The organism is Shewanella decolorationis, from assembly GCF_004354305.1.
Classification (GTDB): Bacteria; Pseudomonadota; Gammaproteobacteria; order Enterobacterales; family Shewanellaceae; genus Shewanella; species Shewanella decolorationis.
Map to the genome: position 1 here is coordinate 4,581,721 of NZ_CP037898.1, position 57,671 is coordinate 4,639,391.

Consider the following 57,671-nt stretch of genomic DNA (forward strand, 5'->3'; position numbering starts at 1 on the left):
ACTCAACACCTGTGAGTGTCCACACAGATTTCTTGTTTAGATTGTTAAAGAGCATTTGACCTCGGCTTTTGCGTTACCGCTCAGCGGGTCAGGGCTGCGTATTCTACGCATTTCCCATTTGGCGTCAAGGCGTTTTTGCAAACTTCTTGAGGCTTTCGAATCAAGTGCACATTTTGCATTCGATTCGCACTGTAACCGCATCCGCTTTCGCTGCCTGCCGTGTCAGTGGATGCGCATTATAGGCACCGAAACTTTTTGTGCAACCCCTAAATTAAAGATAATTGGCTTTTTTGCACTGTTCGTTGGATATTTGACCTGACCAGTCAGTTTTTAGCCTTTATAATGCGAAAAACCACTCAATTAGGGACTTTTTTATGTCAGGGCCACTCAGAACTTACCAAGGGATTCATCCACAACTCGGCGATAATGTGTATGTAGACTCTGCTTCGGTACTCGTTGGCGATATCGCTTTAGATACAGACGCCAGCATTTGGCCTATGGTGGCGGCGCGTGGTGACGTAAACCATATTCGTATTGGTAAGCGCTCCAATGTGCAGGATGGCAGCATATTGCACGTGACCCGTAAATCCCCCTCTCGTCCTGACGGTCATCCATTGATCATTGGTGATGATGTGACGATTGGGCATAAGGCGATGCTGCATGGCTGCAAGGTTGGCAATCGTGTATTAGTGGGGATGGGTGCGATTATCCTCGACGGTGCCATATTAGAAGATGATGTGATTTTAGGTGCGGGTTCGTTAGTACCGCCAGGTAAAGTGCTGCAGAGCGGCTACTTATATGTCGGCAGCCCTGCGAAACAGGCGCGACCTTTAACCGAAGCGGAATTGAAGTTTTTACCTGAATCCGCAGATAACTATGTGCGCTTGAAAAACGAATACTTGGCGGAACCTCAGCCAGAGTAATGTTTCTATTAAATCGAGATGGCAGAATTTAAGCTGCCATCTTGCTTATGTTGTGCTTAGACTATTGCGTTGTACTTAGCCTAAGTGTACTGCGCCAAACTCATCAAACTCTTCTGCTTCAATTAAGGCTTCCGCCATTTCTTCCGCATCGAATCGCACCGCATCAAATAGCGCTAACATAGCAGCCGCTTCATCGCTACTAGGTTGAGGCGAAAAATCATTTAACTGCGCCAACTTCTGCGCGCTGATATAGCACTTAATGTTCATTCCCTGCTGCTGGGCAATAAAGCAAATTTGCTTTTGGGTTTCATCCCAATGTTGCAGATCGGGGAATAAAATACTCTGATTCATCTTATCTTCCTCTTGAGCCTCTATTGCGCGTCGGCCTGTAGTTTGTCCCTGAGCAATTTAAGCACTCCTGAGGTATCTGGCTCGACGCCACGCCAGAGTGCAAAACTCTTCGCCGCTTGACCGACAAGCATACCCAGTCCATCAATCACTTGCGCTGCGCCCTGTTGCAAAGCCCATTGATTAAATGCCGTTGGTTTGGCGCCATACATCATATCGTAGCAAGCCGTTTTGTTGCTGATGATGAACTGTGGTAGTGGTGGTAACTCTCCCGCTAGACTCGCTGAGGTCGAGTTAATCACTAAATCGCCCCCCCCCGACAACTCTGACATCGATACAGCCTGGAGTTTATCGCTGTAGCGCCCTTCTTGTACTTGGCTAAAAATATCCACTAAGGCCTGTGCCTTACTTTGGGTTCGGTTGGTGATAACCAATTGCCCGACTTCAGCCTTGAGCAATGGCAAGATACAGCCGCGCGCCGCACCGCCAGCCCCCACCAAGAGTACCCGCTTATGCTGCAAACTGCCGAGATGGCGAACAAGATCGGCCACCAGCCCCAGACCATCTGTGTTATCTCCATAAAGAGTGCCATCGGCCAACAAGCTTAGGGTATTGACCGCACCCGCCAGTGTCGCTTCGGCACTTAAGCTATCGCAGAGGGCAAAGGCTTGCTCTTTAAAGGGCACAGTCACATTCGCGCCCTTTCCTCCCGCCTGAAAAAATGCTCGTAAACTCGCTTCAAAATCATCGATGGGCGCCAAAATAGCTTCATAGCTCAAAGACTGTTGCGTAAGAAACGCAAACTGTCCATGGATAAAGGGCGATTTACTGTGACCTATCGGATTGCCAAACACGGCATATCGATCAAGCGCTGGCATAGTTACTGAGGGCATATCTGTCATCTGCGGAATTCTATTGGCTGTGGAATGGCTTGCAGTCTAGCGTGCTTTTCGGCGGTAGCACAGCTCCTAAGTTGTTGCCCTCTGACTTTAGCCTTCTGTTTCGCTGTGGCATTCCGGCTATAATGCGCGCATCAATATTGTAGATGCAGTGCAGTTAGACCTATGAACTGGCTTAAAAAGATTTTTAGTAAACACACGAGCGTGCCGGATGACAGGGATCCGAATCAGTCTAATGCCTATGATTTAATTGGTGGCGACAAAGTGATCCGTGCTATTGCCAATAGTTTCTATCAGAAAATGGCAAGCTCAGAAGAAACACAAGCTTTATTCGCGATTCACCGAGCGCCGATTGCGGAGTCGGAACAAAAGCTCTATGAATTTTTAAGCGGCTGGCTCGGCGGTCCGCAGTTATATCAGCAAAAGTATGGTCATCCCGCATTACGCGCTCGGCATATGCCCTTCGCTGTAGATGAGACGATGCGGGATCAATGGCTATTTTGCATGAAGTTTGCCATTGAAAAACATATAAAAAAGCCAGAGCATCGCGCCGCTATCTATGAGGCGATTTCCACTCTGGCCGATCATATGCGTAATCAGTAAAGTACGATTACGCGACTCGTGTTAGCGTGCTTATACCCAATCTCGAGGCTTGAGGTAATTATCGTAGAGATCTGCCTCAGGGCTACCCGACTCTGGCGTATAAGCATATTGCCAGCGAACCAATGGCGGCATTGACATCAAAATAGACTCTGTTCGACCACCGGTTTGCAGGCCAAACAAGGTGCCTCTGTCGTATACCAGATTGAACTCAACATAACGACCGCGACGATACAATTGGAACTCACGCTCACGCTCGCCATAGGGCGTCTCTTTACGGCGCTCAACAATCGGCGCATAAGCGGTTAAGAAGCCATTGCCCACCGCTTGCATAAAATCGAAACTCTTATCGAAGCCAGCTTGATTCAAGTCATCGAAAAACAATCCGCCCACGCCGCGGGTTTCATTACGATGTGGCAGGAAGAAATACTCATCACACCACTTCTTATATTTAGGATATACGTCGTCTCCAAAGGGCAGACACAGATTTTTAGCGGTTTGATGCCACTCACGCACATCTTCTTCGAAAGGATAGTAAGGCGTTAAGTCAAAACCACCACCAAACCACCAAACGGGATCCGCGCCGTCTTTATGGGCGATAAAGAAACGCACGTTAGCATGGGTAGTTGGAATATAAGGATTTTTAGGGTGAATCACTAAAGAAACGCCCATGGCCTCAAAACTACGACCCGCCAACTCTGGGCGATGAGCCGTTGCCGATGCGGGCATGGCCGCACCTGTTACATGGGAAAAGTTCACCCCAGCTTGCTCGAATACCGCACCTTGGGTTAATACACGACTGGTACCACCACCGCCTTCGGTGCGCGTCCATGAATCAGCCGCAAAGCTTGCTTGGCCATCCAATTGCTCAAGACCCGCACAAATTCGATTCTGTAGATCGAGTAAAAATGCTTTTACCACTGTCGCATCTGGCACGCTCATCTGCTTTTATCCTTTGCGTTATAAATCAGTTATTGTCCGTTACGTAATATCTTACCGCTGCGGGCATCAATAATGGTGGAGGGTTGACGCTGCTCGCCTAATCGCCCTAACACTAAGGCATCAATCTTACCCTCAAAGGCATTAAGAATTTCATCAGCGCAGAGTGCGGGATCTTCGCCTGCTAAATTGGCGCTAGTCGAGACCAGTGGTTTACCTAAGGCTTGGCATAAGGCGCGCACCCCTTCATGGGCGGAGACGCGCACGGCGATAGAATCAAACTCACCACATAGATAGCGCGAAACATGCGGCTTAATCGGCATTACAAAGGTAAAGGGACCAGGCCATTTAGAAAAGGCAAACTCGAGTTGCTCGGCGCTCAACTGTGACTCATCGACATAATCCACTAACTGGGAAAACTCGCTTGCCACTAAGATAAGCCCCTTCTGCCAAGGACGTTGCTTTACCGCGAGTAATTTTTGGATGGCGGTGTCGTTGTCGGGATCGCAGCCCAAACCGTAAACGGCTTCAGTGGGATAGGCGATAACACCACCGTTTAGCACTATGTCTTTAATTTCAGATGGGTGCAGCTGTAACATCTTAATATCACCTTATAAATTGAATCGATTTCTACAAACACGTTTTGGCATTTTTAGCCCTTGGCCACCCCATCCGTGGTCGATGGGGGATTATACCCAAGGGTGTTTATACGACCAAATCTTTAGAGCTAGATCACACTAAAGCGCGCGTTTGTATTTACAGCTTTTTTGCGGACATTCTAAACGCATCCCCGCGGCCCCTTTGCGCTCGACTAAAATACCAAAGCCACAACTCGGGCAAGTTTCGGCAACGGGAGGATAATTCACGATGAATTTGCATTTGGGATACGCACTGCAAGCATAAAAACTCTTACCAAAACGGCTGGTACGATGCTCAAGCTTGCCAGTTTTGCATTCGGGACATGCCACCTCAGGTTTATCGTTCTCCTGATCAGGCCTTTCTATGTGGGTACAACTGGGATATTGGGTGCAACCGATAAAGATACCAAAACGCCCCGATTTGACCGCCAACTCATGGCCACACTCAGGACACTTGGAACCTTCAATCACTTGGGTTTCAATCGATTCATGCTGCACTAAAGGACGGGTATATTGGCAGGTGGGATAGTTGTTACAACCAATAAAACTCCCATGCTTGCTATGTTTTACCGACAACTCGCTGCCACACTCTGGGCATAGCTCGTATTCTTTTTCCAGTGCGTGCTCATGGGCACTAAATAGTTGTTCATCGATCTTAGGCATAATCATTACCACCAGTCATTGCGTCTAATCCGCAGATAACTCACCACACAGGTATTAACAAGCTTATGGCATCAAAAAAGGAGGGCTAGCCTCCTTTCTCATTATTCATCGCATCGCAACGCTTAAGAATGTAGCCGACCTTCTTCAGGCTGCTCAAAAATTAAATCTTCCATTTGCTCATAGGCGGACTCATGGCCAGGCGCATTAAAGAGCACCATCAGAATCACCCACTTAAGATCTTCGAGGATCAATGCAGGCTCATCGAGTTCCATGACTCTGTCGATCACCATCTCACGGGTTTCGACATTCAGCACTTTCACTTGCTCTAAAAATAGCAAGAATCCACGGCATTCCACGTCCAGCTTTTCCATTTCTTCTTTGGTATAAATCCGAAATGAATGCTGATCATGATTACACAGGTAAGGCTTATCCCCTTCCTGCAACTCAGCCAGACGCTCCAACCAAGTTAAGGCTTTCAAAATCTCTGACTGGTGAAAACCAGCACGAGTGAGTTCCTTGGTTAACTCGTCTTCATCCACTAATAGTTCAACTTCACTGTGAACATAGTTTTCAAATAGATACATGAGGATATCAAACATGGCTAGCTCCTCTTTACTCTGACGTAACCACCGGGTACTGCAACAACCCAACCTTGCAACTCAAGTTCAAGCATTTGTTCTAACACCAGATCTATCGTTTTCCCACTATGTTCGACTACAGCATCAATTGTTGTAGTTTCATAACCTACACTAGCTAACAGCGATGAAAATGGCAAATCACAAATCTCACCTTGTTGTATATGGTGGCGAGTGTTGACTTCTTCAAGGTGAAAAGCCGTCAAACTTACCAGCTCTTCCACTATATCGGCCGCACTCTCCACAAGTTTTGCCCCATCCCGTAATAAATCATGGCAGCCTTGATGAAAGCCGCCGAGAATCGAGCCCGGAACCGCAAAGACCTCACGCCCCTGCTCCATCGCTAACCTTGCGGTGATGAGTGAACCACTCTTACGGCAAGCCTCAACTACCAGCGTACCTAAAGAAAGACCGCTAATAATGCGGTTTCGTTTCGGGAAATTGCCTGCAAAAGGCCCTATATCCGGCCAAAACTCGCTTATTATACAGCCTTGGTGCTGAATATCCTCATAAAGCTGCTTATGTCGACGCGGATAAATAATATCAATCCCAGTTCCGAGCACGGCAAGCGTTCTTCCTCCATGGTCAACACAGGCTTTATGGGCGGCGCCATCAATCCCCATCGCCATGCCGCTACAAATACTAAATCCTAGCGCAGACATCTCTCGAGCTAACTGATAAGCAACCTGTAATCCACCGGGAGACGCATTACGACTCCCGACTATCGCGAGCGAGGGGAGCAACAGCGCCTCAACGCAGCCTTTGATAAACAAGACGCTTGGAGGATCGGGTAACTGTTTAAGTAATGGAGGATAAAGGGGATCGGTAAAACAAACGAGGTGATGCTGTTCGGACTGTTGCTGCCACTCAAGGGCGGCATCAACCCTTTGATAATCAATAACTAGGCTATGGAGTAGATTATCAGACAAAGGGAGCGAGTGTCTTTCATGCTCCAATCTTTGCCTGAGGTCGTCCACATCCATGTGCGTTAATAATTGTTGTGTCCGGGCGGGTCCTAGCCCAGATACCGCACTTACAATTAACCAGTCGACCAAATATTCAGTAATTATTGACCTCTAAAGGCTAAGGAGTCTGGCGCCATTAATTTATCGTCGACACGAACAGAACGTTCAGTCGAGACAATCAAACCTAAGCTCGCTTTATCAAACACTTTGAATACTAACAATTTACCATTATAAACATCGGGCATTTTGAGCGAGCGATCTGATGAAATCGACGCCACCACATTATCGTAGGCTGTACGTTCGATTGCAGGAACTGGTTGGCCATCGTTATTGATCACAATTTCTTCGCCATCGCGGTAAATAGAGAACACTTCACCAGGCTCAACACCATCCTGCGTGCCTTTATCAAGATAGACGACATTGAGTTTACCAGCTTCACGCATTTTTGACTCAATCGCCAGTACGGTCGCAGGTGTCTTAAGCTCTGCAGGTTTTGGCGTAAAATAAGCCGACATTAAGGCTTCATCTTCCATAGGCAACGCTCTAAAGCCCGCTTTAGTTTCACGGTAATTGCTGAGGATTTTTACCTTAGACACTTTACCAGATTCTATAACTTGGCCTGTCGATGCCAGAATCGCTTCTTGTCCGAGCGCATCGCCCGATTCTTTATTAAAGAATTCACGGCCGCGCTCATACATACCCAGCTTTTGGTTTAAGGGCAGTTCGCTATCGATATAAATCACATCGCCAACTACATGGTGACGCGAAGGACTCTCACCTGCGAGCACCATAGGTTGTTGTGCAAACCAGTCGGTATCTACCACACGGTTTTGCACCAGATAATTTTGGATTAACGCTAAGTCAACCGCAGGAACCGCATTGCTCTTGGCTATCACGCGTCCTTCTGGAGTTTTGCGAATATGGGGTTTACCCTCGTTAGCGCCATTGCGCACTAATCTGGGTTGGCCATCGATAAAAACTAAAGTGAGCTGATCGCCTGGGTAAATTAAATGAGGGTTAGCAATCTGGGGGTTAACATCCCATAAACGTGGCCACTTCCAAGGATCATTTAAAAAGGTAGCAGAGATATCCCACAGGGTATCGCCCTTCTTTACCACATATGACTCAGGATGCCCTGCTTTCAGCGTGAGAGTATCAGCGGAAACCAACGTGCAATTAAATGTCATTAACGCAAGTAAAATTAGCCGTTTCATGGTGCGGTCCATGTTGTTTAGCTCTTAAATCGAGCTTTTACTGTTATTGATTGGCACTAAAGATTAAAATTAGCCCATTAGCCTCAGTCAGTATAACCAACTGATAGAGATTTGACAGACTTGTTAAGAGTTTAAGTATGGCACTATTAAAAGTTTTACGCTTTCCCGATGAAAGATTGCGAACTCAAGCGACCCCGATCACAGAGTTTACTGCTGAGTTACAAACGCAAATCGATGATATGTTCGAGACCATGTACCAAGAAAAAGGCATTGGTCTGGCCGCAACCCAAGTCGACTATCATAAGCAACTGATCGTGATGGATTTACAAGACGAGGTCGAACGTCCTAAAGTCTTTATCAATCCCGAAATTATTGCCAGTAGCGGTGATTTCTGTAACGAAGAAGGTTGTCTGTCAGTCCCAGGTATCTATGCCAAGGTCGACCGCGCCGAGTTTGTTACCGTTAAGGCATTGGATAGACACGGTAATGAATTCACCGTTGAAGCCGATGAGCTTTTTGCTATTTGTATTCAGCATGAAATGGATCACCTCAAAGGTAAGTTATTTGTCGATTACCTGTCGCCATTGAAGCGCCAACGGATCAAACAGAAACTTGAAAAAGCGGCCAGACAGGACGCCAGATAAACATTAGGACCAGATTTGAAACCACTCAATATCATCTTCGCCGGAACACCGGATTTTGCCGCTCGCCATTTACAGGCGCTGATCAACTCACATCACAATGTGATTGCCGTCTACACTCAGCCGGACAGACCCGCAGGGCGCGGTAAAAAACTCACCGCCAGCCCAGTGAAAGAACTCGCAGTCAGCCACGACATTCCGGTTTATCAGCCAGGTTCACTGCGTAAAGAACCCGCGCAGCAAGAACTTGCCGCCCTCAATGCCGATATTATGGTGGTGGTCGCCTACGGCTTAATCCTGCCTAAAGTAGTGCTCGACACGCCGCGTTTAGGCTGTATCAATGTTCATGGTTCTATTTTGCCACGCTGGCGCGGTGCGGCGCCGATTCAACGCGCATTGTGGGCAGGCGATAAAGAAACCGGTGTGACTATCATGCAAATGGATGTCGGCCTAGATACGGGCGACATGCTACTGAAAACCTACTTGCCGATTGAAGATGATGATACTTCCGCCACCCTTTACGAGAAGTTAGCTCTGCAAGGGCCAGACGCACTGCTGCAAGCACTCGAAGGTTTAGCCAACGGCACTCTAGCGGCTGAAAAACAAGATGAAGCCTTAGCTAACTACGCCGAAAAGCTCAGTAAAGAAGAAGCGAGACTCGATTGGAGCAAATCCGCAACTCAATTGTGGCAAGAAGTCCGCGCCTTCAATCCTTGGCCAGTGAGCTATTTTGAGCACCAAGGCAATACCATCAAGGTGTGGCAGACCCAAGTCAGCACCACCAGCAGCAATGCCGCACCCGGCACTATTATTAGCGCAAGTAAAAAAGGCATTGAAGTCGCCACTGGCGATGGTGTGTTAACTCTGCTCAGCATGCAATTACCCGGTAAAAAACCACTCAGCGTGGCCGACATACTCAATGCCCGCGCCGATTGGTTTACCCCAAATACTCGTCTTAATAACGAGGCGCAATAATGATGAACTTGCGTGCACTGGCGGCCAAAGCCATCTTCGAAGTCTTAGAGAAAGGCGTGTCACTTTCAGTTGCACTGCCAGAACAGCAAAAGCATCTTGCCAGTGGTAAAGATAAAGCCCTGCTCGCAGAGCTATGCTACGGCGTGATGCGTACCTTGCCGCAGATCGAAAAACGCGTGGCGGAGTGTTTGGCTAAGCCGCTTAAAGGTAAACAAAGGATCATCCACCAGCTATTAATTGTTGGCTGTTATCAACTTTACTTTACTCGCATTCCAAGCCATGCCGCCATCTCCGAAACCGCCGAGGCCTGCCGTCAGTTAAAATTTGAGGGCATGGTTAAGGTCGTCAATGCCGTGCTGCGTAATATTCAGCGCCAATTAACACCGCTGAGCACAGAGTCAGAGACCTTAAGCTACAACACGCCGGGCTGGTTAATTAAGCGCTTAAAAGCCGCTTATCCCGATAATTGGCAAGAGATAATCCAGCAAAGCCATGAGCGTCCACCTATGTGGTTACGCAACAATCGCCTCTCCCAGAGCCGCGATGCATATCTTGCCGCCCTGAGTGAGCTAGAGATAGAAGCCAGTGTGGGCCTCAGTGATGATGCCATTCTACTTGCCCATCCCAAGGATGTGGCAACATTGCCGCGTTTCCATGAAGGTGCGGCCTCGGTGCAAGATGGCGCCGCCCAATGGGCCGCGACTCTGCTGGCTCCGCAAGCCAACGAACTGGTTCTCGATGCCTGTGCTGCACCGGGCGGCAAAAGCTGCCATTTACTCGAACTTGAACCCAGCATCCAACTGGTCGCCGTCGATTTCGATGCTAAACGTCTCGAGCGCGTGCAACAGAACCTTGACCGTTTGTCATTAAAAGCGGAAGTTATTCATGGCGATGCGGCCAACATCGACTCATGGTGGCAGGGTGAACAGTTTGATCGTATCTTACTCGACGCACCTTGCTCGGCGACGGGCGTTATCCGCCGTCATCCCGATATCAAGTGGTTACGTAAAAACCATGACATCGAAGAACTGGCTGAGCTGCAAAGACAAATTCTCGATCACTGCTGGAAGTGGCTCAAGCCCGGTGGCACACTCCTGTATGCAACTTGCTCTATTTTGCCGCAGGAAAATCGAGACCAAATTAGTGCATTTTTAGCCAGAACCGCAGATGCTAAGCTAGACACTCTTGCCCAGCAGGCTTCAAGCCAAGATATTGGTTGGCAAATCACGCCGGGACAACACAACATGGACGGGTTTTATTACGCCCGTTTATTGAAAGCGACCCATTAGGAAGTAAGCAAGGCCATGAAAATTATCATATTAGGTGCGGGTCAAGTCGGGGGAACCTTGGCCGAAAATTTGGTGGGTGAAAACAACGATATCACCATAGTCGATAGCGACAAATCCAGATTACGCGCCCTGCAGGATAAATATGACCTTCGCGTCGTGGCGGGCCATGGTGCCCACCCCGATGTACTCAAAGAAGCAGGCGCCGAAGATGCCGACATGCTGATTGCTGTGACCAACAGCGATGAATGCAACATGGTCGCCTGCCAAATGGCCTACAGCCTATTTGGTACACCGACTAAAATCGCCCGTATTCGCTCCGAACCTTATCTGGCGATGCGCGATAAATTATTTATCGACAGTGAAACCAAGAATAGCGAGGGGCGTCCTCGCGGCGGTTTTGTGATCGATGAGCTTATCGCACCTGAACAGTTAGTGACCGCTTACATTCAACGTTTGGTTGAATATCCTGGGGCGCTGCAAGTACTCGAATTTGCCGAAGGCCGCTTGAGTTTGGTTGCGGTTCGCGCCTATTACGGCGGCCCTTTAGTCGGCAACGCCTTGGCCGCGCTACGCGAACATATGCCGAATATTGATACCCGGGTGGCGGCGATTTTCCGCCAAGGTCGCCCTATCATGCCCCGTGGCACAACGATTATCGAAGCCGATGACGAAGTGTTTTTCGTCGCCGACAGTCGCCATATCCGCGCCGTAATGAGCGAGATGCAAAAGCTAGATAACTCCTACCGCAATATCATGATTGCCGGCGGTGGTAACATCGGCTTAGGCCTGGCTAAACGCCTCGAACGCACCCACTCAGTCAAGCTGATTGAGCATAAGTTTGAACGCGCCGAATCTTTATCCGAACAGCTTGAAAATACCACGGTATTTTGTGGTGATGCTTCAGATCAAGAGTTGCTGCTCGAAGAACATATCGACCAAACCGACGTGTTTATTGCCGTCACCAACGACGATGAAGCCAACATCATGTCCGCTCTGCTCGCTAAACGCATGGGGGCGAAAAAGGTGATGGTACTGATCCAGCGCGAAGCCTATGTGGATATTGTGCAAGAAGCCAATATCGATATCGCAATTTCACCCCAGCAGGCGACGATTTCAGCCTTACTGACCCACATCCGCCAAGGCGATATCTGTAACGTGTATTCGTTACGCCGTGGAGCCGCCGAAGCGATTGAAGCTATTGCCCATGGCGACTCCAGCACATCCAAGGTTGTTGGCAAGGCGATTGGCGATATCAAGCTGCCGCCGGGAACGACCATTGGCGCCATAGTACGGAATGAAGAAGTGCTGATGGCCCACGACAAGACAGTGATTGAGCAAGGGGACCACGTAATTCTGTTCCTTGTGAACAAAAAGTTTGTCGGCGAAGTCGAGAAACTGTTCCAACCTAGCGCTTTCTTCTTCTAAGTCAAAATCTTATGCTGAACTTTAGACCGCTATTGTTTATTTTGGGGCTGTTTCTGTCGATGTTAACAGCCTTTATGTTAGCGCCCCTGCTCCTTGCCGTATTTAACGGTGAGGAAACCGTGGGATCTTTCATGCTGTCGGCTTTAGTCACAGGGATTTGCGCCAGCCTCTGTTTGCATAACGGCCAGAGCAAAACCATTAACCTCAATATTCGCGATATGTTTCTGCTCACCAGCCTCACCTGGCTGATCGTGAGCCTGTTTGCCGCCATGCCATTTACCTTGTACCACGGCATTGGCTATACAGACGCCTTCTTCGAGACCATGTCCGGCATTACCACCACAGGTTCAACCGTGCTCTCGGGCTTAGATACTATGGACCACAGTATCTTAATCTGGCGCTCGTTATTGCAATGGCTGGGCGGTATTGGCTTTATCGTGATGGCAGTAGCGATTCTGCCCTTCTTAAACGTCGGTGGTATGCGGCTGTTCCGCACCGAGTCATCGGATTGGAGCGATAAGGCGGTGCCGCGCACTCAAAACATGGCTAAGCATCTCTTTTTTATCTATATCTTACTGACCGTGATGTGCTGTGTTGCCTATCATCTTGCTGGCATGACTTGGTTTCAAGCCATCAACCATGCGATGACCACACTGTCGACAGGAGGGTACTCTACTTCAGATAGCTCAATGGCGGCGTTTTCAAATTCGGCACATTGGGTTGGCGTTGTGTTTATGGCGGCGGGTGGTTTACCCCTGCTGATGTTTGTGCAAATGATCCAGCAGCGAGACTTCACCGTCTGGAACGATGCTCAAGTCAAAGGCTTCTTGTTTTTCCTTACTTTTGTGTCTTGTTTTATTGGCTTCTGGCTGTGGCAGACGAGGGATATCGCCCTTATCGACGCGCTGCGCCTCTCCAGCTTTAACGTTGTATCTGTGGTCACGACAACTGGATATGGTTTAACAGACTATGGCGCTTGGGGTGCGTTTGCCAATATCGCTTTCCTGTTCTTAATGTTTGTCGGTAGCTGCTCTGGCTCTACCTCAGGCGGGATTAAAATCTTCCGCTTCCAAATTGCTGGCGCCATTATGCGCGAGCAGTTAAAGCAGCAATGTCACCCCAATGGCATCTTCCGAGAGCGCTATAACAACCGTTTGATCAGTGAAGATATTGTGCGTTCACTGATCACCTTTGTGCTGCTGTTTATGTTTGTGATTGTTGGATTATCTGTGATTCTGGTGCTGACGGGACTCGACCCCATGACCAGCTTTACAGGCGCCATTACCGCAGTCACCAACGTTGGCCCCGGGCTTGGCCCCATCATTGGCCCAGCGGGTAACTTCTCGACACTGCCCGATTTGGCTAAATGGGCACTTTCTTTGGGTATGCTGCTCGGCCGCTTAGAAATTTTAACCGTGGCAGTACTGTTCCATCCCAGTTTTTGGAAGTACTAAATGTTATAAAGCAAAAATGCGCTCACAGAGCGCATTTTTATTAGGCGGGTTCAGCAACCTCGACCAAGGTTAGCAGATGGTCGGCATAGACCTTCACATCTTCCCAGTCGGTATAATCGATCACCGCCTTAGGATCCGTTGGTCCTTTGGTGATTTTCATAATCAGCTGGATCATCAGCCTGTCGTACCAAGGCCATGAGGGGTAATCTACCTTACCGGCGATAATCTTCAAATCGGCGGGAGTCCAAGGTGATAAAGCAATGAATTTTTGCAGATATTTGTTGTTCTCGGGGATGCGTTTCTCCGGATTACGCGCCACCACGTTGACGCAGAAGAAACTGTTTGGCAACGCACTCAAAGCTGGCGCATTCTGCTCAATAAATTGAAATACGCTCTTATCGTAGGTGCCATAGAGCACGCAAGCCCCTAGTGCTACCAGTTGATAATCGGGCCAGTTAATTCTGGTGGCCGCCGCACTATTAATATCCACCAAGTCAACCTTGGCGCCACGCAGGGTTAATTGCTGCGCAATCGCATTCGCTATTTTGGCCGTATGGCCACCACGGGTAAAATAAAGCACCAGAATGCGTGTCATGGGGTATTCCCGTTCAGTAAAAGTATGTCACCATTGTGGCAATCATTGGTTAAATAAACCCCTGATAGGATCACAAATCAGCGTTGTCTCATATTCTGAAATGCAAAAATTGAGATCTGAATTGCCGAGCAGTATGATTGCGTATAGAAACATCTTCAATTAGAATTATCTAATCAAAAGCGATAAAGTGAGTACCTTATGCAAAATGATATTGATGTAAATGCAATGGTAACGAATGCGGAAAGTGCGGCTAAATGGCTCAAAGCCATAGCGAATCCTTATCGCTTAATGATTTTGTGCCTATTGCTGGATAAAGAGCTGAGCGTAACCGAGCTGAATGAGACTGTGCCTTTAAGCCAATCGGCACTATCACAGCATTTGGCGGTATTGCGAGCCGAAGACTTAGTCGATACCCGTAAGAGCTCGCAGATTGTGTATTACAAGCTTAAGAATGAGCAAGTCACCCAAGTGATTTCGATTCTCCACAGCCGTTACTGCGCCGTATAAATAGTGTCTGGCGGTAACAATAAAGCCCTAGCTTGAGACTAGGGCTTTATCATTTTTACAGCTTGCTAAAGTGTGCCCCAAAGGCTTCGACTTTACCCCAGTCGGTAAACTCGAAGGTGCCCTTCAGATCGGTTGGTCCCTTGGTCATCCACATGATAAAACGGATCATAGTGCGGTCGAATAAGCCGTATTTAGGGTAATCAATTTTGCCGGCAAACACCGCCAATTGCTGTGGCTGCCACAGGGATAATTTGAGGAACTTTTGCATATAAGGATTGGTTTCTGGCGTGTTCTTTAATGGCTTGCGCGCCACCACATTCACGGTAAAAAAGCCGTTGATTTTACTGTCCAACACAGCATGATTGCGATTCACAAACTGGTAGAGATCGGGCCTATGTTTGCCATAACGAATACTCGCGCCAATCAACACCTTATCGAAATCGGCAAGGCTTAGGGCTTCGGCCTGTTCTAAACTCACTAAAGACACTTGCTCACCCGCTTGTTCGGCAAGCGATTTGATTTTGCGACAGATTTCCAGTGTTTGGCCATCGATTGTCGAATAGATGATTAGTGTCTGCATGTTAATCCCTCCAGAAAGTTGGCGTGAACAAAATCAGCAAGGTAAAGACTTCAAGGCGACCAAATAACATAGCCACCACCAGCACCCATTTGGCACCATCACCAATACTAGCGTAGTTGCTTGCTACTTCCCCAAGCCCTGGGCCGAGGTTATTTAAGCAGGCCGCCGTGGCACTAAAGGCGGTAATATCGTCCAGTCCCATGGCCATCAGTGCTAACATACACAGCACAAAGACTAAGGCGTAGGCGGAGAAAAAACCCCACACGGCATCGACAACCCGATCAGGTAATGCTTTGGAGCCGATACGAATTGAGAACATCGCCTTAGGGTGAACAAGACGTTTAAGTTCGCGTGAACCTTGCAACAGCAGCAGGATAACCCGGATCACCTTAATCCCACCCGCAGTTGAGCCACCACATCCACCGATAAAGCTTGAGAAGATCAATAGAATCGGCAGGAAAAGCGGCCACATATGGAAGCTTTCGGTACCAAAGCCTGCGGTCGTCGCTACCGAAACCGCTTGGAATAAGGCGTGATCTAAGGTTTCTTCTGGCGAGTCATAAATCCCTGAGTGATAAAGGGTTAAGAAGCAAATCGCCGTTAGCACCAACTGAATCGCCACCAGCATCTTGAACTCAGTATCTCGGAAATAGACTCTAAAATTGATCCCGCGGCGCGAAAATGCCGCAAAGTGAACGCTAAAGTTCACCGCTGAGACAATCAAAAAGAACACACAAATCAGGTTGATCACTGAGCTATCGAAGTATCCCATACTGGCATCGTGGGTCGAAAAGCCCCCGATGGCGATGGTCGAAAACGAGTGACACACGGCATCGAATACGCTCATCCCCGCCAACCAATAAGCGCCCGCACAGGCAATGGTTAGCAATAGATAGATGTACCATAACGCCTTGGCCGTTTCGGCAATCCTCGGCGTCATCTTACTGTCCTTCACGGGCCCTGGGATCTCGGCGCGATACAGCTGCATGCCCCCAACCCCAAGCACTGGCAGAATCGCCACAGCTAGAACGATGATCCCCATACCGCCGAGCCATTGCAGCATATGCCGATAAAACAAGATTGCCTTAGGCAAGGAGTCCAGTCCGACAATGACTGTGGCTCCCGTGGTGGTCAGTGCGGAGAAGGATTCGAAAAAACTGTCGGTCCAGCTGAGATCGGGTTGGCTTGAGAAGATAAAAGGCAAGGCACCGATGGAGCCAAGAACGGTCCAGAACAGGACCACAATCAGAAACCCCTCGCGGGTTCGCAATTCCTCTTTGCAGCGACGATTAGGGTACCAGAGCCAAAAACCGATAAATAAGCTGACAAAAAATGCCTGAATAAACGCAGTACCACCGCCATCGTTATACCAAATGGCGATTAAGGCTGGCGGCAGCATAGTGATGGAGAACAGGCCGATAAGCAGACCTATGATTCTTATTATGGTTTTGTATTGCATTCCGCTTGTTCAATTATTCCATTGGCTGCAAAGGTATTTTCAGCATTTTGCATATTTTGGCATAATTTACGCAGGCATCACAGCTCAAACTCTGCGCACAGGCTGCCCTGACTCAAAGTAGCCAACGATTCATTCAATATGCCCTGCTGTTGTTTGCCTATTTCAAAATGGATATCAACGGCTTCGGCAAATTGCTTATCTATGATCACCGCCTCTAACTGCTGCAGTAGATGTTCAACATCCCTTAATTGGGTGTAATCACAATGCAGTTTTGCTGGATAACGTAATTGCTTCACTCGCGTCGGCAATTGCCCTAAACCTTGGCGTAATCCCGAGGTATAGGCACGTACTAAACCGCCCACGCCTAACTTAGTACCACCATAGAAACGCACAACCACGGCACCGACTTCACCAATATTCGCACCTTGCAATACTGCGAGCATTGGACGACCTGCACTGCCCGCAGGCTCTCCATCGTCACTCGAACCGATGGCAATGCTGTCGTTGGGTGCTCCAGCAATAAAGGCATAGCAATAATGACTAGCGCCGGGATAATCTCGCTTTATGTCAGTAAGTACTAACTTCAATTGTTCTAAACTCGTGCAATGAAATAGAAAAGAGATAAAGCGGCTATGCTTTATCTCTTCTTCTATCTGCACATTTTCACTCGGTATCAGATAACTTTCGAGCACTCGCTCTCCCTAAACTCACGCTAAGCCCAGTTCGCGGGTCATATTTTCGTTTCGATCTTGATGCACAATCACATTATCCTCGATACGAATACCACCGAAAGGTCGCAGCTCATCAACGGTGCGCCAATTGATCTGCTGGCCACGGCTATCTTGTTTTAGCTCATTGAGTAACGTGTCGATAATGTACAAACCTGGCTCCATGGTAAGCACTTGGTTTGGAGCCAAAATGCGGGTGCAACGCAGGAACGGATGAGCCTCAGGGGCCGGAATATGGGTACCACGCTCATCGAAGGCAAAACCTCCCACATCATGCACTTGCAAACCTAACATATGACCGAGTCCGTGGGGGAAGAAGGCACTTGTAATACCTTGGTCGACTAAACCTTGGGCATCGCCCGTGGCTAACTCAAAATCCAACAGCATTTGCGCGACTTTGCCATGGGTCGCCAAATGTAAATCGGGATAACGCACACCCGGACGCATCATATCAATCAGTTCGAGCTGCGCCTTATTCATGGCAGTGATTAATTCGTCGAAACGATTCTTCTCAAACGCATAGGTACGAGTGATATCCGACGCATAGCCAAAGTAACTGGCACCCGCATCGATTAAAAAAGATAAGCGGCGCACCGGATTTTGATGCTCAAGCGCGGTGTAATGCAAAATCGCCGCATTTTGATTTAAGGCTATGATATTACCGTAGGGCACTTCGTTCTCGCCCTGTCCCACGGCTGATAAATACTGCTGCTGAATTTCAAACTCGCTCGCACCGTTATAGAAGGCATTTTTAGCCGCTAAATGCCCTTGCACCGCAATCTGGTTGGCACGGCGCATACATTCGAGTTCATATTCGGTTTTAGTAGTACGGTGGAAATGCAGGTAGCTCATCACAGAGTCAGGATTGCGACTGGTGAAACCCAGCACCTCAGCCACATCTAAATGCTCACCCAAATACGCCCAGTTGGCGATATCGCTAGGCAATAGCTCGGCAACTTTATCGGCCTTAGTGAGTAACTTGATCTCAAAATGCTCAGTCCAGAACATCTCCGGCACGTCCGACACCTTATGCCAAAAATCCACTGGGCGATAAAAAATCAGTTGCGGCTTATCGCGCCCATTCACCACCAACCAGCAATTAGGGTTATCCAACACGGGTAACCAAGCCTTGAAATGGGGATTGGCTTTAAACGGGTAATTTATGTCGTCCAAAAACATTCGATGTGGCTGACCCGAGTGGATCACTAAACCAGATAATGCTTCACGCGATACAATTTCAGCGACTCGACGATTAAGCTCGGCGATGTGGGCATGATAGTGATGAGCCAAGTGATCCATGTGTCATATCCTGTAATGAACGATAGTTAATAAAAAAACCGCAAATCTGACTAAGCCATACAGGCTCAGTGTTTTCCTTCGCTAATGCCCTATTATGTCGCAGGTTAGCAAATTATCGATTTAAGCCTATGCTTTTAATTCTAAAAATAAAATTATCCATTTAGCCAGCGAGCAATATCGCTAATGTACAAATTCCCACCACGTACTCTTTAGCGTAATCTGGCACTTCTACACTTTGTGCAGTGTATCACAAAGCTTAAAATTCACTCTAGCCGACAAGAAATTAAACAGTCGTTTAAATTGGGTGTTGTAATTTATCGAATTTCGAAGCACACTGGCACACAACTGGTCAAATGATGGCCGAAGCTGCTGTGAGATAGAGAGTCGTACTAACACCAACAGATAATGGTGGGTATCACTTTTAAGCCAAAAGGAAGCAAGCAATGATCTACCAAAGTCCTACAATTCAGGTTGAGTTACTCGAGGATAATATTGCCAAGCTGTGCTTTAACGCACCCGGTTCGGTGAACAAATTCGACAGAGAAACACTCGCCTCACTCGATGCCGCATTAGACAGCATTAAACAACAATCAAACATTCAGGCCTTAGTGCTGACCTCAGGTAAAGATACCTTTATCGTGGGTGCCGACATTACTGAATTTTTAGGCTTATTCGCACAGGATGATGCGGTACTGCTCTCTTGGGTTGAACAGGCCAACGCCGTATTCAACAAACTCGAAGATTTACCTTTCCCAACCGCTTCAGCGATTAAAGGTTTCGCCTTAGGCGGCGGTTGTGAAACCATTCTGGCAACGGATTTCCGTATCGCCGACACCACGGCCAAAATCGGTCTACCCGAAACCAAACTAGGTATCATCCCAGGCTTTGGTGGCACAGTGCGTTTACCTCGTGTGATTGGTGCAGATAACGCCCTTGAGTGGATCACCACGGGTAAAGACCAACGTCCAGAAGATGCCTTAAAAGTAGGCGCGGTTGACGCCGTTGTTGCGCCAGAGGCTTTAGAAGCCGCTGCCATTCAAATGCTAAAAGATGCAGTTGCCGAAAAGCTTGATTGGCAAGCCCGTCGCCAACGTAAGATGTCACCACTGACCTTACCAAAACTCGAAGCCATGATGTCTTTCACGACCGCTAAAGGTATGGTTTTCTCTGTCGCTGGCAAACATTATCCTGCACCAATGGCGGCGGTAAATGTAGTTGAGCAAGCGGCGACCAAAGGCCGCGCCGACGCACTGCAAATTGAGCATCAAGCATTTATCAAGTTAGCGAAAACCGATGTAGCCAAAGCGTTGATCGGTATCTTCTTGAATGACCAATTAGTCAAAGGCAAGGCTAAGAAAGCGGGCAAGCTCGCTAAAGATGTGAAAAGCGCCGCCGTATTAGGTGCTGGTATCATGGGTGGCGGTATCGCTTACCAAAGCGCCAGCAAAGGCACGCCAATCGTGATGAAGGATATCGCTCAACCGGCATTAGATTTAGGTTTAGGCGAAGCCGCCAAACTGTTATCTGCGCAAGTTGCTCGCGGCCGCTCTACCCCAGAAAAAATGGCTAAGGTGCTGAACAACATCACTCCAGCCTTAGACTATGCTCCAGTTAAACATGCTGACGTGGTCGTCGAAGCCGTCGTTGAGCATCCAAAAGTGAAGGCACAAGTACTGGCGGAAGTTGAGCAATACGTGAGTGAAGATGCGATTATCGCCTCTAACACGTCAACTATTTCAATCAACCTGCTCGCGAAGAGCATGAAGAAACCTGAGCGCTTCTGCGGTATGCACTTCTTCAATCCTGTGCACAAAATGCCATTAGTTGAAGTTATCCGTGGTGAGCACAGTTCTGAAGAAACCATCGCATCTGTTGTTGCCTATGCCAGCAAAATGGGTAAAACCCCAATCGTTGTAAATGATTGCCCAGGTTTCTTCGTTAACCGCGTACTCTTCCCTTACTTTGCTGGCTTTAACGGCCTGCTCGCCGAAGGTGGTGACTTTGCCGCTATCGATAAAGTGATGGAAAAACAATTCGGCTGGCCAATGGGCCCAGCTTACCTGCTAGACGTTGTCGGCCTAGACACAGGTCACCACGCGCAAGCGGTAATGGCCGAAGGCTTCCCCGACCGTATGGGCAAATCCGGCAATGACGCGATTGACGTGATGTTCGAGAACAAACGTCTCGGTCAGAAGAATGGTAAAGGCTTCTACGCTTACTCTGTAGATAGCCGCGGTAAGCCAAAGAAAGATGTCGACCCAACCAGCTACGAGCTGCTGAAGGCCGCCTTTGGTGAGCAAAAAGCATTCGATGCGGATGAAATCATCGCCCGCACTATGATCCCAATGATTATAGAAACTGTTCGCTGTTTAGAAGAAGGCATTGTGGCATCGCCTGCCGAAGCGGATATGGGTTTGGTCTATGGTTTAGGTTTCCCTCCATTCCGTGGTGGTGTATTCCGTTACTTAGATACTATGGGCGTAGCGAACTTTGTCGCCTTAGCTGATAAATACGCTCACTTAGGTGGTTTGTATCAAGTCACCGACGCCATGCGCGCCCTTGCAGCCAACAACGGTAGCTACTACCAAGCCTAATTAGCGGGAAAGGAATTTAATTATGAAACAAGCTGTTATCGTAGATTGCATTCGTACTCCTATGGGCCGTTCTAAGGCTGGGGTGTTCCGTAATGTACGTGCAGAAACACTCTCTGCCGAATTAATGAAAGGTCTATTACTGCGTAACCCGCAATTAGATCCCAATACTATTGAAGATGTCATTTGGGGTTGCGTGCAGCAAACCCTAGAGCAAGGCTTCAACATTGCCCGTAACGCTTCATTGCTTGCTGGTATCCCGAAAACCGCTGGCGCAGTGACAGTCAACCGCCTATGTGGTTCTTCAATGGAAGCCATCCACCAAGCCGCTCGCGCCATTATGACTGGCATGGGCGACACCTTTATCATAGGTGGTGTTGAACATATGGGCCACGTGCCCATGAACCATGGTGTGGACTTCCACCCAGGTTTAGCCAATAACGTCGCCAAAGCGTCTGGCATGATGGGTTTAACCGCAGAGATGTTAGGTAAGCTTCACGGCATCAGCCGTGAGCAGCAAGATGCTTTTGCTGTGCGTTCACACCAACGCGCTTACGCTGCCACAGTTGAAGGCCGCTTTGCCAAGGAAATCTATGGCATCGAAGGCCATGATGCTAACGGCGCACTGATTAAAGTGCTTCACGATGAAGTGATTCGCCCAGAAACCTCAATGGAGTCATTAGCGGCGCTGCGCCCAGTATTCGACCCTGCAAACGGTACTGTTACTGCGGGTACCTCTTCTGCATTATCTGACGGAGCTTCGGCAATGTTGGTGATGGAAGAATCTAAAGCACGTGCTTTGGGTCTACCAATCCGTGCCCGTATCCGCTCAATGGCTGTGGCAGGTTGCGACGCGGCAATTATGGGTTACGGTCCAGTACCTGCAACTCAAAAAGCTCTTGCTCGCGCTGGCATCACAATCAATGATTTAGATGTTATCGAACTGAACGAAGCGTTTGCTGCTCAGTCTCTACCATGCGTTAAAGACCTTGGTCTGATGGACGTTGTAGATGACAAGATCAACCTGAACGGTGGCGCAATTGCGCTTGGCCATCCACTGGGCTGTTCTGGTGCACGTATTTCGACAACGCTGATCAACCTGATGGAACACAAAGATGCGACCTTAGGTTTAGCCACTATGTGTATCGGTTTAGGCCAAGGTATTGCGACCGTTTTCGAACGAGTCTAATCACATCTAAATATCACTCTAAAAAGCCGGACACACTCTCCTGTTCCGGCTTTTTTATTTTATGCAGCTTTAAAAATTATCATCGTGAAATAATTTGTTCCACGTGAAACATCTTGCCAATCCTTATTATTGGATAAATAAAACAGAATAAACCCAATTAACCGCTCCATCACAAAATCAGACCACCAACTTGGTTTATCCAAACCACTGGAGTAACATTAGCCAATTCTGTTTAACCGTTCAGTCGAGGTCATATGAACGACGTATTCTCAACCGCACAACACAAACTGGATGCTCTTGGTTTACGCTGCCCAGAACCGGTAATGATGGTGCGTAAAACGGTAAGACAAATGGCACAAGGTGAAACACTGCTAATTATCGCTGATGATCCTGCGACCACACGTGATATTCCTAGTTTTTGTGAGTTTATGGATCACACCTTAATCGCTAGTGAAACCAACCAAACACCCTATCAATATTTGATTAAAAAGGGACTCTAAGTCCCAACATCGACATTAGGATAAGGACATCAGAAATGCCGAAACTAGTTGCTATCGCCTACAAAACAGTTAAACGTGGACCAATGAACGAAGTGCTGTGTGCAAATGTTACTCAGCACCGCGGTGTCGAAAAAGATGTATTTGGTCACCCAGGTAAACGACAAGTGACCGTTCTTTCAGTGCAGCAGTGGCAAGCAGCCTGTCAAAGCATAAATGCGGATTTAGTTTGGACTATTCGCCGCGCCAATCTATTAGTAGATGGGTTAAGTTTTAGCCCTGCTGATGTGGGCAAACAATTGCGCATCGGTGATTTAAGCTTAGAAATTACCGGTGAAACCGATCCATGCAAGAAGATGGAAATGGCGCACCCAGGATTAGAATTGGCCCTCACTCCAGATTGGCGTGGCGGCGTAACCTGCCGCGTCCTCAATGACACAATGATCCATCTCGGTGATCCCGTGACATTAGACTAGTCATCAACTAGCGGAGAGTAAGGCGCATTACTCTCCTACAGCTTTATCCCCTCAGTGTCCTCCCCGGTCATTAATTGAAACAGTATTTCCATTTTCCTTACTGGGTATTTATGCGATAACTTAGTTCAGCATTAACAAAAATTTATCTTTTCCGACAACAATAAAAACCTAAAATAACGATAACAGGACATAACATGTTGAAACCTAAGCTGACACCGCTTTATATCGCCCTGATGCTTGGCCTTAGTTCCCATACCGTACAGGCAACAGACACCCAGAAAACCAGTTGGGACGTCAATGCACCAGCCAATGCCCCTCTAGAGAAAGTGACCATAGATGTAACCGAAGGCACTTGGATGAACATCAGTGTCAGCCCAGATGGTAAACATTTAGTGTTTGATTTACTGGGGGATATTTATCAAATCCCCGTCACTGGTGGCGAAGCTAAGCCATTAGCCCAAGGCATAGCATGGCAAATGCAGCCGGTATATAGTCCTGATGGTAAACACATTGCCTTCACCTCAGATGCGGATGGCGGCGACAACATTTGGATTATGGATGCCGACGGCAGCAATCCACGCACAGTTACGACGGAAACCTTTCGTTTACTCAACAGTCCTGCGTGGAGCCCTGATTCGCAATATTTAGTCGGTCGTAAGCATTTTACTGCCAGTCGTAGTTTAGGTGCCGGCGAAGTCTGGCTCTACCATGTCGCAGGTGGCGAAGGTGTTAAACTCACCGAACGTCCTAACGATGAAAAGGATTTAGGTGAGCCAGCCTATTCACCCGATGGTCGCTATATCTATTTCAGTCAAGATGATACTCCGGGGAAAACCTTCCATTATTCCAAAGACTCAGTAAACGGCATCTATAAAATCAAGCGCTACGATACCCAAACGGGTGATATTAAAATCTTGATCGAAGGAACTGGTGGCGCCATTCGTCCAACACCGAGCCCTGATGGCACCAAACTGGCGTACATTAAGCGAGATGATTTCCAATCATCTTTGTATTTACTCGATTTGAAATCCGGCGAAACGACTAAACTGTATGGCGATTTAGACCGCGATATGCAAGAGACTTGGGCTATCCACGGTGTCTATCCCACCATGGCTTGGACTCAAGATAACAAAGATATTTTTTTCTGGGCTAAGGGCAAAATCAATCGCCTAAATGTTGCCAATAAAACGGTCACCAACATTCCCTTCAGCGTAAAAACCCAGTTAGAGGTTCAGCCTTCAGTACTCTTTAAACAAGATATTGATAAGGATGTATTCGACGTAAAAATGCTGCGAATGGCACAAGTTTCACCGGATGGCAGCAAAGTTGCCTTCGAAGCATTGGGTAAAATCTGGTTGAAGACACTTCCCGATGGCAAGATGTCACGCTTAACCGAGTTAGGTAACGACATTGAAGAACTCTATCCTCAGTGGTCGCGTGATGGCAAAAATATTGTCTTCACAACTTGGAATGACCAAGACCAGGGTACAGTACAAGTGATCAGTGCAAAAGGTGGTAAAGCGAAACAACTTACCACAGAACCAGGCAAATACGTTGAGCCCACCTTTTCTCCTGATGGCGAACTTGTGGTGTATCGTAAAACCCAAGGTGGACATCTAACACCTCGCACTTGGTCGCAGGAACCCGGCCTGTACAAGGTTGATTTAAAAACCAAACAAAATAAGAAAATCACTGCAGAGGGTTATCAGGCACAATTCGGCGCTTCAGCAAACCGCATTTTCTTTATGAACACAGGTGAAAACGACACGCCACAGCTTGCCTCAATTAACCTAGATGGGTTTGATAAGCGCGTTCACTACAGCAGTAAGCATGCAACCGAATTTAGGGTTTCACCCGACGGCGAACAATTGGCCTTTGCCGAACGTTTTAAAGTTTGGGTAACCCCCTTTGCTAAACATGGTGAAACGGTTGAAATCGGCCCTAATGCCAGCAATCTTCCCGTCACACAGTTAAGTGTGCGGGCTGGCGAAAGCATCAGTTGGAATAGCAAGAGTAACCAACTCTATTGGACTCTTGGCCCAGAACTGTACCAAGCCAATGTTGATTCCAAGTATCTCAAAAAGGATGAGCAAGCTAAGCCAAGTATTATTAACTTAGGCTTTACAGAAAAGGCCGATGTTCCACGTGGAACAGTCGCCTTTGTCGGCGGCAAAGTGATCACCATGGAAAATGACCAAGTCATAGATAAGGGTGTAGTGATCGTCAAAGACAATCATATTGTTGCCGTTGGCAATGCGAATACAGTGATTCCAAAGGATGCGCAAGTTATCGATATTAGTGGCAAATCCATTATGCCTGGCTTGTTTGATGCCCATGCCCACGGCGCCCAGGCCGATGATGAAATCGTGCCACAACAAAACTGGGCACTCTACTCTGGCTTATCCCTAGGAGTGACAACCATCCATGATCCGTCGAACGATACCACGGAGATATTTGCTGCCTCTGAACAGCAAAAGGCGGGGAACATCGTTGGCCCGCGGATTTTCTCCACAGGAACCATTCTTTATGGCGCCAATGCACCCGGCTACACATCGCATATCGACTCACTCGATGATGCAAAATTTCATTTAGAGCGACTCAAAAAAGTCGGCGCCTTTAGCGTTAAGAGCTACAACCAACCGCGTCGTAATCAAAGACAACAGGTTATCGCCGCTGCTCGCGAACTCGAAATGATGGTAGTACCTGAGGGTGGCAGCTTGCTACAACATAACCTGACCATGGTTGCCGATGGCCATACAACCGTAGAGCACTCGTTACCCGTAGCGAGTATTTATAACGATATTAAACAGTTCTGGAGCCAAACTAAGGTCGGTTACACTCCAACCTTAGTCGTCGCCTACGGCGGTATCTCAGGTGAAAACTATTGGTATGATAAGACCGATGTATGGGCACATCCACGTTTGTCTATGTATGTGCCAAGCGATATTTTGCAGGCTCGATCAATGCGTCGCCCCCACGCCCCAGACAGTCACTACAACCACTTCAATGTTGCTAAAGTGGCTAATGAGTTTAATAAATTAGGCATTCATCCAAATATTGGCGCCCACGGTCAACGTGAGGGTTTAGCCGCACATTGGGAAATGTGGATGTTCGCCCAAGGCGGCATGAGCAATATGGATGTGCTGAAAACAGCAACCATCAACCCTGCCACCACCTTCGGTCTAGAGCATCAACTTGGTTCAATTAAAACCGGTAAGCTTGCGGACTTAATCGTTATCGATGGCGACCCATTAGCGGATATTCGAGTCACAGATAAAGTCACTTATACTATGGTCAATGGTAAGTTGTTTGATGCTGAGTCGATGAACCAACTCAATGGTAATAAGCAACAGCGTAAGCCTTTCTTCTTCGAGAAAATTTAATCTCAGCAAGTAGGAATAACAAAAGGCATGTTCCACGTGGAACATGCCTTTTATTTTGGATGTTAACTCAATTAGATTAGTGACTTATTTGCCACCACAGCAAGCATCATAGGCAATGCAATCAACTAGATGATCGTTCACCATTCCCACCGCCTGCATAAAGGCGTAACAAATCGTTGGGCCAACAAAGTTAAAGCCAAGCTTTTTTAATGCCTTCGACATGGCCTCTGATTCAGGTGTTTGCGCAGGCACCTGCGACATGGAAGTAAATTGATTCACCAAAGGCTTACCACCAACAAAGCTCCATAGAAATTCAGAAAAATCTTTGCCATCCGCAGTGTAGGCTAAGTATCCTTTTGCATTACGAATAATCGAATGGATCTTAAGGCGATTACGCACAATGCCTGGGTTAGCCATCAACTCCTCGACTTTAGCGTCGTCAAAAGTTGCAATCACAGCCGGCTCAAAATCCGCAAAGGCTTGTTCGTAGTTTTGCTGCTTCTTTAAGATAGTAATCCAAGACAACCCCGCTTGTTGCCCATCTAAACAGAGCTTGGCAAACAACTCCTTCGAATCATAAACTGGACGCCCCCACACCTTATCGTGGTACTCACGATATAAGGGATCATCGCTGACCCAATTACAGCGGATTTCTTCCATGGCCTATCTACCTTAACGTTTTAACGAAGAAGGTAAAAAATAACCTACATAAGCAGAGATCTACAAGGTATAATCGAAACCATTTTCTATTAAAGCTGACGGCAGTAGACAAGTAGACATGACGACGAAACACGACGTAAAAACATTTCAGGGTTTCATTCTAACCCTACAGGAATATTGGGCACAGCAAGGCTGTGCAATCGTTCAACCTCTAGATATGGAAGTCGGTGCGGGTACATTCCACCCACAAACTTTCCTACGCTCTTTAGGGCCTGAGCCAATGAGCAGTGCCTATGTGCAGCCATCGCGCCGCCCTACCGACGGCCGTTACGGTGAAAACCCAAACCGTCTGCAGCACTACTACCAATTCCAAGTCGTGTTAAAACCGTCACCGGATAATATCCAAGAACTCTATTTAGGTTCTCTGCAAGCTCTTGGTATTGATACGCAAATCCATGATATCCGTTTTGTGGAAGACAACTGGGAATCACCAACGCTAGGCGCTTGGGGTCTGGGTTGGGAAGTCTGGTTAAACGGCATGGAAGTGACTCAGTTTACTTACTTCCAACAAGTCGGCGGCTTAGAGTGTAGCCCTGTCACAGGTGAAATCACCTACGGTTTAGAGCGTCTCGCCATGTATATCCAAGGTGTGGATAGCGTGTACGACCTCGTATGGACCGACGGCCCTATGGGTCGCATCACCTACGGCGATGTGTTCCACCAAAACGAAGTTGAGCAATCGACCTATAACTTTGAACACGCAGACGTCGACTTTATGTTTGCCCTGTTCGATCAATGCGAAAAGATGTGTCAGCATTTATTGTCGCTTGAAAAACCATTACCTCTACCCGCCTATGAGCAAGTGATGAAAGCCTCACACGCCTTCAACCTGCTCGATGCACGCCACGCCATTTCAGTGACTGAACGTCAGCGTTATATCCTGCGCGTTCGTACCATGGCTAAAGCCGTTGCTGAATCCTATTATCAGGCACGCGAAGCGCTTGGCTTCCCAATGTGTAAGTAGAGGTAACACATGAATTTTGAAAACTTACTCATCGAGTTAGGCACTGAAGAACTGCCGCCAAAGGCGCTGCGTAAACTAGCTGAGTCTTTCTTAGCGAACTTTACCGAAGAATTAACCAAAGCCGATTTAGCTTTTAAATCAGCTGTTTGGTATGCAGCACCCCGTCGTCTCGCGATTAATGTGACAGAACTAGCGCTTGCTCAAGCGGACAAAATCGTTGAAAAACGCGGCCCAGCTGTCAGCTCAGCCTTTGATGCCGAAGGTAAACCAACAAAAGCTGCTGAAGGTTGGGCACGTGGTAACGGTATTACTGTCGATCAGGCAGAACGTTTAGTGACCGATAAAGGTGAATGGCTGGTTTATAACGCCAAAGTCGAAGGCGTTGAAACTAAGAGCTTAATCGCTGCGATGGCGCAACGTGCGCTGGATAAGTTACCCATTCCTAAGCCAATGCGCTGGGGAAGCAGCAAGACACAATTTATTCGTCCTGTTCACACCGCCACTATGCTGTTAGGCAGTGAGTTAATCGAAGGTGAATTACTCGGCATTAAATCGGCGCGTAATGTTCGTGGTCACCGCTTTATGGGTACAGGCTTCGAGCTTGACCATGCAGACAACTACCTGACGCTACTGAAAGAAAAAGGTAAAGTCATCGCCGATTACGAAAGCCGTAAAGCCTTAATCAAAGCCGATGCAGAAAAAGCGGCCGCTAAGATTGGTGGCACCGCCGATATCGAAGATGACCTGCTCGAAGAAGTCACCTCTTTGGTTGAATGGCCAGTCGTATTAACCGCAAGCTTTGAAGAGAAGTTCTTAAACGTACCTTCAGAAGCCTTGGTTTATACGATGAAGGGCGATCAGAAATACTTCCCAGTATTCGATGATGCCGGTAAGTTACTGCCAAACTTCATCTTTGTCGCGAACATCGAATCAAAAGATCCGGCGCAAATCATTGCGGGTAACGAGAAAGTGGTTCGTCCACGCTTGGCCGATGCCGAGTTCTTCTTCAATACCGACAAAAAGCACACGCTAGAATCACGTTTATCGAGTCTTGAGACCGTCTTGTTCCAACAACAACTCGGTACCTTAAAAGACAAAGTTACTCGTATATCTGCCCTAGCCGCCTTTATTGCAGAGCAAACTGGCGCTAACGCCGTTGATGCAGCGCGTGCTGGTTTATTGTCTAAAACTGACTTAATGACCAATATGGTGATGGAGTTTACCGATACTCAAGGCACTATGGGCATGCATTACGCCCGCCTAGACGGTGAAACAGAAGCCGTCGCCTTGGCCATGGAAGAGCAATACAAGCCCAAATTCTCTGGCGATACGGTTCCGACTGCAGCGGTATCTTGCGCAGTAGCCTTAGCGGATAAACTCGATACCTTAGTCGGTATCTTCGGTATTGGTCAGGCACCTAAGGGCGCTGCCGACCCATTCGCACTGCGCCGTGCCGCTATCGGTGTGTTACGCATTATCGTTGAGAACAAGTTGCCACTGGACTTAGTGACCCTGATAGCTAAAGCTCAAGAACTCCATGGCACCAACTTAAGCAACGCGAATGCAAGCGATGAAGTGCTTGAGTTCCTAATGGCGCGTTTCCGTGCTTGGTACCAAGATAAAGGTATCGAGGTTGACGTGATCCTCGCCGTATTGGCACGCCGCCCAACTCGCCCTGCTGATTTTGATAGCCGTATCAATGCGGTATCACACTTCAGAAGCTTAGAAGCCTCTAGCGCTCTGGCAGCAGCGAATAAGCGTGTGTCTAACATTCTGGCGAAGGTGGAAGGTGAATTACCCACCGCGATTAACTCAGCTCTGTTAGCCGAAGCAGCAGAACAAGCATTAGCCGCTAAGCTTGCCGAACTGCAACCTCAACTCGCTCCGCTGTTCGCTAATGCTGATTACCAACAGGCATTAACACTGCTGGCGAGCTTACGTGAGAGTGTTGACCAGTTCTTCGAGGACGTGATGGTTATGGCGGATGACGAAGCATTGAAAAACAACCGTTTAGCACTGCTAAATAACCTACGTGAACAGTTCTTACATGTAGCGGATATTTCTCTGCTTCAGTAAATCGCACGTTAGACGTTAGGTTAGAGTGCCAATAAAAAACGCGCTTATAGCGCGTTTTTTATTGGCTGCAATTATTAAAACTGCTGAAGTTTCTCGTGCAACGCTTCGAATTGAGCGGGCTCGAGTCCAACCAAGGCTAACAAGTTGCTCAGCATGTCAGCAGGCAATTTACCCGCTTGCTGCAGCATCGAAATCTCACTGATGATATTGGCGCGCCAAACCACAGCAGCAATTCCCTCATGCGGCCGTGTGTGGACATGGGCTAATTTATCCAGCTCGGTTTCAAAGGTACTTGGCAATTGCCAATGCTTTGCTAACAAAGCACTTAAGGTGAGTGATTTTGCTGTCATCACTTGTCGGAATAACCAAGAATTTGGCTGCTCCCCAGGCTCTGCTTGCACAAAGGCATCGAGCAACATTTTAAAGATGGCGAGCTTACCCACATCATGCAGTAATCCTAATAGGAATGCCGTGTCTCTATCTTCTTCACTCAGTTCACTGGTTAAAAAGGCCACCTGCATCGAATGACGCCAAATTTCGGCACCAAAGCGACGAAAATAAATGGGTTTAATATCGAGCATTTCACGCACTAGGCAACTCGTCACAAAGCGGCGTAACTGCTCACGGCCGAGCTGCACTAAAGCCTGCTGCAGGCTGGTGACCTCTCTATCTCCACGCTTAAAGGCTGGTGAATTACACAGCTTAAGCACTTCGACGCTCAGTAAAGGATCTTTCTCGATTAACGCCAACAAGTCCTTAGTATCAAACTGTGGCTCAGCTAATTTACGGTCTAATTCCAAAACCTTAGAGGGAAGCTTAAGCACCTTTTCTGCTATCACTTGTGGCGATGCTAAGGCCAGCTCTATTTCAGCCATAACACGCCGTTCAAGGTTATTGGCAACGCCACCAGCATCTTTGGTTCTGGCGGGAAACAACAGGCTGTAAAACAGCGCCGCAAGGTCGATACTCACCACGGTATCAACGGGTTCTTCTTGGCGTTTAGGGGCTGAAACTTTGTCCAACGATTTACTGAGATCGGTTTGACTAAAGCTTTTAGGCCGCTCCAGTGTTGTCTCTTCGCGGATATTAAAAATTTTATTAAATATGGACTTAATCAAGACGTTCCAACCTATAAGAGCTGAGTTAACTGACCCTGCATAATTATCAGTCCATTGTAGTTCATATACTAGTGGTCACATCATGTATTACGCGCAGCTTTACTATATGTCCCTAGACTTAAGGCTGCATTATCAAATCGAATGTTTCACGTGAAACCTTATTCCAAGTAGCCTTGATAGGCTCGCGCAATTTGCTTGGCCAACTCCGCATTTATGGGTGAATAAGCTTTCGCGGAAATAACTAGTGCGACGGCGACCACAGGCAAAGGTGGAAGAGTTTCAGAATCGATAATATTCAGTGGTGCCGATACACTGCATTCGGCCATGGCACTAATGGCCAAATCCTTAGCCACTATTGCTTTAAGAGCCGCAGCACTGCTGCTACAGGCTAACAACTGATAATGCCTATCTTGCTTCATTAATCCATCTAACGCCGCGATATGGAATTTACAATCCTTTTGGAAAAGCGCTATAGGTAAGGGATCGGCATCACTCAAGTTCGAATCACTCGCGCTCACCCAAACGCCTTTCGAGGTTTGTAATAAGTAGCCTTCATCGGACTCGGGCAAACGAGTCACTATCGCTGCATCGAGCTGCCCAGAATCCAGCATGATCCGCAGCTTTTGGCTCGAGGCGCAGGTAATTTGAAGATCGAGTTGCTTAATTTGACCATGTAACAACGCCACTATCCGCGGCAACACGGATTCGGCATAGTCATCGGGACAACCTAAATGCAATTGCGTGCCGACTTGGGTCTGCTTAATGCTTGTGACAGTCTCATCGTGCAATTGCAGTAATTGCTTAGCGTACAAACCCAAACGTTGGCCTTCGGTAGATAGAACTAAGTTTCGCCCCTCTTTTACAAAGAGCGTTTTTCCCAACTCTTGCTCTAAGCGCTTCATTTGCATACTGACGGCAGATTGAGTCTTATAGGTTTGCATTGCCGCACGGGTAAAACTCCCGGTATCGACAAATGCCACAAAGCTGCGCAGCGCTTCTATTTCCATAATATTTCCTATCTGAGGTCAGCCTATCTATTCATTTTGCTGATAGATAACATCAAATCTATTCGTTAGTCATGCAAAGTACAAGTGCCTATATTGATAAGCACAACCCCAAACAGGAAGGTGAAAATGGAACTCTACATTGGCAATAAAAACTACTCTAGTTGGTCGCTCCGTGCTTGGTTAATGGCTGCAAAATCAGGTATTCAGTTCGATGAAATCCTACTACAGCTCGATACCGAGAGCTTTTATCAGCGGCTCAAATCCATTTCGCCTACCCTAAAAGTTCCAACACTCATCGATGGAAATATCACGGTTTGGGATTCGTTGTCGATTTGCGAATATATCAACGATACTTATCTTTCAGGTTCAGCCTGGCCACAAGACCCGAAACAAAAGGCCAAGGCTCGCTCCTTCGCCTGTGAAATGCATTCAGGCTTTCATGCCCTGCGAAATGCCCTGCCGATGAATATCCGTGCCCATCGTTATGTCGAATTAAGCCCTGCCGTATTGCAGGATATTGCCCGTATCGACAGTATCTGGTCACAGCAAATGGCAGAGTTTGCCAGCGGCCAAGGCACTTGGTTATTTGGCAAGTGGTCGATAGCCGATATGATGTTTGCGCCGGTTGTGATGCGCTTCTTCACCTATGAGATTGAAGTCTCCCAAGCGAGTCGAGCCTATATGGAATTTATTGTGAGCCAGCCGGAAATGCAGGCCTGGATACAAGCCGCCAAAGCCGAGACTGAAATAGTGGACATCGACGAGGCTGGTGTTGATAGGTAGTTTTCAACCAAACAAAAAGGGAAAGCTTAGCTTTCCCTTTTTATCAATCGCTAACGATACATCTAGATGTTAAACGTCTAAGTTAGCCACGTTCAGCGCGTTGGCTTCGATAAAGTCACGACGTGGTTCAACTTGGTCGCCCATCAAACAAGTAAACAGCTGATCCGCACCAACGGCATCATCAATCGTCACTTGCAGCATGCGGCGAGATTCAGGATCCATCGTGGTTTCCCACAATTGCTCAGGGTTCATCTCACCCAACCCTTTATAGCGTTGGATATAGAGGCCACGCTTGGCTTCGCTGATGGTCCAATCTAACGCTTCAATGAAGCTACCCACTTCCTTCACACGGTCGCCACGTTGTACATAACCACCGACTTCAATCAGGCCTTCAAGTGCCGCACCTAACTTACCAATGCGTTGGTAGTCAGTTGATTGGAAGAAGTCGTAGCTGAACAAGTAGTGTGTATCGATACCGTGTTTACGGATAGTGATCTTCGGCAGATACACTTTGCGCTCAGGATCGAGCACAGGCTCACCAGAATACAACACACCGCTGTTTTCTAATTCCACAAGCTCATGGATAAAGGCGTCGATCCATTCCTTCATCTTGCCTTCATCCGCCAACATCTCGTTGTTGATCATTGGATGATAAAGCATGCGGTTGGTGATCTGCGTTGGGTAACGTTGCTCTAAACGGGCCACAATCGCTTCCACTTCACGGTACTGAGTCACTAAACGCTCTAATGGCTCACCCGACATACCAGGCGCACCTTGAGATGGGTAAATGCTAGTACCATCTAACGCTTGAGTAGTTAAATACTGAGTCAGTGCCGCTTCGTCTTTCAGATATTGTTCTTGCTTACCTTTCTTCACTTTGAATAAAGGCGGCTGAGCAATATACACATAACCACGTTCTATCAGTTCAGGCATTTGACGGAAGAAGAAGGTCAACAGCAAGGTACGAATGTGCGAGCCGTCGACGTCAGCATCCGTCATGATGATGATGTTGTGGTAACGCGTCTTATCCGGGTTGTATTCATCGCGACCAATACCACAGCCAAGCGCGGTAATTAGCGTGGCAACCTCTTGAGAAGAAAGCATTTTATCGAAACGCGCTTTCTCAACGTTTAAGATTTTACCTTTCAGTGGCAGAATCGCTTGGTTCTTACGGTTACGTCCCTGCTTAGCGCTACCGCCAGCAGAGTCACCTTCCACTATGTAGATTTCTGAAAGACCAGGGTCTTTCTCTTGGCAATCCGCCAGCTTACCTGGCAAACCACCTAAATCGAGCGCGCCTTTACGACGGGTCATTTCACGGGCTTTACGCGCCGCTTCACGGGCACGGGCCGCATCGACAATCTTACCGACGATTAACTTAGCATCGGCTGGATTCTCCAGCAGATAGTCGTTTAGCTTTTCACCCATGGTTTGTTCAACCGCGGCTTTCACTTCGCTAGACACTAACTTGTCTTTGGTTTGCGAGCTGAACTTAGGATCAGGCACTTTAACTGAAATCACGGCCGTTAAACCTTCGCGGGCGTCATCGCCTGTCGCGTTAGTTTTGCCTTTCTTGTTATAGCCTTCGTTTTCCATGTAGTTGTTGAGGTTACGTGTCAACGCACTACGGAAACCCGCTAAGTGAGTACCACCATCACGCTGTGGAATGTTGTTGGTAAAACAGAAAATGCTTTCTTGATAACCATCGTTCCACTGCATCGCCACTTCAACGGTAATACCGTCGTCACGCTCTTGCATAAAGTGGAATACGTCTTTGTTTACTGGCGTTTTATTACGGTTCAGGTAATCAACGAATGCGCTGATACCACCTTCGTATTTAAAGAATTCATTCTTATTGTCACGCTCGTCGACTAAGCGGATACCCACGCCTGAGTTGAGGAACGACAGTTCGCGCACACGCTTTGCCAGAATCTCGAAGTGGAACTCAACATCGCTGAAGGTTTCTTCACTTGGCCAGAAACGGATTTCGGTACCGGTTTTCGTCGCATCGCCGATCACTTTGATTGGCTCGTCAGGAACACCGTGGGTATAAAACTGTTCGTGGACTTTACCTTCACGGCGAATGGTTAACTGCAACTTTTTAGACAGCGCGTTAACTACCGACACACCCACGCCGTGCAGACCGCCTGACACTTTATAAGAGTTATCGTCGAACTTACCGCCCGCGTGCAGTACCGTCATGATCACCTCGGCGGCAGACACGCCTTCTTCCGGGTGAATCGCCACAGGAATACCACGGCCATCGTCGCGAACGGAGACCGAGCCATCCACATGGATAGTAATAGTGATATCAGTACAATGGCCGGCTAAGGCTTCATCGATAGAGTTATCGACTACTTCGAACACCATATGATGTAGACCCGTACCGTCGTCGGTGTCACCAATATACATCCCAGGTCTCTTACGTACTGCATCAAGGCCCTTAAGGACCTTAATACTCGAAGAATCGTAACTATTCTCTGACATATTATTCTCTCAATGGTTATTCAATTACCGTTACACGTCCCTGTTCCACATGGAACATCCTACTGGGAGGCGTGTGTAACGAATCGACTATTGCTGCAGGCTCAATGGCAGTGACAAACACTTGTGCACCTGTGTCCACTAGCTGCTTAAGCAATAGCTGCCTATGCTGTGCATCCAACTCGGATGGAAGATCATCCACAAGATAAATACTGTGTTTATCTATTTGTTGTTTGAGCAACTTTCCCTGTGCAATACGCAGTGCACAGACTAATAATTTCAATTGACCACGGGACAGGGCATCCTGCGCCGGTAAACTACCTACACGAAGTCTGAGGTCAGCTTTATGGGGACCGCTGACGGTATGACCCGTAGCCAAATCTCTGGGATATTGGGATTCGAGAAGTTGTGCAAAATCCGTTTTGCTATCCCAGCCGCGGGTAAATGAAACCTTAACATCTACCTGCGGTAAAAACTCCCCGATTATACCCTTAAGTAGCTCATTTAACGAGTCTACATAACGGTTTCGTATTTCTGTGACCTGCTCGGTATAACGGACAAACTCCCTATCCCAATATTGGATTTGATCATAGGAAGAATTATTCCTAAGTAGTTGATTTCGTTGCTTTAGAACTCGTCTCACGTTCACCCATGCCGCATAAAACTGTGGGTCGGAATGAAAGGCGCCCCAATCGATAAACTGTCGACGGGATTTAGGACCTTCAAACAGGAGCGAAAAGCTTTCCGGCGTGATCACTTGAATAGGTAAGGTTTCGGCTAAGGTCGATAGCCGTTTCACCTTTTCCCCGTCGATTTTGACTTCGGTTTCGCCACTACGGAAACGTCGCAAGCCGATTTTACTGTCGCCACGGGGCAAATTTAAGGTCGCAAACAGGGTTAACTTATCCTGTTCGTTATTGATCACTCGTTGAGATAAATGACTGCGAAACGAACGCCCCATACCGAGAAAGTAAATAGCCTCAAGTATGCTGGTTTTGCCACTGCCATTTTGACCGTAAATCAGATTGATCCCTTCAGTTGGGCTCAGCTGCGCCAATTGAATATTGCGAAAAGAATCAATATTAAGACGGATAAGACTCATGCGTTACTCATCAAACCGCATCGACGGCTTAGGCCAAGACTCAGAACAGTCATCATACCGCAATTCACATCCATCCGAGTAAATAAGGCAACAAGGGATAAGGCTTGAAGACATATACGCCGCTAAAAAGCGGCGTATGGCACAAAGTAGGCAATGGAATACTATAAGCGCATCGGCATAACCACATACATGGAATCTTCTTCCAAGTGGTTTTCCAATAAAGCACTCGAGTTACCATCGATAAGGGTGATACGCACATCATCGGACTTAAGGTTGTTTAACACATCCAATAAGTAACTGACGTTGAAACCAATTTCGAGTGGCTGATTGTTGTAATCCACATCGATGATTTCTTCCGCTTCTTCCTGCTCTGGGTTATTGGCGGTGATTTTCAGTAAACCCGCTTCTAACTGAATGCGTACTCCGCGGAACTTCTCGTTCGATAAAATAGAAGCACGGGTTAAGGCTTGCTTTAAGTGGTTACGGCTGGCGATAACGATTTTATCACCGCCTTTTGGTAACACACGGCGATAATCGGGGAAACGACCATCGACTAATTTACTGGTAAAAACTGTGGTGCTGGTGGTCGCACGAATCGCGTTATCGCCAATGGCAATCGCGATATCTAAATCATCGGCTTCCAATAAACGCGCCATTTCCATCACGCCTTTACGGGGCACGATCACTTGTTTCTCAGGCAATTGCGCATCTATGGTTCTGTGGCTTAAGGCTAAGCGGTGGCCGTCGGTGGCAATGGCACGCAGCACATTACCTTCGGTTTCGAGCAATAAACCATTGAGGTAGTAACGAACGTCTTGGTTCGCCATCGAAAACTGAGTCGCATCAATCAGTGACTTCAGCACGCCCTGCTTAAGAGAGAACTCGATTTCCGCCTGAAAGGCTTCCACATTGGGGTATTCTTCTGCGGGCAGGGTTGCAAGCGAGAAACGGCTACGGCCTGAGCGCAATAACCATTTGTTATCTTGCTGCTCGACCTTAAGCTCGCTTTGCTCGGGTAAGGATTTAACTATGTCTAACAGCTTCTTAGCAGGAACTGTAGTACGACCTTCTTCGATTTCACCATGAACGACCGCCTGGCCTACTAACTCAACTTCGAGGTCGGTACCTGTCATTTTGAGTGAGTGCCCACTAACTTCTACAAGGAGATTTGCCAAAATAGGCAAGTTATGGCGTCTTTCTACCGCACCACAAACCAATTGAAGCGGCTTTAATAGGGCGTCCCTATCAATTGAAAATTTCATAGTGTCCAAATTCCTTGATTTTAAGAAGATAAGGTTCTAATCAAGTTAGCATAATCTTCTTTAATGTCGTGACTCTCTTCCCGTAGCTGAGCAATCTTACGACAGGCATGTAACACTGTGGTGTGATCTCGACCACCAAAGGCATCACCAATTTCCGGCAAGCTCTGGTTAGTTAATTCTTTGGATAACGCCATGGCCACTTGTCTTGGGCGCGCAACACTGCGCGAACGACGTTTAGACAACATATCAGCCATCTTGATTTTGTAGTATTCAGCTACGGTTTTCTGAATGTTGTCTATAGTGACTAATTTTTCCTGCAGTGCCAAGAGGTCACGCAGGGCTTCACGCACAAAATCAATCGTAATTGGACGGCCAGTAAAGTTAGCGTTGGCGATAACGCGGTTTAACGCCCCTTCTAACTCGCGAACGTTCGAACGTAAGCGCTTAGCAATAAAGAAGGCAACTTCGTCGGGAAGATTAATGCCGCTCTCCTGAGCTTTACGCATCAAAATCGCCACACGAGTTTCAAGCTCTGGCGGTTCAATCGCAACCGTTAAGCCCCAACCAAAGCGAGATTTTAATCTGTCCTCGACCCCGTCGATCTCTTTAGGATAACGATCCGATGTAAGGATGATCTGATGATTACCTTCAAGCAGCGCGTTAAAGGTATGGAAAAATTCTTCCTGCGATCTGTCTTTATTGGCGAAGAATTGAATGTCGTCGATAAACAGGGCATCGACACTACGGTAGTAACGTTTGAATTCTTCGATCGCATTGTTTTGCAGCGCTTTCACCATGTCTTGCACAAAACGCTCTGAGTGCATGTACACGACTTTCGCATCGGGATTATTTTTGATGATGCCATTACCCACCGCATGTAATAAGTGGGTCTTACCTAAACCCGTACCACCATAAAGGAACAGCGGGTTATAGGCACCACCCGGATTTTCAGCAACCTGGAGTGCGGCCGCTTTACCGAGTTGGTTAGACTTACCCTCAACGAAGTTGTCGAATTGGTAAGTGGGATTGATATTGCTGCGATGATTAGCGTTAGCAACAGGCTCAGTGGTATTAAATGAAGTCCCTACCGAGGCTTTAGTTTGGGGATTGGGTACACGCACAGCCGCAACTGGGGCTGGCTCAGGCTTTTTCGCTGACGGACGGCTACCGATATCGAAACGTAACTTAGGTGCATCATTACCCATTTGCTCAGTAAAAAACTGATTAATGATATTGATGTACTTATCCCTAACCCAATCGAGCACGAAGCGGTTAGGCGCATAAAGCACCAAAGTATCTCCATCCATTTCGGCTTGTAACGGTCTGATCCACATACTGAACTGCTGAGCAGAAAGCTCGTCTTGCAGTCTTCCGATACATTGTTGCCAAAGTGAAACCGCCACTAAGTTATCCCCAAAAGATCATCAAAAAGAGGTGTATTCTATAGCGAGATCTCAATGATCGCTATCCTTAAAAAATAATTATCCCCAACAAGATCATTCTATGGAGATATCCCCGATCATCAAAGATCAAATTCGATCCTTTTATTCAACAAATAGGGCAAATCCCGCTTTATTAAGCGATCCACATTGATCTATAATGGCGCCCCTTTGATCTCTTGATAGATCCCCTTCACTACTACATGTAGTGCCAATACACAGAGTTATCCACATCTTCTGGTGTATGCGGGAAATTGATCAAAGGATACACGGGCAGAAATAAGCCACTTGCTGACTTTCGTTGTTGACGGGGACTGGTAAAGTGATTACAATTCGGCCTCTTTTTTACCCTTACCTCTGTCACCAGAGATAAGGATATGTTCACTTATAACAAAGACGGATTGCCATCATGAGTAAACGTACTTTTCAACCTAGCAACCTGAAGCGCAAGCGTTCTCACGGCTTCCGCGCTCGTATGGCTACTGCAGGCGGCCGTAAGGTGCTTGCACGTCGTCGTGCGAAAGGTCGCGCTCGTTTATCTGCTTAATAAGTTAAGTAGGTAACTAGTTGACTAGCTATACCTTTACGCGGGAGTTACGCTTGCTAACTCCCGCGCAATTTAAATCTGTATTCTCCAATCCCATCAAAGCTTCTTCTGCTGAAATCACTCTGCTTGCCATTCCTAATTCGGAACAACATCCGCGTTTGGGTCTTACTGTAGCTAAACGCTATGTAAAACGCGCCAATCAGCGTAATCGCATTAAGCGAGTTATCAGAGATAGTTTTCGCCTCAATCAACACGACATCCCTCACCTTGATATTGTTGTGCTGGTCAGAAATGGGGTGATGGAAATGGAAAATGCAGAGATCAACAAGTTGATAGAAAAGCTATGGCGCAAACTCAGTCGCCGCTACAATGGCTAGCAACCACGTTCATTCGTGGCTATCAAATCTTCATCAGCCCCCTCTTAGGGCCTCGATGTCGTTTCAATCCCACATGCTCGCATTACGCCATTGAGGCAATAAAAGTGCACGGAACCGCGAAAGGTTGTTGGTTTGCATTGAAACGCATATTAAAATGTCACCCTTTGCATCCCGGCGGTAGTGATCCCGTCCCCCCTAAAAATGACAGGTGTAATAAATAGGCTATGGAATCTCAACGCAATATATTGCTAATAGGACTACTGTTTGTCAGCTTTTTGCTGTGGCAACAGTGGCAAGCAGACAAAGCTCCAAAACCCGTTGCAACCGAATCGTCTGTAGTGGCGAATGTAACCACAAATCACAGTGCTGATGTTCCAGAAGCAGACACAGGTGTCCCAGCAGCCTTAACGGCAACGCAAAATCTGATCACCGTTAAAACCGATCAGCTCGATGTACAAATCAACCCAGTGGGTGGTGACATCGTTTTTGCGGCTCTGGTTTCACACAAACTGGAACAGGGTAAAGACCAGCCATTTGTTTTGCTTGAGCAAACCAAAGATTTCACCTATATCGCTCAGAGTGGCCTGATTGGCCGTGATGGTATCGATAGCAGTGCTAAAGGTCGCGCCACATTTGCTGCCAGCAAAACTGAATTCACCTTAGCTGATGGCCAAGACACCTTAGAAGTACCACTAACCTATGTGGCTGATAACGGTGTGACTTACACCAAAGTGTTTGTCTTCCATCGTGGCAAGTTTAACGTTGATATCGATTACAAAATCAACAACACCTCAGCTGCTCCATTACAAGTTCAGATGTACGGTCAGATTAAACAGACCATCAAGCCATCTGAAAGCAGCATGATGATGCCAACTTACCGTGGCGCCGCGTTCTCGACTCAAGATGTACGTTACGAAAAGTACAAGTTTGAAGATATGAGCAAGAGCAACCTCAATCAACCGACTCTCGGTGGTTGGGCGGCGATGCTGCAACATTACTTCGTATCAGCTTGGATCCCACCAGCAACCGATAGCAACACCATTTTCTCGAGTGTCAGTGCTGGCGGTTTAGCTAACATTGGTTTCCGTGGCGCGGTATACGATATTGCACCGGGTGCGACTCAAGAAATTAGCTCACAGTTTTATGTAGGTCCTAAGGATCAAAAAGCGCTATCTGCGTTATCTGATACCTTAAACCTGGTTGTTGATTACGGTTTCCTTTGGTGGTTAGCCGTGCCAATCCACTGGTTATTGATGTTCTATCAATCCTTTGTGGGTAACTGGGGTGTGGCAATTATCCTGATCACCTTAACCGTTCGTGGTTTACTGTTCCCGCTGACTAAAGCGCAGTACACCTCAATGGCGAAGATGCGTAACCTACAGCCAAAACTGCAGGATCTAAAAGAACGCTTCGGCGATGACCGTCAAAAGATGGGTCAAGCCATGATGGAACTGTACAAGAAGGAAAAAGTGAACCCTATGGGTGGCTGTTTACCTATCTTGTTACAGATGCCAATCTTCATTGCCTTGTACTGGGTATTGTTAGAAAGCTTCGAGCTGCGTCACGCGCCATTTATGTTATGGATCCACGACTTATCTGTACAAGATCCATACTACATTCTGCCGTTGCTGATGGGTGCGTCTATGTTTGTGATGCAAAAAATGCAACCTATCGCACCGACCATGGACCCAATGCAAGTGAAGATGATGCAATGGATGCCAATGATCTTTACCGTATTCTTCCTGTGGTTCCCATCAGGTCTAGTACTGTACTGGTTAGTGGGTAACATTGTTGCCATCATCCAGCAGAAGATTATTTATGCAGGTCTAGAGAAAAAAGGCTTAAAATAAGCCCAAGCGCTAGATAAGAGCTAACGGCTCAGCATATGCAAAAAGGCGGCTTAATGAGCCGCCTTTTCCTTTAGATGATTTGATCGATATTAATGGGTATTTCCGTGACAACTGACACTATCGTGGCACAGGCCACCGCGCCCGGACGGGGCGGCGTGGGTATCATTCGTATCTCTGGTGATAAGGCAACTGATGTGGCCATGGCCGTATTGGGTCATTTACCTAAACCCCGTTACGCCGATTACTGCGACTTTAAAAATGCCTCAGGCCAAGTGATAGACCAAGGTATCGCCCTGTTTTTTAAAGGCCCTAATTCCTTCACCGGTGAAGATGTATTAGAGCTGCAGGGCCACGGTGGTCAAATCGTCCTCGATATGCTGATCAAGCGCGTATTAGAAGTTGAAGGTATTCGCATCGCCAAACCAGGCGAGTTTAGCGAACAGGCCTTTATGAACGACAAGCTGGACTTAACCCAGGCCGAAGCCATTGCCGACCTTATCGATGCCACCAGTGAGCAAGCCGCCAAAAGCGCGCTGCAATCGCTCCAAGGGGAGTTTTCAAAAGAAGTACACGAGCTGGTGGACCAAGTCACCCATCTGCGTTTATACGTCGAAGCCGCGATTGATTTCCCCGATGAAGAAGTCGACTTTTTAAGTGATGGCAAAATCGCCAACGCGCTCTACAAAATCATCGACAAACTCAGCGCCGTCCAAGCCAGTGCCAAGCAAGGCTCTATTATCCGCGAAGGGATGAAAGTGGTGATTGCTGGTCGCCCCAATGCCGGAAAATCTAGCCTGCTTAATGCGCTCGCAGGTAAAGAGTCAGCAATTGTCACCGAAATTGCCGGCACCACCCGTGACGTATTGCGCGAGCATATCCATTTAGATGGCATGCCACTGCATATTATCGACACCGCAGGCCTGCGCGACACCACAGATACGGTTGAACAAATAGGTATCGAGCGGGCGTGGAACGAAATAAACAGCGCCGATCGGGTGTTATTTATGGTCGATGGCACCACCACGGATGCGGTCGATCCCCATGATATTTGGCCCGATTTTATCAATCGCCTGCCCGCCAATTTAGGCGTGACCGTTGTCCGCAATAAGGCCGATCTCACCGGTGAGAACCTCGCCATGACCGAAGAAAAAGGTTACAGCGTGTATCGGATCTCGGCTAAAACCGGCCTTGGCGTTGAGGAATTAAAGCAACACCTTAAATCCTTGATGGGCTATCAGAGTAATCTCGAAGGTGGCTTTATCGCCCGTCGTCGTCACCTCGAAGCATTAGATATTGCCGCAAGCCATCTGCAACTCGGTAAAGAACAATTAGAGATTTACCTCGCAGGTGAATTGGTAGCCGAAGAACTGAGAATGGCACAATTAGCCCTGTCTGAAATCACTGGCCGCTTCACCTCAGACGATCTACTGGGCAAAATTTTCAGCTCATTCTGTATCGGGAAGTAAAATAGTAAAACGCATCAAACCAAATCAAAACAACATTATGATTTTAAAATAATTTTGTTTTACTTGGTGGGAAGTGATTTGAAGGGTTTTGTCGATTCTTGCTCCGCATGTGCTCCAAAGATAAATTTTGGAGCACATTTGTAATATAAGAAAAAAACCTATTAAATAAATATATTAGTAGACAAGAATAAAGCCTAAACTTGCCTAATTGGCCAAAATAGAACGAATACTGTTCCTCCACGACCCGATGGCTGGCAGACCACATGGCCGCCGTGAGCTTCAACAATAGTCTTAACCACGGCAAGACCAAGCCCGCTACCACCACTTTTTCGTGAACGAGAAGGATCTACTCGACGAAATGCTTCGAATACGTAACTGGCGGCAGCATCAGGGATACCTGGCCCCTCATCTTCCACACTTAGATAGCAATTATCATCCGAATGATAGAGCCGCACTGTTAACTCGCCGGGATCTGCATGCTGGCGAGCATTTTCTAGTAGTGCGATTAGCACCTGACGGATACGGATGGCATCACAGTAAACTTGAAGGCTAGAATCGAGTTCCAACTTAAGTTTGAGTCCTCTGGCATCTAAAGCCGCTGCAAAGGTCTCAATAACAGCACTAAGTTCATCCGCTAAACAAACCTCTACACGATGTAACTCTAAGTGGCCACTGTCGTTGAGGCTAAGCACTCGTAAATCTTCTATCAGGTGATTTAGGCCTTCGACCTGCCGTAACAATCCCTCGAACAACTCACTATTAGGACTAAAAACACCTTCAGCTAAGCCCTGCAATCGACCACGCAAAATAGTGACCGGAGTGCGAAGCTCATGGGCAATGGCCGCATTCCAAAACTCCCGCTCTCGGGTCATACACTCTAATCGCTCAGCCATCGCATTAAAGTCACTGACCAGTTGCGCGGTTTCTCCCATAGTATCTTGATCCATTTTTGCGCGTGCGTTGAGTTTACCTAGAGCGACTTCGCGTAGACTATATGCCACAGAATTCAACGGATTGAGGATTCGCCGAGACAGACGAACAGCAACAAAAAGCGACATCCCCAATGCGGCGGCAATAGTGCAAACAATCCAGATCATCTCCATCCGAGAAGGCATCCAAGTTTCAGATATGCTGCCAGGCAAGTAGGTCACCGCAATGGCATAGAAAACATAGGAACCAAATACCGACAGGAAAATAATCCCTAGCGTCATCACTGCTAAGGATTGAATGATTTGCCTGCGTAAACCCGGTGATTGCCTCATACTTCACCACCAAAGCGATAGCCAACTCCCCAGACGCTGAGAGGTACTCCTTGAATATTAAGTGCTTCAAGTTTTTTACGCAGCTTACTGATATGACTATCTACAGTGCGTTCCTGAGTATCCCCCTCGGGCAAGCAATTAATCAGCAGCTCCTCACGGCTAAAAACGCGTTTTGGCGCACGCATCAGACAGGCTAACAGTTTAAATTCAGTGAGAGTCAGATCGAGTATTTGCTGCTGATCGTTCAAATTCACGCTGGCCTCGTGACTGTCTAAGTCGATTTGGAACTGACCGACGCGCAATATTTGGCTATTGGTAGACGGGTTAATTCGGACACGTCGCAACACAGCCTGAACCCTCGCGACCACCTCAGCAGGATTGAAAGGTTTAACCACATAGTCATCGGCACCGAGGCGTAACCCCATTAACTTATCGATATCTTGGTCAAGCGCGGTGAGCATGATCACTGGAGTATCGCCACGGGAGCGAATTTCATTCAATACCTTCCAGCCATCGAGATTAGGCATCTGTACATCAAGCAACAACAGATCGGGCTTAAATGTATCGTGCATGGCTAATGCTTGAATACCATCCGTAGCGTGTTGAGTTCGCAGCCCACTACGCTGTAAATAGGCAATCAGGATCTCGGCAATCTCGGCTTCATCTTCGGCAATCAGTACAAGTGCCGAAGTCATCTGACTTTTTGTGGCATTGAGATTGGACATGAATAGCTCCAAGGCTGAAATTGAAGAACTTTATCACTCCCTCCACACATTCTCCACAAAGCCTCGAATAATTCGCAATAGCGACCCGTCATAATTCAGTGAGTTCTCAGGCATTGATAGATGTCAACAGTGAGAACGTAGCACATTGAGGAGAGTTGGTTATGTTCAGCAAAAAACGGCATTTAAACTTGGTATTCCTAGTCGGAATTGCCGTAATGGGATTGATGGGTTGCGACTCAGCGGAGCAGGAGGAAAATTCCCCCTCTCTAATTCAGGTTTCTGTCATCACACTGGATAACGAAGCACTATTGGTCACTGAAGATCTACCTGGTCGCGTTGTTGCTGTTCGCAGTGCTGAGATCCGCGCGCAAGTTAGCGGCATAGTTCAACATCGTCTGTTCGAACAAGGCAGCGAGGTAACATCTGGCACAGTGCTATTCCAAATTGATCCTGCACAATTTAAAGCCGATGTTGCTATTGCGGCGGCTGCCTTGCAGCGAGCCGAAGCCGTATTGGTTCGTTCTCGCCAGGAAACGGCACGCTTGGCTTCCCTGTTAAAAACCGAAGCGGTTAGCCAACAAATGTTTGATGATGCAATTTCCCTGCGCGATCAAGCCGCAGCAGATGTCGCCCAATCCCAAGCGACACTTACGCGGCGCCAGTTAGATTTAGAATTTGCCAGCGTTAAAGCCCCTATATCAGGGAAAATTGATCAAGCCTTAGTGAGTGAAGGAGCCTTAGTTTCACCGACTGATACCACCCCAATGGCGAGGATCCAACAAATTGACCAAATGTATGTCGATGTTCGTCTGCCAGCATCAATGTTAGGCAGCATGCGTCAGCAAGCAAACGAAGCTACCCCTGAGTTAAGCGTAGAGATCCTGAGCAGCAGCGGTGAGCCTCTTGGTATGAAAGGTCATATCTTATTTTCGGGCTCCGAGGTGGATATAGGTACCGGCGATGTACTGCTGCGTGTACTCGTTGATAATCCACAACATCGGCTATTGCCCGGTCTTTTTGTAAAAGCTCGGATCCCAAAGGCTTACTATCCTTCCACTCTGAGAGTGCCACAACAGACGGTCACCCGTAAGGCGGGTCAACCCCAAGTGTGGGTACTTAATGCGGAGGGCAAGGTACAGCCTATGGCAATTAATGTCGATGAGCTAGTGGCAGGCCGCTACCGCGTGATATCAGGACTATCTGCTGGCCAGCAGATAGTCGTTGAAGGCATCGAACGCCTAAGTCCTGATGCGCAGGTTCATGCTCGGCCTTGGCAACCCACCGTAGAGCAGCAACTAAGTGCCGATGTGCGCTGATTTGGAGACACACCATGCCACAGTTTTTTATTAACCGCCCAGTATTTGCATGGGTGATAGCCCTCTTTATCGTACTGATTGGTGTCATCTCGATTCCGCAATTACCTATCTCTCGCTACCCTTCGGTTGCCCCCGTGTCCGTGAGCATTTATGCCGCTTATCCAGGCGCCACGCCACAGACACTTAATGACTCTGTGATAAGCCTTGTCGAGCGTGAACTATCGGGGGTAAAAAACTTACTGTACTTTGAATCATCAGTTGACAGCTCAGGAAGTGCACAAATTACCGCCACCTTCAAACCGGGCACAGATGCGGAACTTGCCCAAGTTGATGTGCAAAATCGCATTAAGACAGTCGAACCACGCTTACCTCAAGTAGTACGGCAGAGCGGTCTGCAGGTTGAGTCGGCGGCATCGAGCTTTCTGATGATGATTGGCATGACGTCACCTAATGGTCAATTTGACGAAGTCGCGCTAAACGACTATTTGGCGCGAAATGTTGTTGAGGAACTACGTCGAATCAACGGTGTAGGACGAGTGCAATTATTTGGTGCAGAGCAAGCCATGCGTGTCTGGGTTGACCCCAATAAACTCACCGCCTATGGCCTGACAATGAACGATCTCGCTCTGGCGATTGAACAGCAAAACGCACAAATCGCCCCTGGCCGACTCGGTGATGAACCAGCCTTGTCAGGACAACGCCTAACAGTCCCATTGACCGTACAAGGACAACTGACCACACCCAAGGAGTTCGCCGCAATTGTCCTACGTTCCAGTGTCGATGGCGCCAAATTGGTGTTGGCTGATGTGGCTAGAGTTGAGCTGGGCGCTCAGTCCTATGGTTTTTCGAACCGTGAGAATGGCGTAACGGCAACCAGTGCCGCAATTCAACTATCCCCAGGCGCCAACGCCGTTCGCACCGCTTCAGCAGTGCGAGAACGCTTAGCCGAACTAGCAACCAGCATGCCCTCAGGCATGAGCTATTCGGTGCCCTTCGACACCGCGCCCTTCGTCAAAGTGTCTATCGAAAAAGTAATCTATACCCTGTTTGAAGCTATGGTCTTAGTGTTTCTGGTCATGTTCCTGTTCTTGCAGAAGCTGCGCTACACGCTAATTCCAGCCATCGTTGCCCCCATCGCATTGCTCGGAACCTTTGCCGTAATGTTGCTGGCGGGTTTTTCAATAAATTCGCTGACTATGTTTGGCATGGTATTGGCCATTGGCATTATTGTTGACGACGCTATTGTAGTGGTTGAAAACGTGGAACGGCTGATGGCGACCCAAGGGTTATCCCCCAAAGAAGCAACCTCACGGGCGATGAAGGAAATTACCGGTGCGGTAATTGGTATAACCTTAGTACTAACGGCGGTGTTTATTCCCATGGCCTTTGGTAGCGGATCGGTGGGTGTTATCTACCAACAATTTAGTTTGTCTATGGCGGTGTCAATCCTAATTTCGGCCTTCCTCGCCCTGTCTTTAACTCCAGCCCTATGTTCAACACTACTGCGTCCGGTCAGTGCAGATCACCAACACAAAAGCGGATTTTTTGGTGCTTTTAACCGCGCCTTCCAACGCTTGACGGATCGTTACAGTGCACGGTTAGTATACTTGGTAGGGCGTAGTGGGCGGATGATGGCGGCATTTGCAGTGATCTGCGCTGTACTCGTATTAGCGGTTAAGGAATTACCTTCGTCCTTCCTACCCGACGAAGATCAAGGCTACTTCATGACCTCCATCCAATTACCCACAGGCGCAACGAGCGAACGTACACTGGAAGTGGTTAAAAAATATGAAGCGCACGTTGCTACTCGCCCAGCATTGGATGCCAACATGGTAGTACAGGGCTTTAGCTTTGCAGGCTCAGGCCCAAACGCCGCCATGGCTTTCACTATGCTCAAAGATTGGGATAAACGTAATGGTGCCACTGCGGCAGAGGAAGCAGAGCTTGCACAAAAAGCCATGGCTGATAACGTCGATGGCACTGTCATGAGCCTAATGCCACCTGCCATCGACGAATTAGGCACCTCATCAGGCTTCACTCTATATCTGCAAGATCGAGCCAACCGTGGCGAGGCCTCGTTACTTGCTGCACAGGCGCAACTGCTCGAGTTAGCGGCTCAAAGCAAGGTGGTTAACAATGTCTACCCAGATGGTCTACCGCCCGGTGAAAGCATTAACCTAGATATCAATCGACCAAAAGCCGAGGCTATGGGCCTATCTTTCGCAGTGGTAAGCAGCACGCTTTCGGCGGCCATGGGATCTATGTATGTCAATGATTTTCCCAATAATGGACGTATGCAACAAGTCATTCTGCAAGCGGAAGCGTCTGCACGTATGCAGCTAGATGACGTGCTAAGCCTACGGGTGCGTAATTCTAGCGGTGGCATGGTACCACTGCGAGAAGTCGTGACACCCAAATGGAGTGAATCGCCACAACAAATTATGCGCTTTCAAGGCTTTCCGGCAGTGCGAATTTCGGGAGGTGCTGCGCCAGGCATTTCCAGCGGAGCATCTATGGCTGAAATGGAGCGCCTAGTGGCACAGTTGCCACCAGGCTATGCGATAGCGTGGACGGGGGCATCACTACAGGAGCGCCAATCGGCTGCACAGGCGCCGCTGCTGATGCTGTTATCTGCGCTTGTTGTATTTTTGGTTCTTGCAGCACTGTACGAGAGCTGGTCGATTCCGCTATCGGTAATGCTGGTAGTACCGCTGGGACTCATAGGAGCCGTGGCAGCGGTTATGCTACGAGGCATGCCTAATGACGTGTTTTTCAAGGTGGGGATGATTACCATCATTGGCTTATCGGCGAAAAACGCCATACTTATCGTCGAATTTGCCCGCCAATTACACGCCGAGGGACACAGTTTGGTCGATGCAGCAGTAACCGCTGCACAGCTGCGTCTGCGTCCAATCTTGATGACTTCGCTAGCTTTCACCCTTGGCGTCGTCCCATTGATGCTTGCAAGCGGCGCGAGTGCAGAAACTCAACACGCTATCGGCACCGGCGTTTTCGGCGGTATGCTTAGCGGAACCATACTAGCAATATTCTTTGTTCCAATCTTTTTTGTCTTTGTCATCGGCGGCCAAGAACGTTTTTATATCTGGCTAAGTCGACGTAAGACGACCAAAACAGCCAAAGGGTAAACGCAATGACATTTATAAAAGTACAACTATCTAACGTCTCTTTGGTTCAGTAACAGCCTTCGCAAATAGGCTCAACTCCAGCTTCTTGAAAATTCAATAAGTATTAAAATAATCAGCCCCTTGTTTTTAAATCAAGGGGCTGATTTTTATCGCTAATTATTCAAAAGGCTTAGAGCATCATACCTGACGGTAGTGATCCTGCATTTGATAGGACCTAGCATAGAGCGCGAAGATGACCGCCGCCAAGATCGCAAATCCCGCGAAGAAGAACATTTGAAATGCCGTCACACTCATCCCAGTTTGAACAATTTGCTCCGTCACCGCAGGGCTTTTTACACTCACATTAGCGAGTAATACCCAAAGGTTACCGACGGTAACCGATAAGGTCCAAAAGCTCATAATCGTGCCCTTCATTGCCTTAGGTGCTTGGCTATAGGCAAATTCTAAACCCGTCGCCGAAACTAATACTTCACCAAAGGTCAGTAAGGCGTAGGGTAAAATCTGCCAGAAGATAGACAGCGCCGAGCCACCGTCCATCATCAACTGAATCGTCCCAACCACAATCCAGCTTAAGCCAGTTATCGCGATCCCCGCCCCCATTTTACGCAGCGCAGTTAATTTCACGCCCATACGCTCAATCGCAGGATATAAAACGAAGTTATTAAATGGGATCAATAACATCACTAACAGCGGGTTTAATGCCTGCATCATCGCGGGTTCAAACCACGAAGGTTTAACCATATCGTTAGCCTGCAAAATCCAAGTCGACGCCTTTTGATCGAACAATGACCAAAATGGCGTGACTAAGGCGAACAACACCAAAATACGCAGCACTGAACGCACGCCATCCACGGCCGCATCAGGGTGAACTCCCCTAGCGCGCTCAAGCTGTAATGACGCCCCAATGCCAACAAATCCCATCAGCAGCACCATAGCGCTACACAAACCAGCCACAATCCCTAAGGTAGGAATATTCACCAGCGCATAAGCGGCTGAAACACCACCAATTAAGGCTAACACTAAACCGATATTGGCTTTGCCTTCGAGCTTAGTAAGCAAAGCGCTGCGAATAACGGGTAAAAATCCATGGGGATCCTTTGGCTCTGGCGGCATATGCACATAACGTTTGCGGCCTAACCAGAAAAATACCGTGGCGATAAACATCAACACACCGGGGATCCCGAAAGCCACAGCTGCTCCAAAATTCTTGAGTAACAATGGCATAGATAAGGATGCGAAGAAAGAGCCGAAGTTGATCGTAAAATAGAACATATCAAAGGCTTTTTGCGCCAAAGACTTGTTGCTCTGATCAAACTGATCGCCCATAAACGAAGAAACTAAAGGCTTAATCCCGCCGGAACCTAAGGCAATTAAAAATAAGCCGGTGTAAAAGCCTTGCACACTATGTTCAAAAATCGCCAAAAACGCATGGCCCACACAGTAAAGTAAGCTTAACCACAGAATCGTGTTGTACTTACCAAAGAATCTATCTGCAATCCAACCACCGAGTAAGGGGAAAAAATACACCCCAATCACGAACGAGTGGAACACATCCTTGGCCACAGCTCCGCGAAGATCTTCGGGAATAGAGAGCAAAAGTGCCGTCATCAAGAATGGTGTTAGAATGTTGCGCATGCCATAAAAACTGAAACGCTCGCACGCTTCACTGGCAATAATATAGGGTATTTGGCGTGGCCACTTTGGCGCATCGGCAGGAGTAGTCATCTGTTATCCTATTATAATTGTTATAAAAATTTACAATCATAGGTATAAAACCTCGATTGCAGCCAAAGATACTAGCAGACTGCAAATCAATAGTGAGTAAATTTATACAGCAAAACACTGTAAGTAGATGTAAGCCCCAAAAATGATAGAAATTAACGACCACAGAGAGCAGTAACAATGACCAAGATCGCGATATTAGTCGGCACCACCCTCGGCAGCAGTGAATATATAGCAGATGAAATGCAGGCCCAGCTCACTCCATTAGGCCATGAAGTCGATACCTTTTTGAGCCCTACATTGGATGAATTGCAATCATATCGCCTTTGGATCATCGTTTCGTCGACCCATGGCGCTGGCGATCTGCCCGACAATTTGCAGCCATTTAGTAAAGAACTGCTGCTAAACACACCGGATCTGACCCAAGTTCAGTTCGCCTTATGTGCGATTGGCGATTCGAGTTATGACACCTTTTGCCAAGGCCCAGAAAAGTTAGTTGAAGCGCTGGAATATAGCGGTGCAAAAGTCATTGTGGATAAGATCCAGATCGATGTACAACAGGATCCAGTGCCAGAAGACCCAGCTTTAGCGTGGTTGGCACAATGGCAAGATCAAATTTAAGATCCTCTCTTGGAAAACATACCAAACCACCCACAGTTTAGATCTTATTTATCCACAAAAAACTACTTTAATGTATATTTTTGTGGATAAACTATTATTTAGATCTGATCAACCTCTGTGCTATTCACAACCTGATCTGCTTAAAGATCCCCCTTGTGGATAAATAGCCGATCTATCCCCACCTTTTCTGGCAGTAGATATCGGATAGATCACAAGAATAAAAGCTCATTACTATTTGATATAAATAAGAAAATAAGCTTACCCACAGGAAAGAGCGATCCTAATAGTAAACATAGTAAGAAGATCTATATAAAGATCTTAAGATCTATTAGTCCCGATCCTATGGATCCATTTTCTAAAAATGATCATTCACCTCATTCAAAGCAAATGCTAAAATGATCGGCTCACGTTGGGTCTCTTAAGTTACTAAAGGTAGGGTCATGCATTTTCATGAACGGTTTGATGTTATTGTTGTAGGTGGTGGTCATGCCGGAACTGAAGCCGCATTGGCTGCAGCAAGAATGGGCTCTAAGACATTATTGCTGACGCATAATCTTGATACTTTAGGCCAAATGTCATGCAACCCTGCGATCGGCGGTATTGGCAAAGGTCATCTGGTAAAAGAAATCGATGCATTAGGCGGTGCAATGGCGATCGCAACCGACTATGCAGGGATCCAATTTAGAACCCTAAACTCGAGCAAAGGCCCAGCAGTAAGAGCGACTCGTGCTCAGGCTGATCGCGCTTTGTATCGTCAGAAGATCCAAAATATTCTGCAAAACCAAGCCAACTTACGTATTTTCCAACAAGCCGTTGATGATCTGGTGGTTGAGAACGATCGCGTAGTCGGCGTAGTGACTCAAATGGGCTTAGCCTTTGAAGCACCAGCAGTGGTCTTAACCGCGGGCACTTTCCTCAGTGGTAAGATTCACATTGGTTTAGAAAACTACAGTGGCGGTCGTGCTGGCGATCCACCATCAATCGCACTCGCCCACCGTTTACGCGAGTTGCCAATCCGTGTTGGCCGTTTAAAAACCGGTACGCCACCGCGTATCGATGCCAACACCATCGATTTTAGCCAGATGACAGAACAGAAAGGCGATACGCCATTACCTGTGATGTCGTTTATGGGCGATGTAAGCCATCACCCGAAACAAATTTCTTGTTGGATCACCCATACCAATGAAAAGACACACGATATTATTCGTGGTGGCTTAGATCGCAGCCCTATGTATTCAGGCGTGATCGAAGGGATTGGTCCACGTTACTGCCCTTCTATCGAAGACAAGATCCATCGTTTTTCAGATAAATCATCGCACCAGATCTTTATCGAACCCGAAGGCTTAAACACCAACGAGATCTACCCTAACGGTATTTCCACCAGCTTGCCTTTCGATGTGCAGCTAAATCTGGTTCGTTCGATCCAAGGTATGGAAAATGCTGAGATTGTTCGCCCTGGTTATGCGATTGAGTACGATTATTTCGATCCAAGGGATCTTAAAAACTCGTTAGAAACCAAAACCATCAATGGTTTGTTCTTCGCGGGCCAAATCAACGGTACTACAGGTTACGAAGAAGCCGGAGCCCAAGGTTTACTCGCGGGGATGAACGCTGCGCTGCAGGTTCAGGGCAAAGAAGCTTGGTGTCCTCGCCGTGATGAAGCCTACATAGGTGTATTGGTTGATGATTTATCAACCTTAGGGACTAAAGAACCCTACCGTATGTTTACCAGCCGCGCCGAATACCGCCTATTGCTGCGTGAAGACAACGCCGATCTGCGTTTAACCGCAAAAGGTCGTGAATTGGGTCTAGTGGATGATGCACGTTGGGCCTCTTTCAGTGAAAAAATGGAATCGATCGAGTTAGAGTTACAACGTCTACGTAGCCAATGGATCCATCCAAATTCACCATTGGTGCAAGTGTTAAATCCGCATCTAAACACGCCTATCTCCCGTGAAGCGTCGTTTGAAGAGTTGCTGCGTCGTCCTGAAATGGATTACAGCAAATTGATGCAGATTGAAGGCTTTGGTCCAGGACTTGCCGATCCACTCGCTGCCGAGCAAGTACAGATCCAAGTGAAGTACTCTGGCTATATCCAACGTCAGCAGGAAGAGATCAACAAAGCGGTACGCAATGAGAACACTGGTCTGCCATTGAACCTTGATTACAAAGAGGTTCCAGGGCTTTCAAATGAGGTTATTGCTAAGTTAAATAGCCATAAGCCCGAGACCATTGGCCAAGCATCGCGTATCTCTGGTATCACGCCAGCAGCGATTTCAATTCTGTTGGTGCATCTGAAAAAACGCGGTTTATTACGCAAGAGCGCGTAAAAGCTAGCTTAATCGCCAGTTTGGTCGCAGAAGGGAAGCATTCAGGCTTCCCTTCGACGTTTCAGGGCTTCATAATAGCCAGCGAGTTTATAATCTTATCTTTATTGAGGTTGTTCAGTGTTATCTGCCCAGTTAGAGGCCTATTTAGCCGAAATTAATCTGCCCGCCACGGCTGAGCAGAAAAAACAACTGCTTGATTTTGTTGGCATGCTCAACAAATGGAATAAAGCCTATAACCTAACCTCGGTAAGAGATCCTGAGGCGATGCTTGTCCGTCATATCATGGACAGCTTAGTGGTGTCGCCCCATTTGCAGGGCGAGCGCTTTATCGATGTAGGGACAGGTCCTGGGCTGCCCGGCATTCCCTTAGCGATTATGAATCCAGATAAAACCTTTGTGCTGCTCGATAGCTTAGGCAAGCGGATCCGTTTTCAAAAGCAAGTGGCCTTTGAACTAGGGATCCACAATATCAGTTCGATAGAAAGCCGAGTCGAGGCCTATCAACCCGAGCAAAAGTTCGATGGAGTGCTCAGCCGCGCCTTTGCCTCAATCCATGATATGTTGACATGGTGCCATCATTTGCCTGCCGAGCATGGACAATTTTATGCGCTCAAGGGACAACTGAGTGATGAAGAGATGCAACAAATCCCCGCTGGATTTGTGGTGACCGAAACCATCGAACTCCAAGTGCCTAGACTCGATGAGCAAAGACATTTACTCAAAATAATCAAAGAATAACAGGCTTAAAGCTCCTCATTTCATATGGATTTTTAAGTAGGCAATAAACCAGAATTTACATACAGGGTGACATTGTGGGTAAAGTAATTGCCGTGGCCAACCAGAAAGGTGGCGTAGGGAAAACAACAACTTGTGTCAACTTAGCCGCCTCTTTAGCCGCGACTAAGCGTAAAGTACTGCTGATCGATCTTGATCCTCAGGGTAATGCCACCATGGGAAGCGGTGTCGATAAATACGAAGTCGAAAACACGGCTTACGAACTGCTGGTTGAAGAAAAGCCCTTCGATGAGATCGTGGTCAAAGACACCACGGGGAAATACGATCTGATTGCCAGTAATGGCGATGTGACCGCGGCAGAAATTAAACTCATGGAGTTTTTTGCCCGTGAAGTGCGGTTACGTAATGCGCTCGCACCGATAAAAGATCAATACGATTATATCTTTATCGATTGCCCGCCTTCGCTCAACATGTTGACGGTGAATGCCATGTCGGCGGCGGATTCCGTGCTGGTGCCAATGCAGTGTGAGTATTTTGCTCTGGAAGGCTTAACCGCCTTGATTGATACCATCACCAAATTAGCGGCGGTGGTGAATCCTGGTTTGGGGATTGAAGGGATTTTGCGGACCATGTACGACCCGCGTAATCGCCTGTCGAATGATGTGTCCGATCAGCTAAAACAGCATTTTGGTGATAAGGTTTACCGCACTGTGATCCCACGTAATGTGCGTTTGGCCGAGGCGCCGAGCTTTGGTGCTCCTGCTATGTACTACGATAAATCGAGTGCGGGGGCTAAGGCATATTTAGCGTTAGCGGGCGAGATGATCCGCCGTTCCGAACAGAAAACTCAGGCTAAGCGAGCGTAAAGGATAACCATGACGTTAAAGAAAAGAGGGTTAGGCAAAGGCTTAGATGCTTTACTGAGTAACAGCCACGCCGCGAGTAAAAAACACACGGAAGAAGTGGTTGTTGTCGATAAAAAAGAAGAACTTATTCATCTGGATCTCGACCTGCTACAACCGGGTAAATACCAACCTCGTAAGGACATGTCTCCCGAGGCGTTAGAAGAACTCGCCCATTCCATCCGCAATCAAGGCATTATTCAGCCGATTGTGGTGCGTCCTGTCAGCGATAGCCAGTATGAAATCATCGCCGGTGAGCGCCGTTGGCGCGCTTCCCAATTGGCGGGTGTCGAAAAAATCCCTTGTATCGTTAAACCGGTTCCCGATGAAGCGGCGGTCGCCATTGCGTTGATTGAAAACATTCAACGTGAAGACTTAAATGCCATGGAAGAAGCCATTGCATTACAACGTTTGATGCAAGAATTTGAGCTGACTCACCAACAGGTTGCCGATGTTGTGGGAAAATCTCGCGCGAGTGTATCTAATTTGTTACGGCTAAACGGTTTAAATGAACCGGTTAAGCGTTTACTCGAGTATGGCGACATTGATATGGGCCATGCACGCGCTTTGCTCGCAATTGAGGGTGAAGAACAAACAAATCTGGCGAGATTAGTGGCTGCCAAGGAATTAACCGTTCGGGAAACTGAACGATTGATTAATCAAACCTTAAATCCGCCCAAACCCGTCGAAACTACGACTAAAGATCAAGATGTTTGTCGTTTAGAGCAGCAGTTAATTGAAAGATTAGGTGCCAAGGTTTCGATCGCTCATAGCAGTAAGGGTAAGGGTAAAATTGTAATTAACT

General features: G+C 47.6%; 51 protein-coding genes (1 of these 51 running past the window's edge). 28 read left to right on the plus strand and 23 right to left on the minus strand.

Features of this window, described 5'->3' with window-relative positions; translation table 11 throughout:
- Positions 1 to 374 precede the first annotated feature (374 nt).
- Positions 375 to 923 carry a gamma carbonic anhydrase family protein gene (locus tag EYR25_RS20545; RefSeq protein WP_133182581.1) on the plus strand — a complete coding sequence of 183 codons (549 nt, stop codon included), beginning with the start codon at positions 375 to 377 and terminating at the stop codon, positions 921 to 923.
- 75 nt (positions 924 to 998) lie between these two features.
- On the opposite strand, the gene EYR25_RS20550 is transcribed toward EYR25_RS20545, so the two are convergent.
- On the minus strand, positions 999 to 1,274 hold the full coding sequence (locus tag EYR25_RS20550; protein WP_133182585.1) for a DUF1488 family protein: 276 nt from the start codon (positions 1,272 to 1,274) through the stop codon (positions 999 to 1,001).
- 20 nt (positions 1,275 to 1,294) lie between these two features.
- On the minus strand, positions 1,295 to 2,173 hold the full coding sequence (gene aroE, locus EYR25_RS20555; protein ID WP_133182587.1) for a shikimate dehydrogenase: 879 nt from the start codon (positions 2,171 to 2,173) through the stop codon (positions 1,295 to 1,297).
- A 162-nt stretch (positions 2,174 to 2,335) separates the two neighbouring features.
- Between aroE and EYR25_RS20560 the strand changes: the two genes are divergently transcribed.
- On the plus strand, positions 2,336 to 2,773 hold the full coding sequence (locus EYR25_RS20560; RefSeq protein WP_023266018.1) for a group II truncated hemoglobin: 438 nt from the start codon (positions 2,336 to 2,338) through the stop codon (positions 2,771 to 2,773).
- Positions 2,774 to 2,803: 30 nt separating this feature from the next.
- Here EYR25_RS20560 and hemF read toward each other — a convergent pair whose 3' ends face one another.
- The 6 genes from hemF to EYR25_RS20590 form a co-directional block, all read right to left on the minus strand.
- A complete protein-coding gene (gene hemF, locus EYR25_RS20565; RefSeq protein ID WP_023266019.1) occupies positions 2,804 to 3,712 on the minus strand; it encodes an oxygen-dependent coproporphyrinogen oxidase in 909 nt (302 codons plus the stop codon).
- Between the two features lie 29 nt (positions 3,713 to 3,741).
- Positions 3,742 to 4,308, minus strand: coding sequence for an L-threonylcarbamoyladenylate synthase type 1 TsaC (gene tsaC / locus EYR25_RS20570; protein WP_023266020.1), 567 nt, complete (start codon positions 4,306 to 4,308; stop codon positions 3,742 to 3,744).
- A gap of 138 nt (positions 4,309 to 4,446) precedes the next feature.
- Positions 4,447 to 5,010, minus strand: coding sequence for a DNA topoisomerase family protein (locus EYR25_RS20575; RefSeq protein WP_133182589.1), 564 nt, complete (start codon positions 5,008 to 5,010; stop codon positions 4,447 to 4,449).
- A gap of 122 nt (positions 5,011 to 5,132) precedes the next feature.
- Entirely contained in the window at positions 5,133 to 5,609 is a 477-nt protein-coding gene (locus EYR25_RS20580; protein ID WP_011620868.1) for a DUF494 family protein, read from the minus strand.
- A gap of 2 nt (positions 5,610 to 5,611) precedes the next feature.
- The gene (dprA, locus tag EYR25_RS20585; RefSeq protein WP_133182591.1) at positions 5,612 to 6,700 is read right to left on the minus strand and encodes a DNA-processing protein DprA; all 1,089 of its coding nucleotides are present in this window, start codon (positions 6,698 to 6,700) and stop codon (positions 5,612 to 5,614) included.
- An 11-nt stretch (positions 6,701 to 6,711) separates the two neighbouring features.
- Positions 6,712 to 7,836 (minus strand): LysM peptidoglycan-binding domain-containing protein, encoded by a 1,125-nt coding sequence (locus EYR25_RS20590; protein ID WP_133182594.1) that lies wholly within the window; start codon positions 7,834 to 7,836, stop codon positions 6,712 to 6,714.
- A gap of 125 nt (positions 7,837 to 7,961) precedes the next feature.
- On the opposite strand from EYR25_RS20590, the gene def reads away from it, so the two are divergent.
- From def to EYR25_RS20615, 5 genes are read left to right on the plus strand one after another with little or no spacing between them, the layout of a single operon-like run.
- Entirely contained in the window at positions 7,962 to 8,468 is a 507-nt protein-coding gene (gene def, locus EYR25_RS20595; RefSeq protein WP_133182596.1) for a peptide deformylase, read from the plus strand.
- Positions 8,469 to 8,483: 15 nt separating this feature from the next.
- A complete protein-coding gene (fmt, locus tag EYR25_RS20600) occupies positions 8,484 to 9,440 on the plus strand; it encodes a methionyl-tRNA formyltransferase (RefSeq protein ID WP_023266025.1) in 957 nt (318 codons plus the stop codon).
- A gap of 2 nt (positions 9,441 to 9,442) precedes the next feature.
- Complete coding sequence (gene rsmB / locus EYR25_RS20605; protein WP_133182978.1) at positions 9,443 to 10,729, plus strand: 16S rRNA (cytosine(967)-C(5))-methyltransferase RsmB; 1,287 nt, start codon at positions 9,443 to 9,445, stop codon at positions 10,727 to 10,729.
- A gap of 15 nt (positions 10,730 to 10,744) precedes the next feature.
- Entirely contained in the window at positions 10,745 to 12,154 is a 1,410-nt protein-coding gene (gene trkA / locus EYR25_RS20610; protein ID WP_023266027.1) for a Trk system potassium transporter TrkA, read from the plus strand.
- A gap of 11 nt (positions 12,155 to 12,165) precedes the next feature.
- Positions 12,166 to 13,608, plus strand: a complete 1,443-nt coding sequence (locus EYR25_RS20615; RefSeq protein WP_133182598.1) for a TrkH family potassium uptake protein — start codon at positions 12,166 to 12,168, stop codon at positions 13,606 to 13,608.
- A gap of 40 nt (positions 13,609 to 13,648) precedes the next feature.
- Here the strand turns inward: EYR25_RS20615 and hemG (EYR25_RS20620) are convergent, their stop codons facing one another.
- Positions 13,649 to 14,203, minus strand: coding sequence for a menaquinone-dependent protoporphyrinogen IX dehydrogenase (gene hemG, locus EYR25_RS20620; protein ID WP_133182600.1), 555 nt, complete (start codon positions 14,201 to 14,203; stop codon positions 13,649 to 13,651).
- 198 nt (positions 14,204 to 14,401) lie between these two features.
- Between hemG (EYR25_RS20620) and EYR25_RS20625 the strand changes: the two genes are divergently transcribed.
- Positions 14,402 to 14,710, plus strand: a complete 309-nt coding sequence (locus tag EYR25_RS20625) for an ArsR/SmtB family transcription factor (RefSeq protein ID WP_023266030.1) — start codon at positions 14,402 to 14,404, stop codon at positions 14,708 to 14,710.
- Positions 14,711 to 14,765: 55 nt separating this feature from the next.
- Here the strand turns inward: EYR25_RS20625 and hemG (EYR25_RS20630) are convergent, their stop codons facing one another.
- From hemG (EYR25_RS20630) to pepQ, 4 genes are all read right to left on the minus strand, one after another.
- Positions 14,766 to 15,290, minus strand: coding sequence for a menaquinone-dependent protoporphyrinogen IX dehydrogenase (gene hemG / locus EYR25_RS20630; RefSeq protein ID WP_133182602.1), 525 nt, complete (start codon positions 15,288 to 15,290; stop codon positions 14,766 to 14,768).
- 1 nt (position 15,291) lies between these two features.
- Entirely contained in the window at positions 15,292 to 16,749 is a 1,458-nt protein-coding gene (locus EYR25_RS20635) for a TrkH family potassium uptake protein (RefSeq protein ID WP_011620857.1), read from the minus strand.
- Positions 16,750 to 16,826: 77 nt separating this feature from the next.
- Entirely contained in the window at positions 16,827 to 17,441 is a 615-nt protein-coding gene (locus EYR25_RS20640; RefSeq protein WP_133182604.1) for a YigZ family protein, read from the minus strand.
- 15 nt (positions 17,442 to 17,456) lie between these two features.
- A complete protein-coding gene (gene pepQ / locus EYR25_RS20645) occupies positions 17,457 to 18,776 on the minus strand; it encodes a Xaa-Pro dipeptidase (RefSeq protein WP_133182607.1) in 1,320 nt (439 codons plus the stop codon).
- 443 nt (positions 18,777 to 19,219) lie between these two features.
- Here pepQ and fadB point away from each other — a divergent pair, with 443 nt between their 5' ends.
- The 5 genes from fadB (at position 19,220) to EYR25_RS20670 (ending at position 26,912) form a co-directional block, all read left to right on the plus strand.
- Positions 19,220 to 21,370 carry a fatty acid oxidation complex subunit alpha FadB gene (fadB, locus tag EYR25_RS20650; protein ID WP_133182609.1) on the plus strand — a complete coding sequence of 717 codons (2,151 nt, stop codon included), beginning with the start codon at positions 19,220 to 19,222 and terminating at the stop codon, positions 21,368 to 21,370.
- 22 nt (positions 21,371 to 21,392) lie between these two features.
- Positions 21,393 to 22,556 carry an acetyl-CoA C-acyltransferase FadA gene (gene fadA / locus EYR25_RS20655; RefSeq protein ID WP_133182611.1) on the plus strand — a complete coding sequence of 388 codons (1,164 nt, stop codon included), beginning with the start codon at positions 21,393 to 21,395 and terminating at the stop codon, positions 22,554 to 22,556.
- Positions 22,557 to 22,810: 254 nt separating this feature from the next.
- Positions 22,811 to 23,056 carry a sulfurtransferase TusA gene (gene tusA, locus EYR25_RS20660; protein WP_023266036.1) on the plus strand — a complete coding sequence of 82 codons (246 nt, stop codon included), beginning with the start codon at positions 22,811 to 22,813 and terminating at the stop codon, positions 23,054 to 23,056.
- 35 nt (positions 23,057 to 23,091) lie between these two features.
- The gene (locus tag EYR25_RS20665) at positions 23,092 to 23,529 is read left to right on the plus strand and encodes an MOSC domain-containing protein (protein ID WP_133182613.1); all 438 of its coding nucleotides are present in this window, start codon (positions 23,092 to 23,094) and stop codon (positions 23,527 to 23,529) included.
- A 194-nt stretch (positions 23,530 to 23,723) separates the two neighbouring features.
- Positions 23,724 to 26,912 (plus strand): amidohydrolase family protein, encoded by a 3,189-nt coding sequence (locus tag EYR25_RS20670; RefSeq protein ID WP_133182615.1) that lies wholly within the window; start codon positions 23,724 to 23,726, stop codon positions 26,910 to 26,912.
- 84 nt (positions 26,913 to 26,996) lie between these two features.
- Here the strand turns inward: EYR25_RS20670 and EYR25_RS20675 are convergent, their stop codons facing one another.
- Positions 26,997 to 27,572, minus strand: coding sequence for a DNA-3-methyladenine glycosylase I (locus EYR25_RS20675; RefSeq protein WP_023266039.1), 576 nt, complete (start codon positions 27,570 to 27,572; stop codon positions 26,997 to 26,999).
- 118 nt (positions 27,573 to 27,690) lie between these two features.
- On the opposite strand from EYR25_RS20675, the gene glyQ reads away from it, so the two are divergent.
- Entirely contained in the window at positions 27,691 to 28,596 is a 906-nt protein-coding gene (gene glyQ, locus EYR25_RS20680) for a glycine--tRNA ligase subunit alpha (protein ID WP_011070431.1), read from the plus strand.
- Between the two features lie 9 nt (positions 28,597 to 28,605).
- Positions 28,606 to 30,672, plus strand: coding sequence for a glycine--tRNA ligase subunit beta (glyS, locus tag EYR25_RS20685; RefSeq protein ID WP_023266040.1), 2,067 nt, complete (start codon positions 28,606 to 28,608; stop codon positions 30,670 to 30,672).
- A gap of 74 nt (positions 30,673 to 30,746) precedes the next feature.
- Here the strand turns inward: glyS and EYR25_RS20690 are convergent, their stop codons facing one another.
- Positions 30,747 to 31,790: an HDOD domain-containing protein gene (locus EYR25_RS20690; protein WP_133182617.1), complete on the minus strand. Its 1,044-nt coding sequence runs from the start codon at positions 31,788 to 31,790 to the stop codon at positions 30,747 to 30,749.
- A 158-nt stretch (positions 31,791 to 31,948) separates the two neighbouring features.
- Positions 31,949 to 32,797: a LysR family transcriptional regulator gene (locus EYR25_RS20695; RefSeq protein WP_133182619.1), complete on the minus strand. Its 849-nt coding sequence runs from the start codon at positions 32,795 to 32,797 to the stop codon at positions 31,949 to 31,951.
- A 126-nt stretch (positions 32,798 to 32,923) separates the two neighbouring features.
- Here EYR25_RS20695 and EYR25_RS20700 point away from each other — a divergent pair, with 126 nt between their 5' ends.
- Entirely contained in the window at positions 32,924 to 33,580 is a 657-nt protein-coding gene (locus tag EYR25_RS20700; protein WP_133182622.1) for a glutathione S-transferase family protein, read from the plus strand.
- A gap of 69 nt (positions 33,581 to 33,649) precedes the next feature.
- Here EYR25_RS20700 and gyrB read toward each other — a convergent pair whose 3' ends face one another.
- The 4 genes from gyrB to dnaA form a co-directional block, all read right to left on the minus strand.
- Positions 33,650 to 36,067, minus strand: coding sequence for a DNA topoisomerase (ATP-hydrolyzing) subunit B (gene gyrB / locus EYR25_RS20705; protein ID WP_039977532.1), 2,418 nt, complete (start codon positions 36,065 to 36,067; stop codon positions 33,650 to 33,652).
- A gap of 16 nt (positions 36,068 to 36,083) precedes the next feature.
- On the minus strand, positions 36,084 to 37,166 hold the full coding sequence (gene recF / locus EYR25_RS20710) for a DNA replication/repair protein RecF (protein WP_086903526.1): 1,083 nt from the start codon (positions 37,164 to 37,166) through the stop codon (positions 36,084 to 36,086).
- 161 nt (positions 37,167 to 37,327) lie between these two features.
- Entirely contained in the window at positions 37,328 to 38,428 is a 1,101-nt protein-coding gene (gene dnaN, locus EYR25_RS20715) for a DNA polymerase III subunit beta (protein ID WP_133182625.1), read from the minus strand.
- A 20-nt stretch (positions 38,429 to 38,448) separates the two neighbouring features.
- A complete protein-coding gene (gene dnaA, locus EYR25_RS20720) occupies positions 38,449 to 39,831 on the minus strand; it encodes a chromosomal replication initiator protein DnaA (RefSeq protein ID WP_011715304.1) in 1,383 nt (460 codons plus the stop codon).
- 445 nt (positions 39,832 to 40,276) lie between these two features.
- Here dnaA and rpmH point away from each other — a divergent pair, with 445 nt between their 5' ends.
- From rpmH to mnmE, 5 genes are all read left to right on the plus strand, one after another.
- Positions 40,277 to 40,414, plus strand: a complete 138-nt coding sequence (gene rpmH / locus EYR25_RS20725) for a 50S ribosomal protein L34 (RefSeq protein ID WP_011070423.1) — start codon at positions 40,277 to 40,279, stop codon at positions 40,412 to 40,414.
- Between the two features lie 20 nt (positions 40,415 to 40,434).
- Positions 40,435 to 40,791 (plus strand): ribonuclease P protein component, encoded by a 357-nt coding sequence (rnpA, locus tag EYR25_RS20730; RefSeq protein ID WP_007652336.1) that lies wholly within the window; start codon positions 40,435 to 40,437, stop codon positions 40,789 to 40,791.
- On the plus strand, positions 40,758 to 41,012 hold the full coding sequence (gene yidD / locus EYR25_RS20735; RefSeq protein WP_011624661.1) for a membrane protein insertion efficiency factor YidD: 255 nt from the start codon (positions 40,758 to 40,760) through the stop codon (positions 41,010 to 41,012). Before rnpA ends, yidD begins: the two co-directional genes overlap by 34 nt.
- A 3-nt stretch (positions 41,013 to 41,015) precedes the next feature.
- Complete coding sequence (gene yidC / locus EYR25_RS20740) at positions 41,016 to 42,641, plus strand: membrane protein insertase YidC (protein WP_133182627.1); 1,626 nt, start codon at positions 41,016 to 41,018, stop codon at positions 42,639 to 42,641.
- Positions 42,642 to 42,745: 104 nt separating this feature from the next.
- Positions 42,746 to 44,107 carry a tRNA uridine-5-carboxymethylaminomethyl(34) synthesis GTPase MnmE gene (mnmE, locus tag EYR25_RS20745; protein WP_133182629.1) on the plus strand — a complete coding sequence of 454 codons (1,362 nt, stop codon included), beginning with the start codon at positions 42,746 to 42,748 and terminating at the stop codon, positions 44,105 to 44,107.
- A gap of 194 nt (positions 44,108 to 44,301) precedes the next feature.
- On the opposite strand, the gene EYR25_RS20750 is transcribed toward mnmE, so the two are convergent.
- On the minus strand, positions 44,302 to 45,369 hold the full coding sequence (locus EYR25_RS20750; RefSeq protein ID WP_133182631.1) for an ATP-binding protein: 1,068 nt from the start codon (positions 45,367 to 45,369) through the stop codon (positions 44,302 to 44,304).
- Complete coding sequence (locus EYR25_RS20755; RefSeq protein ID WP_023266051.1) at positions 45,366 to 46,094, minus strand: response regulator; 729 nt, start codon at positions 46,092 to 46,094, stop codon at positions 45,366 to 45,368. Before EYR25_RS20755 ends, EYR25_RS20750 begins: the two co-directional genes overlap by 4 nt.
- Before the next feature lie 161 nt (positions 46,095 to 46,255).
- On the opposite strand from EYR25_RS20755, the gene EYR25_RS20760 reads away from it, so the two are divergent.
- Both EYR25_RS20760 and EYR25_RS20765 read left to right on the plus strand, forming a co-directional pair.
- On the plus strand, positions 46,256 to 47,410 hold the full coding sequence (locus EYR25_RS20760) for an efflux RND transporter periplasmic adaptor subunit (protein WP_133182633.1): 1,155 nt from the start codon (positions 46,256 to 46,258) through the stop codon (positions 47,408 to 47,410).
- 14 nt (positions 47,411 to 47,424) lie between these two features.
- A complete protein-coding gene (locus tag EYR25_RS20765; RefSeq protein ID WP_133182635.1) occupies positions 47,425 to 50,556 on the plus strand; it encodes a multidrug efflux RND transporter permease subunit in 3,132 nt (1,043 codons plus the stop codon).
- Positions 50,557 to 50,733: 177 nt separating this feature from the next.
- On the opposite strand, the gene EYR25_RS20770 is transcribed toward EYR25_RS20765, so the two are convergent.
- Complete coding sequence (locus EYR25_RS20770) at positions 50,734 to 52,281, minus strand: POT family MFS transporter (protein WP_023266054.1); 1,548 nt, start codon at positions 52,279 to 52,281, stop codon at positions 50,734 to 50,736.
- Between the two features lie 177 nt (positions 52,282 to 52,458).
- Between EYR25_RS20770 and mioC the strand changes: the two genes are divergently transcribed.
- From mioC to EYR25_RS20795, 5 genes are all read left to right on the plus strand, one after another.
- Positions 52,459 to 52,899: an FMN-binding protein MioC gene (gene mioC, locus EYR25_RS20775; RefSeq protein WP_133182637.1), complete on the plus strand. Its 441-nt coding sequence runs from the start codon at positions 52,459 to 52,461 to the stop codon at positions 52,897 to 52,899.
- 440 nt (positions 52,900 to 53,339) lie between these two features.
- Entirely contained in the window at positions 53,340 to 55,229 is a 1,890-nt protein-coding gene (gene mnmG, locus EYR25_RS20780; protein ID WP_133182639.1) for a tRNA uridine-5-carboxymethylaminomethyl(34) synthesis enzyme MnmG, read from the plus strand.
- A 117-nt stretch (positions 55,230 to 55,346) separates the two neighbouring features.
- Positions 55,347 to 55,967 (plus strand): 16S rRNA (guanine(527)-N(7))-methyltransferase RsmG, encoded by a 621-nt coding sequence (rsmG, locus tag EYR25_RS20785; protein ID WP_023266056.1) that lies wholly within the window; start codon positions 55,347 to 55,349, stop codon positions 55,965 to 55,967.
- A 74-nt stretch (positions 55,968 to 56,041) separates the two neighbouring features.
- On the plus strand, positions 56,042 to 56,830 hold the full coding sequence (locus tag EYR25_RS20790; RefSeq protein WP_011718840.1) for a ParA family protein: 789 nt from the start codon (positions 56,042 to 56,044) through the stop codon (positions 56,828 to 56,830).
- A gap of 9 nt (positions 56,831 to 56,839) precedes the next feature.
- A protein-coding gene (locus tag EYR25_RS20795) for a ParB/RepB/Spo0J family partition protein (RefSeq protein ID WP_011718839.1) crosses the window boundary here: on the plus strand, positions 56,840 to 57,671 show its 5' portion. The gene runs 47 nt beyond the window's last position; the window shows 832 of its 879 coding nt (coding positions 1-832); its start codon is at positions 56,840 to 56,842; its stop codon lies off the right edge, out of view.

Bases quoted from the DNA above. Each gene is read 5' to 3' on its own strand.
- EYR25_RS20545 (WP_133182581.1), top strand. From the start codon at position 375: ATGTCAGGGCCACTCAGAACTTACCAAGGGATTCATCCACAACTCGGC.
- EYR25_RS20550 (WP_133182585.1), bottom strand. From the start codon at position 1,274: ATGAATCAGAGTATTTTATTCCCCGATCTGCAACATTGGGATGAAACC.
- aroE (WP_133182587.1), bottom strand. From the start codon at position 2,173: ATGACAGATATGCCCTCAGTAACTATGCCAGCGCTTGATCGATATGCC.
- EYR25_RS20560 (WP_023266018.1), top strand. From the start codon at position 2,336: ATGAACTGGCTTAAAAAGATTTTTAGTAAACACACGAGCGTGCCGGAT.
- hemF (WP_023266019.1), bottom strand. From the start codon at position 3,712: ATGAGCGTGCCAGATGCGACAGTGGTAAAAGCATTTTTACTCGATCTA.
- tsaC (WP_023266020.1), bottom strand. From the start codon at position 4,308: ATGTTACAGCTGCACCCATCTGAAATTAAAGACATAGTGCTAAACGGT.
- EYR25_RS20575 (WP_133182589.1), bottom strand. From the start codon at position 5,010: ATGCCTAAGATCGATGAACAACTATTTAGTGCCCATGAGCACGCACTG.
- EYR25_RS20580 (WP_011620868.1), bottom strand. From the start codon at position 5,609: ATGTTTGATATCCTCATGTATCTATTTGAAAACTATGTTCACAGTGAA.
- EYR25_RS20590 (WP_133182594.1), bottom strand. From the start codon at position 7,836: ATGGACCGCACCATGAAACGGCTAATTTTACTTGCGTTAATGACATTT.
- def (WP_133182596.1), top strand. From the start codon at position 7,962: ATGGCACTATTAAAAGTTTTACGCTTTCCCGATGAAAGATTGCGAACT.
- rsmB (WP_133182978.1), top strand. From the start codon at position 9,443: ATGAACTTGCGTGCACTGGCGGCCAAAGCCATCTTCGAAGTCTTAGAG.
- trkA (WP_023266027.1), top strand. From the start codon at position 10,745: ATGAAAATTATCATATTAGGTGCGGGTCAAGTCGGGGGAACCTTGGCC.
- EYR25_RS20615 (WP_133182598.1), top strand. From the start codon at position 12,166: ATGCTGAACTTTAGACCGCTATTGTTTATTTTGGGGCTGTTTCTGTCG.
- hemG (WP_133182600.1), bottom strand. From the start codon at position 14,203: ATGACACGCATTCTGGTGCTTTATTTTACCCGTGGTGGCCATACGGCC.
- EYR25_RS20625 (WP_023266030.1), top strand. From the start codon at position 14,402: ATGCAAAATGATATTGATGTAAATGCAATGGTAACGAATGCGGAAAGT.
- hemG (WP_133182602.1), bottom strand. From the start codon at position 15,290: ATGCAGACACTAATCATCTATTCGACAATCGATGGCCAAACACTGGAA.
- EYR25_RS20635 (WP_011620857.1), bottom strand. From the start codon at position 16,749: ATGCAATACAAAACCATAATAAGAATCATAGGTCTGCTTATCGGCCTG.
- pepQ (WP_133182607.1), bottom strand. From the start codon at position 18,776: ATGGATCACTTGGCTCATCACTATCATGCCCACATCGCCGAGCTTAAT.
- fadB (WP_133182609.1), top strand. From the start codon at position 19,220: ATGATCTACCAAAGTCCTACAATTCAGGTTGAGTTACTCGAGGATAAT.
- fadA (WP_133182611.1), top strand. From the start codon at position 21,393: ATGAAACAAGCTGTTATCGTAGATTGCATTCGTACTCCTATGGGCCGT.
- tusA (WP_023266036.1), top strand. From the start codon at position 22,811: ATGAACGACGTATTCTCAACCGCACAACACAAACTGGATGCTCTTGGT.
- EYR25_RS20665 (WP_133182613.1), top strand. From the start codon at position 23,092: ATGCCGAAACTAGTTGCTATCGCCTACAAAACAGTTAAACGTGGACCA.
- EYR25_RS20670 (WP_133182615.1), top strand. From the start codon at position 23,724: ATGTTGAAACCTAAGCTGACACCGCTTTATATCGCCCTGATGCTTGGC.
- EYR25_RS20675 (WP_023266039.1), bottom strand. From the start codon at position 27,572: ATGGAAGAAATCCGCTGTAATTGGGTCAGCGATGATCCCTTATATCGT.
- glyQ (WP_011070431.1), top strand. From the start codon at position 27,691: ATGACGACGAAACACGACGTAAAAACATTTCAGGGTTTCATTCTAACC.
- glyS (WP_023266040.1), top strand. From the start codon at position 28,606: ATGAATTTTGAAAACTTACTCATCGAGTTAGGCACTGAAGAACTGCCG.
- EYR25_RS20695 (WP_133182619.1), bottom strand. From the start codon at position 32,797: ATGGAAATAGAAGCGCTGCGCAGCTTTGTGGCATTTGTCGATACCGGG.
- EYR25_RS20700 (WP_133182622.1), top strand. From the start codon at position 32,924: ATGGAACTCTACATTGGCAATAAAAACTACTCTAGTTGGTCGCTCCGT.
- gyrB (WP_039977532.1), bottom strand. From the start codon at position 36,067: ATGTCAGAGAATAGTTACGATTCTTCGAGTATTAAGGTCCTTAAGGGC.
- recF (WP_086903526.1), bottom strand. From the start codon at position 37,166: ATGAGTCTTATCCGTCTTAATATTGATTCTTTTCGCAATATTCAATTG.
- dnaN (WP_133182625.1), bottom strand. From the start codon at position 38,428: ATGAAATTTTCAATTGATAGGGACGCCCTATTAAAGCCGCTTCAATTG.
- rpmH (WP_011070423.1), top strand. From the start codon at position 40,277: ATGAGTAAACGTACTTTTCAACCTAGCAACCTGAAGCGCAAGCGTTCT.
- yidD (WP_011624661.1), top strand. From the start codon at position 40,758: ATGGCGCAAACTCAGTCGCCGCTACAATGGCTAGCAACCACGTTCATT.
- yidC (WP_133182627.1), top strand. From the start codon at position 41,016: ATGGAATCTCAACGCAATATATTGCTAATAGGACTACTGTTTGTCAGC.
- EYR25_RS20750 (WP_133182631.1), bottom strand. From the start codon at position 45,369: ATGAGGCAATCACCGGGTTTACGCAGGCAAATCATTCAATCCTTAGCA.
- EYR25_RS20755 (WP_023266051.1), bottom strand. From the start codon at position 46,094: ATGTCCAATCTCAATGCCACAAAAAGTCAGATGACTTCGGCACTTGTA.
- EYR25_RS20760 (WP_133182633.1), top strand. From the start codon at position 46,256: ATGTTCAGCAAAAAACGGCATTTAAACTTGGTATTCCTAGTCGGAATT.
- EYR25_RS20765 (WP_133182635.1), top strand. From the start codon at position 47,425: ATGCCACAGTTTTTTATTAACCGCCCAGTATTTGCATGGGTGATAGCC.
- EYR25_RS20770 (WP_023266054.1), bottom strand. From the start codon at position 52,281: ATGACTACTCCTGCCGATGCGCCAAAGTGGCCACGCCAAATACCCTAT.
- mioC (WP_133182637.1), top strand. From the start codon at position 52,459: ATGACCAAGATCGCGATATTAGTCGGCACCACCCTCGGCAGCAGTGAA.
- mnmG (WP_133182639.1), top strand. From the start codon at position 53,340: ATGCATTTTCATGAACGGTTTGATGTTATTGTTGTAGGTGGTGGTCAT.